The following is a 57671-nucleotide window of genomic DNA, read 5'->3' as shown; positions in this document are numbered from 1 at the left end:
ATCGCGTACCCGCCCGCGCCCTTGGGGACCTGGACGGTGACCATCTGGCTCGTCCCGTCCCCGGCATAGTCCGGGGCCGCGCCGAAACGATTTTGGTAGAACTGGTACCCGAAGTAGCCGACACCCGCGGTGCCGCCGCCGAACACCAGCAGGACCACCAGACAGGCGCATCCGCTCTTGCGCTTCTTGCCACCCTTGCCGCCCTTGTCGCCGCGCCCGCGCCGGTCGCCGCGGCCGCCTTTCGGGTCGTCGGTGTCGTCCTCGCTGTCGTCGTCGCCCGCGAAGAAGGCGTGCTCTCCCTGGTCCGGGCCCGGATCCCAGTCGATCTGCGGCTCAGGCTCGGCCCGTCGACGGCTCGGCGGCTCCGGAGGCGGGTACGCGTCCGGGCTGCCGTAGTAGTCCTGCTGCCCGGCGCCGTACGCGGCCGCCTGCTGTCCGTACGGGTCCGAAGGATCGGCCTGGTACGGCACCTGCGCCTGCGTGCCGGTCGCCCAGCCGTTGCCGTTCTGGTCGTACGACTGCTGCTGGCCGTGGTACCCCTGCTGGTCGTACTGCTGATGCTGCTGCTGGTCGTACTGCTGTTGGTTGTACTGCTGCTGGTCGTACTGGCCGTCGTGCTGCGGGTACTGCTGCTGCGCCTGACCATAGGCGGCCTGCTGGCCGTCGCCCCAGCCACCGTTGTCGTACTGCGGCTGCTGCTGCGGATAGTGCTGCGGCTGGCCGCCGTAGGGGGACTGCTGACCCGCGTGGGTCTGCTGCCCCTCCCATCCATCGTTCCCGTACAACGGGTCCTCGGGATGCCACGGTTCGGAGCCTTCGCCCCGGCCATACTCAGTCATCGATCCCCTAGAGCCGCGAGGCGGCGGTCTCCTTCTCTCACCATCCGGCTACCGTTTCGCCTCTTTCTGTGCGGTGACTGTTCGAATGTCGCCGCATCGCGCGGAACGTTACCGTACCGCGATCAGACGACCACTTCGACGCCCTCGCCGGGTGCTTTACCTGACACCCGTTCGGATTCCAGCGCCTGCTGAAGAATGATCACGGCGGCTGCCTGGTCGATGACCGATCTGCCCTTTTTGGATTTCACTCCGGATGCGCGCAGTCCCTGACTGGCCGTCACGGTGGTCATCCGCTCGTCGACGAGCCTGACCGGGACGGGCGCGATCCCCCGGGCGAGCTCCTGGACGAAGCCGCGGACCTTGACCGCGGCCGGGCCCTCGCCCCCCTTGAGGGAGCGAGGGAGGCCGACGACGACCTCGATCGGTTCGTACTCCTCGACCAGCTGCTTCAGCCGACGATGAGCTGCCGGGACGTCCCGGCCCGGGACCGTCTCCACCGGAGTGGCGAGGATCCCGTCGGGGTCGCACGAGGCGACCCCGATGCGGGCGTCTCCGACGTCGATCGCGAGTCTGCGGCCCGTGCGCATTACTTGGCCGTCTCCCCGACCATGCGCTCGACGGCGTCCACGGCCTCACCGATCGCGGCCGGGTTCTGGCCACCGCCCTGGGCGACGTCCGGCTTGCCGCCACCGCCGCCGCCGAGGGTCTTGGCGGCGGTCCGGACCAGGTCACCGGCCTTGAGCCCGCGCTCACGGGCGGCCTCGTTGGTGGCGATGACCGTGAGCGGCTTGCCGTTGTTGACCGTGAAGAGCGCGACCAGGGCGGCCCGGCCGCCCTGGATGCGCCCGCGCACGTCGAGGACCAGCTTGCGCAGGTCGTCGGGGGTCGTGCCGTCCGGGACCTGACCGGTGACGACCGCGATCCCGCGGACGTCCTTGGCGGACTCGGCGAGACCGGCGGCGGCCTGGAGCACCTTCTCCGCGCGGAACTTCTCGATCTCCTTCTCGGCGTCCTTCAGCTTGCCGAGCATGGCGGAGACCTTCTCCGGGAGCTCCTCCGGACGGCCCTTGATCAGCTCCTGGAGCTGGGCGACGACGGTGTGTTCACGGGCGAGGAAGTTGTACGCGTCGACACCGACGAGCGCCTCGATACGGCGGACCCCGGAGCCGATGGACGACTCCCCGAGCAGCTTCACCAGGCCCAGCTGGGCGGTGTTGTGCACATGGGTGCCGCCGCACAGCTCCTTGGAGAAGTCGCCGATGGTCACGACCCGGACCCGCTCGCCGTACTTCTCGCCGAACTCGGCGATGGCGCCCTGCTTCTTGGCCTCGTCGATGCCCATGACGTCGGCGCGGACGTCGAGCTCGCGGGCGAGCACCTCGTTGATCTTCTGCTCGACGTCGGTCATCACGGCCGTCGGAACGGCGGACGGGGAGCCGAAGTCGAAGCGGAAGCGGCCGGGCTGGTTCTCGGAACCGGCCTGGGCGGCCGTCGGGCCGAGCGCGTCACGCAGGGCCTGGTGGGTGAGGTGGGTGGCCGAGTGGGCGCGGGCGATGGCCGTACGGCGGCGGTTGTCGATCGAGGCGTGGGCCTTGGCCCCGACGGTCACCTCACCGAACTGCACGACGCCCTTGTGGACGTAGACGCCCGGAACCGGCTTCTGGCAGTCGCGGATCTCGATGACGGCGCCGGAGTCGACCTTGATCCTGCCGGTGTCGCCGATCTGGCCGCCGCCCTCGGCGTAGAACGGGGTGCGGTCCAGGACGATCTCGACCTCGTCGCCCTCGGTGGCGGCCGGGGAGGAGGCACCGTCGACGAGGATGCCGACGATCGTGGACTCGCTCTCGGTGTCCGAGTAGCCGAGGAACTCGGTCTCGCCGGCCTGGTCGGCGATCGCACGGTAGGCGCCCGCGCCGGCGTGACCGGTCTTCTTGCCCTGGGCGTCGGCCTTGGCGCGCTCCCGCTGCTCCTTCATCAGGCGGCGGAAGCCGTCCTCGTCCACGGACAGGCCCTGCTCGGCGGCCATCTCCAGGGTGAGGTCGATCGGGAAGCCCCAGGTGTCGTGGAGCAGGAACGCCTTGTCGCCGGCGAGGACCGTGCCGCCGGACTGCTTGGTCTCCGTGACGGCGGTGTCGAGGATGTTGGTGCCGGCCTTCAGCGTCTTGAGGAAGGCGTTCTCCTCGGCGACGGCGACCTTCTCGATGCGCTCGCGGTCGGTGACGAGCTCGGGGTACTGCTGGCCCATCATGGCGATCACGGTGTCGATCAGGTCGAGCACGACCGGGCCGGTGGCACCGAGCAGGCGCATGTTGCGGATGGCGCGGCGCATGATGCGGCGCAGGACGTAACCGCGGCCCTCGTTGCCGGGGGTGACACCGTCGCCGATGAGCATCACGGACGTGCGCATGTGGTCGGTGACCACGCGCAGGGAGACGTCCGAGTCGTGGGCGTCGCCGTAGGCCACGCCGGTCAGCTCGGTGGCCTTCTTGATGACGGCCATGGAGGTGTCGATCTCGTACATGTTCTGCACGCCCTGCAGAATCATCGCGAGGCGCTCGAGTCCGAGGCCGGTGTCGATGTTCTTGCTGGGGAGCTCGCCGAGGATCTCGAAGTTGTCCTTGCCGATGCCCTCGCCGCGCTCGTACTGCATGAAGACGAGGTTCCAGATCTCCACGTACCGCTCGTCGTTGACGGCGGGGCCGCCCTCGACGCCGAACTCGGGGCCGCGGTCGTAGTTGATCTCGGAACAGGGGCCGCAGGGCCCGGGGACGCCCATGGACCAGTAGTTGTCCTTCATGCCGAGGCGCTGGATGCGCTCCTTGGGCACGCCGATGATCTCGTGCCAGATGCGCTCGGCCTCGTCGTCGTCCTTGTAGACGGTGATCCAGAGCTTCTCCGGCTCCAGGCCGTAACCACCCTTGTCCTGGGGGCTGGTGAGCAGCTCCCAGGCGTACTTGATGGCGCCTTCCTTGAAGTAGTCGCCGAAGGAGAAGTTGCCGCACATCTGGAAGAACGTGCCGTGCCGGGTGGTCTTGCCGACCTCTTCGATGTCGGGCGTGCGCACGCACTTCTGCACGCTGGTGGCGCGCGCCCACGGCGGCTTGACCTCACCGAGGAAGTACGGCTTGAACGGCACCATGCCGGCCGGGACCAGGAGCAGAGTCGGGTCGTCCGCGATGAGCGACGCCGAAGGGACGACGGTGTGCCCGCGCTCCTCGTAGAAGCTCAGCCAGCGGCGGCGAATCTCGGCCGACTCCATCAGTGGTCCTCATTCCGGTTGTACGAATGCGTGGTGTACGTCGTGTTCTCGATGGCGGCGACGCGCCTGGGTGCGGGGAGTTCGGGACTGTCGTGGATACCGAGGGCATCCGTCAGCTCGGCCTCCCGCTGGGCCATGTTGTCCCGGACGTCGAGCGCGAAGCCGACCGCGCGGTCCTTGAGACGAGCACCCGTCTCGACCGCCTTGTTGGCCGCTGTCACGGCGAGGTTCTCGGGGGTCAGCTGCTTCAGCTTGCGATTCACCTTGGTGGTCGCCCAGACACCGGCGGCCACGCCCGTGGAGAACCAGAAAGTACGGCGGAACATCTCTTGAGCCTCAGTCCTTCTTCCCGCGGCCCCGGGAAACCGCCCGGCCCACGATGACGGTACGCCGGGGCGTCTTGGCGGGCACGTCGTCCTTGCGGCCGCTGATCGCGCGGCGCACGCCGTAGCCGAAGGCCGCGACCTTGACCAGGGGGCCGCCGAAGGTGGAGGCGACGGTGGTGGACAGCGCGGAGGCGTTCGACGTGACCTCCTGGACGTCCGAGGCGATCGCGTCGACCCGCTCGATCTGGGTCTGCGCGGAACGCACCGCGGTGGAGGCCTCGGCCAGCAGCGGGACTGCCTGGTCGGTCACGTCCGCCACGAGCTTGGTGGTCGCCTTGAGCGTCTGGGCCAGCCTCGCCAGCGCGACGGCGAGGAAGGAGACCAGAATCGCCCAGAAGACGGCCACCAGGATCCCGGCAACCTCTCCACCGGACACTGTGTGCACCCGCTCCCTGAAACGTGCTGTCTATGAAAAAAGTCTCCGCCGAGCCTATCGCGCCGGGGACGGCGCTCCGCACCGGATAAGCCCTCACCCGCACGCGGGCCGCCCGCAGCGATTGTACGGAGTGAACACGCTTCAGTACGCTCCGTGTTCCATGCGCAGTCATCAGCCGGACGGCACCGAGGTGAACGGCAATCTCTCCCTGGAGCTCGACCGCTTCGTCGGCCGGCGCGCGGAACTGTCGGGGCTGGCACGGGCGCTCGACACCTCGCGGCTGGTGACGGTGACGGGCCCCGGCGGTATCGGCAAGTCCCGGCTCGCGGCGCGGGTTGCGGGCGGGCGGTGCGCGCCGCCCGACGGGGTGTGGCGCGTGGAGCTGGCCGCCGTACGCGATCCGGAGTTCGTCGACCACGCCGTCGTGGAGACGCTGGGTCTGACGGACCACACCACGCGGCTGCCGCGCGAGACGCTCCTCGCGCACCTCGCCGGGCGTCGGCTCCTGCTGGTCCTGGACGGTTTCGAGCATCTGGTGGACGCGTGCGCGGCTCTGGTGGTCGACCTGCTGGGGCAGGTTCCGGGCCTGGCCGTCCTCGCCGTGGGACGCCGACCGCTGGCCGTGGCCGGCGAGCAGGTGTTCGCGCTGGGCCCGCTGAGCGAGGACGAGGCCGTGGAACTGTTCGGGGAACGGGCCGGGCGGCAGGGGGCGACGACCGGCGACGATCCGCACGTACGGGAGCTGTGCCGGCGTCTGGACGGCATCCCGCTGGCGATCGAGCTGGCCGCGGGCCGACTGGGAGCGCTGTCCCCCGGGCAGTTGCTGAAGCGGCTCGACGACCGGTTCCGGCTGCTGACGGGCGGCGGCCGGGACGCCCTCCCCCGCCATCGGACACTGCGCACCGCCATCGGCTGGAGCCATGAACTGTGCACGCCCGAGGAACGGTTGCTGTGGTCGCGGCTGTCGGTGTTCGCCGGGCCGTTCGATCTGGAGGCCGCCGAGTACGTGTGCAGCGGCGACGGTCTGCACTCCGACGACGTCCTCGACGTCCTGTCCGCACTGCTCGCCCAGTCGGTGGTGGCCCGTGAGGAGACCGCGACGGGCGTGCGCTACCGCATGCTCGACACGGTTCGTGCGTACGGCGCCGAGTGGCTGGAGGCGACGGGCGACGCGGTCCGGCTGCGCAGACGGCACCGCGACTGGTTCGTGGGCCTGGCTACCTGGTGCGAGCTGGAGTGGTTCTCCCCGCGGCAGAACGAGGTGGCCGCACGGATCGAGGCCGAACTGCCGAACCTGCGCTGCGCGCTGGAGTACTGCCTGACCGAGCCGGACGGGGCGGAGCTGGGCCGGCATCTCGCCGGCTCCCTCTGGTTCTGCTGGATCGGCTGCGGCCGGCTGTCCGAGGGGCGGCACTGGCTGGAGCGCAGCGTCGAACTGGAGCCCGGCCATGAGCCCGCCCGCCTGAAGGCCCTGTGGGTCCTCGGCCATGTGGCGATCCTCCAGGGCGACACCATGCCGGCGCTGGCGGCGCTCCAGCAGTGCCGGGAGGAGGCGGAGCGCTCCTCGAATGGGACGGCGGTGGCGTACGCCGAGCACCGCACCGGCTGTCTGGCGCTCGTTTCGGACGACATGCCCCGCGCGGAGAGGCTGCTGCGCTCCTCGCTGGAGCGCTACCAGGAGATCGGCGAGCTCAACAGCAACGTGCTGATGGCGCAGGTCGAGCTGGCGATGGCCCGCGCCTTCCTGGGCGATCTGCCGGACGCGGTGCTGCTGTGCGAGGACGTGCGCCAAGTGTGTGAGGACCACGGCGAGCGATGGGCCAAGTCGTACGCGCTGTACGTCCTGGCGTACGCGGCCTGGCGCGAGGGGGACGCGGCACGCGCGCGTGAGCTGCTCACCGACTGCCTGGCCTGCGCGCACGCCTTTCACGACCTGCTCGGCTCGGTCCTGTCCATCGAGCTGCTCGCTCTGGTCACCGTGACCGAGGGCGATCCGGCCGAGGCCGCCGTGCTGCAGGGCGCGGCGGCCGCGCTGTGGCCGTCGGTGGGCCTGCCTCTGTTCGGTTCGGCCTACTACAACGCCCCGAACGAGCTGTGCGCGGCGACGGCCCGGGAGCGGCTCGGCGGCGAACGGTACGAGGAGTGCGTACGACAGGGCCGGGCGCTCGGGCGGGACGCCGCGGTGTCCCGGGCGCTGGGCCGCGCCCGCCCGCCCGAGGGGCTGCCGGCGCCGCGGGGTTCCGTGCGGCACGCGCGCGTGACCCTCGACATGCAGCAACCCGCCGCCTCGCCCACCCGGAAGGGCGGAGAGACGGCGGGCTGAAGTGGTGCGTGTCCTACGGCCTGCCGGTGATCAGCGGGCGTAGTACTCGACGACGAGCTGCTCGTCGCAGATCACCGGGATCTCCTTGCGGTTCGGCTCGCGGTCCAGGCGGAAGGCCAGGGCGCGGAGGTTCACCTGGAGGTAGCGCGGGGTCTCACCGTCGGGGGCGAAGCCGCCCTCGCGGGCGATCGAGAAGAGGGTCTTCTCGCGGCTGCGCTCGCGGACCATCACGACGTCGTCGGGACGGACGCGGAAGGACGGCTTGTCGACCTTCTGGCCGTTGACCTCGATGTGGCCGTGGACGACCATCTGGCGGGCCTGGTAGATCGTGCGGGCGATGCCCGAACGAAGGACCAGCGCGTCGAGACGGCGCTCGAGCTCGATGACCAGGGCCTCACCGGTCTTGCCCTGGGTCTTGGCGGCACGCTCGTAGGCGCGGACGAGCTGACGCTCGGACACGTCGTACTGCGCGCGCAGACGCTGCTTCTCGAGCAGACGGACCTTGTAGTCCGAGTTCTGCTTGCGGCCACGGCCGTGCTCACCCGGCGGGTAGGGACGGGCCTCGAAGTACTTGACGGCCTTCGGGGTCAGCGCGATGCCGAGGGCACGCGACTTCTTGACCTTGGGGCGGGGCTGGTTCGCCACAATCTCTCATCTCTTGGTGTTCGGCTCGTCAGAGTTATGGGAGGTCGCATCCGCAGCCGGGGAAACCCGCCGGGTCCTCGAGGAACCCTGGTGGGCAGCCGCTCCCCTGGTCTGGGCACATATGTGCAGCACGCGAGTGGCCCACCTACCGCGAACGGTGGTGGGCTGCCCGCGACACCATTCGAACGGTGCGCGACGCTCCTGGAACCCCACTGGGGGGTTCCGGCTGACCGTCCCGTTCTGACTGCACGGGACACAGCGCTTCGAGGATTCTACAGGGTGCTCAGGACCGCTTGCGACCGAGGTGCTTGCGGGTCCACTCCACGGCGTCCGCGTACCGGGCCTCGGCGCCGTGCCGGGTGGGTTCGTAGTACTCGCGGTCCTTGATGGCGTCCGGGGCGTACTGCTGCTCGGCGATCCCCTCGGGCAGGTCGTGCGGGTAGACGTACCCCTGCGCGTGCCCGAGTTTGGCGGCGCCCTTGTAGTGCCCGTCGCGCAGATGCGGCGGCACCGGTCCGGCCAGCCCCTTGCGTACGTCCTCCATGGCCGCGCCGATCGCCGTCGTCGCGGCGTTGGACTTCGGGGCCAGGGCGAGGGCGATGGTGGCGTGGCTCAATGTCAGTGCGGCCTCGGGGAAGCCGATCATCGCGACGGCCTGGGCGGCGGCGACCGCTATGGGCAGGGCGTTCGGGTCGGCGAGGCCGATGTCCTCGCTGGCGGAGATCATCAGCCGGCGGGCGATGAAGCGGGGGTCCTCACCGGCCTCGATCATGCGGGCGAGGTAGTGCAGGGCCGCGTCGACGTCGGAGCCCCTGATGGACTTGATGAGGGCGCTGGCCACGTCGTAGTGCTGGTCGCCGTCGCGGTCGTACTTCACGGCCGCGCGGTCGACCGTCTCCTCCAGCGTGGTGAGGGTGATCTCCGGCTCGCCCTTGTCGAGGGCGGCCCCGGCGGCGGCCTCCAGGGCGGTCAGGGCGCGGCGGGCGTCGCCGCCGGCGATCCGCAGGAGGTGGTCCTCGGTGTCCTCGGGGAGGGCGACGGCGTCCTTCAGGCCCCGCTCGTCGCTCAGCGCCCGCTTCAGCAGTCCTCTGACGTCGTCGTCGGTGAGGGGTTCGAGAGTCAGCAGCAGGGACCGGGACAGCAGCGGGGAGATGATCGAGAAGTACGGGTTCTCGGTGGTCGCCGCGATCAGAGTCACCCAGCGGTTCTCGACCGCGGGGAGCAGGGAGTCCTGCTGGGCCTTGCTGAAGCGGTGGATCTCGTCGAGGAAGAGGACGGTCTCCTTGCCGAAGCCGCCGGTGGCGCGGCGGGCGCCGTCGATGACCGCGCGGACCTCCTTGACGCCCGCGGTGATCGCGGAGAGCTCCACGAAGCGCTTGTTGGTGGCCTTGGAGACGACGTACGCCAGGGTCGTCTTGCCGGTGCCGGGCGGGCCCCAGAGGATCACCGAGGACGGTCCGGCGGGACCGCCGCTGCCCTCGCCGACCAGTCGGCGCAGCGGCGAACCCGGTTTGAGCAGATGCTGCTGGCCCACCACCTCGTCGAGGGTGCGCGGGCGCATCCGGACCGCCAGGGGGCTGCCGGCCGGGTCCTTCTCCTGGCGTTCTTCTGCCGCGGCGGTGAACAGATCGGGCTCCACGTTCAAAACCCTATGTCACGCCACTGACAACGCCGTCGGCCGTCGGTCAGGCCCAGAGGCTGTCGCCCCAGCGGGTCAGGATAAGCATGCCGATGATGCCGCAGTGGGTGACCGGCAGGATCCAGGTGAACTCGGAGAGGAAACGCTTGAGCCAGCCCGGGGACGGCAGCAGGTCGTTGCGGATGTTGAACGAGGTCACGTACCAGAACATCGTGATCGTGGCGACCCAGGCCAGCGAGCACCACAGGCACAGCGCGTTGATCCGGTACAGCGACTGGAACTGCAGCCAGGTGCAGAAGGCCACGCCGAAGAGCGTGCCGAAGTTGAAGGTGAGCCAGTACCAGCGCGGGAAGGTGGCGCGGGTGAGCAGGGTCACGCCGACGCAGATGACGATGCCGTAGCAGACGAGGCCGAGCATCGGGTTGGGGAACCCGAAGGCGGCGGCCTGCTTGCTCTCCATCACGCTGCCGCAGGAGACGATCGGGTTGAGGGAGCAGCTCGGCGTGAAGGTCTTGCCGCTGACCTTGCCCTCGAGGATCTTGAACTTGTCGATCGTGATGACCCACGCGGCGAGCAGACCGGCGGCGCCGGTGATCACCAGCAGCAGCGCGAAGGCACGGCTGCCGCCCACCGTCCGGGGCGCGGCGTCGGCGCTCGCCGACGAGGGCTCGGGCTCCGTGGAGACGTCTTTCACTGTGGTCTTGCTCATCACGCCGATCCGTCTGCTTGAGAGTTGGACCTTCTTCGGGCAGAGGCCATTGTGCCGCACCTGGAGGCTTGTCCACCGTTCGATGGACATAAGGAAGTACGCACGGTCGTCCCTGAACGTTCGGTTCCGGCCGATGCTCACATGCATGACCACACACGCGAACGAACTCGCCGTGGACGTTCGGGGGCTGCGCAAGCAGTACGGCGACGTGACCGCGGTCGACGGGATCGATCTCGGCATCCGCAGGGGCGAGGTGTTCGGCCTGCTCGGGCCCAATGGCGCCGGCAAGAGCACCACGGTGGAGATCCTCCAGGGCAACCGGGACCGCGACGCGGGTGAGGTGTCCGTACTCGGCGCGGACCCGGCGCACAGCACGCGCGCGTGGCGTTCAAAAGTCGGAATCGTCTGGCAGGACGAATCCGCGCCCGCCGAGTTGACGGTCGCGGAAACCGTCCGGCATTTCGCCCGCTACTACCCTCGGCCGCGGGACCCGGAGGAGGTCATCGGTCTGGTGGGTCTGGAGGCCAAGGCGGGCAGCCGGATCAAGGCCCTGTCGGGCGGGCAGCGGCGGCGGCTCGACGTGGCGCTCGGTGTGATCGGCGGCCCCGAACTGCTGCTCCTGGACGAGCCGACGACCGGTTTCGACCCGGCGGCCCGGCGTCAGTTCTGGGACCTGATCCGCAAACTGTCCGACGAGGGCACGACGATCCTGCTCACAACGCACTACCTGGAGGAGGCCGAGGCGCTCGCCGACCGGCTCGCCGTGATCTCCCGGGGCAAGGTCGTCGCCGAGGACGAGCCCGCCGCTCTGCGCGAGCGGTACGGCACCGGCGCCACCGTCGAGTGGACCGAGCCGGACGGCGCCCCGCGCGCGGAGCACACCGACACCCCGACCAGGACGGTCGCCGCGCTGATGTGCCGCTTCGACGGCGAGATCCCGGGACTCCAGGTCAACCGCCCCACGCTGGAGGACGTCTACCTCCGGCTCACCGGACAGGAGGACGCGCGATGACCACGACCGCCGTACGGTCCCGGACCGATGCTCGTGCCGGAGGGCTCCCCGGAGTCTGGGGGCTCGGACTGCGGCGGGGGGCCCTGGAGATCAGGCAGTTCTTCCGCCAGCGCGACCAGGTGGTGTTCACCTTCGCCTTCCCGGTGGTCTTCCTGTTCCTGTTCGCGTCGATCTTCAGTGACGACGTGGAGGGGGCGGGCATCAAGGCCTCGCAGCTGTACGTGCCGGCGATGATGGCCGCCGGCATCATGTCGACGAGCTTCCAGTCGCTCGGCATCTCGATCGCCGTCGAGCGGGACGAGAAGGTGCTGCGCAGGCTGCGCGGGACCCCGATGCCGCCGGCGGCGTACTTCCTGGGCAAGATCTGGCTGGTTCTGGTCACCGGCGTTCTGGAGACGGCGATCCTGCTGCTCGTCGGCACGACGCTGTACGACGTCGATCTGCCGTCGGACGCCGGCAAATGGTTCACGTTCGCCTGGATCTTCGTGCTCGGACTCACGGGGTGCGCGCTGCTCGGCATCGCGATCAGTTCGGTGCCCGACTCCAGCAAGAGCGCGAGCTCCGTGGTCGTCCTGCCCTTCCTGGTCCTCCAGTTCATCTCCGGCGTGTACATCACGATCGACACGATCCCCGACTGGATGCTGAACATCGGCGCGCTGTTCCCCCTGAAGTGGATGTGCCAGGGGCTGCGCGGGGTGTTCCTGCCGGACTCGGCGCAGGTCCTGGAGCAGGCCGGCGGCTGGGAGTTCGGGCGCACCGCCCTGGTGCTGGGGGCGTGGTGCGTCGGAGGATTGCTGCTGTGTCTGCTGACCTTCCGGTGGAAGAACCGGCGCGACGGATGAACGGTCCGGCGGACGCCGGGGGCGCGTACTCGTGGGACCGTTCCTTCCGGCTCTGGGACACCTACTTCGCGCTGATCTGGCTGGCCACCCTGGTGTTCGTGCTGGGTGCGGGACACCCCGGGTGGCCGGTCCGCGTCACGGCGGCGGCGCTGCTGGTCCCACTGGTCCCGCTCTTCCTACGGGTCGGGCGCCCCCTGCTCCGGCAGGATCCGCCCGACGCGCGCAAGGCCCTCACCTACCTCGGCACGATGATGGCGCTGTTCCTTCCCTCCGCGATCCTGGTCGGCGAGACCCGGCTGATGACCTTCGCTCTCGTCCCCCAGTGCTTCATGACGCTGCGGATGCGGTGGGCTCCGACCGCCGTGGCGGTGATCAATCTCGCCCCCGTGGCGGGCTGGGCGCTGCTGTGGCGGCCGAGCGAGCAGGACGTCTTCTTCAACGGCCTGTTCGCCGTCGTCACCCTGGTCTTCTCGGTGGCCGTCGGCAGCTATGTCATCCGGATCATCGAGCAGAGCCAGGAACGGGCGGCTCTGATCGCCCAGTTGGACACGAGCCGGCACGAGGTCTCGCGGCTCTCGGCGGCGCACGGGGCACTGGCCGAGCGACAGCGGATGGCCCGGGAGATCCACGACACCCTCGCACAGGGCTTCACCAGCCTGCTGATGCTGATCCAGGCCGTCGAGGCCGAGCTCGACCACGACATGCCGCAGGCCCGCCGTCATCTGGCCCTGATGGACGAGACGGCCCGGCTGAACCTCGCCGAGGCCCGGGCCCTGGTCGCCGACGGCACCCCCGCCGACCTGGCCGGCGCGACGCTGCCGGACGCCCTGTTCCGGCTGACGGCCCGGCACTTTGCGAAGCTCGCCGTGACCGGCCAGGTCCGTCCGCTGCCCGCGGGGGCCGAGGTCGTCGCGCTGCGCTCCTGCCAGGAGGCGCTCACGAACTGCCGTAAACACGCGGGGAGTTCGGCGACCGTGACCATCGATCTCGGCTATGCCGACGAGAGCCTCACGCTGTCCGTGCGGGACGACGGTCATGGCTTCGACCCGGGGGCCGCCCGTGACGGCTACGGTCTGGCGGGGCTCCGTGCCCGCGCCACCGAGGTCGGCGGGACGGTGCGGGTGCACAGCGCGCCCGGCGGCGGCACCACGGTCACCGTTCGCCTGCCCGTACCGCCCCCGAGGAGCTGTTCATGATCCGGATCATCCTGGCCGACGACCACCCGGTCGTTCGGGAGGGCCTGCGGGCGATGCTGAGCGCGGAACCGGACCTGGAGGTGATCGCGGACGCGTCCAGCGGACCGCAGGCGGAGGCGCTGGCGGCTGAACTCCGCCCCGACATCGTGCTGATGGACCTGCGGATGCCGGGCGGCTCGGGCGTGGAGTCGATCGTACGGATGACGGAGGCGGGGCTGCCCTGCCGGGTGATCGTCCTGACGACGTACGAGACGGACCGGGACATCCTGCGGGCCGTGGAGGCGGGGGCGGCCGGTTATCTGCTCAAGGACCTGCCCCGGGGCGAACTGGCGGAGTCCGTACGGGCCGCAGCCCGCGGCGAGACGGTCCTGGCGCCGACGGTCGCCGCCCGCCTGGTCGACCAGCTGCGCACCAGGCCGGAACGGCCCCGGCTCTCGGAGCGCGAGACAGCGGTGCTGCGTCTGGTGGCGGAGGGCTGCACGAACGCGGAGATCGGGCGCAGGCTGTTCATCGGCGAGTCCACCGTGAAGACCCATCTCCTGCGCGTCTTCGGCAAGTTGGGAGTCGACGACCGCACCGCCGCGGTCACCAGCGCCCTGCGGTACGGGCTGCTCGACCAGTGAGGCGCAGGCACCGAAGGGCGCCGGTCTCCTGACCGGCGCCCTTCTCCCGTGGGCCTGTCAACCGAGCCTGGACTCCAGCTCCGCCACGATCTCGTTGACCCCGATCGCCGACTGCTCCCCGGACTCCATGTCCTTGAGCTGTACGACGCCCTCGGCGAGGTCGCGCTCGCCTGCGACGATCGTGTAGCGGGCGCCGCTGCGGTTGGCGTTCTTCATGGCGCCCTTGAGGCCCTTGGAGCCATAGGAGAAGTCCGCCACGATGCCCACCTTGCGGAGCTCGGTGACCTTGGCGAACAGGATCCGGCGGGCCTCCTCCCCCAGCGGGACCGCGAACACACTGGTCGTCGAGGGGAGTTCGAGCTCGACGCCCTCCGCCTCCAGGGCGAGGACCGTGCGGTCGACGCCCAGCGCCCAGCCCACGGACGGAAGGGCCGGGCCGCCGATCATCTCCGACAGGCCGTCGTAGCGGCCACCGCCGCCCACCGCGGACTGGGAGCCCAGACCGTCGTGGACGAACTCGAAGGTCGTGCGGGTGTAGTAGTCGAGGCCGCGCACCAGCTTCGGGTCGTCCTCGAAGGCCACGCCCGCCGCGGTGATCAGCTCGCGGACCTCCTCGTGGTACGCCTTGCAGGCGTCGCACAGGTAGTCGCGCAGCAGCGGAGCGTCCCCGAGCTGCTTCTGGACCGACTCCCGCTTGTCGTCGAGGACCCGCAGTGGGTTGATCTCGGCGCGGCGGAGCGTGTCCTCGTCGAGGTCCAGGCCGCGCAGGAAGTCCTGGAGCGCGGCCCGGTACACCGGACGGCACTCCTTGTCGCCCAGGCTGTTGAGCAGGATGCGGAAGTTGCGCAGCCCCAGCGAGCGGTACGCCTGGTCGGCCAGGATGATCAGCTCGGCGTCGAGCGCCGGGTCCTCCGCACCGATCGCCTCGGCGCCGACCTGCGAGAAGTGCCGGTAACGGCCCTTCTGCGGACGCTCGTAGCGGTAGTACGAGCCGGAGTACCAGAGCTTGACCGGCAGGTTGCCCGTCTTGTGCAGGTTGGCCTCCAGCGCCGCGCGCAGGACGGAGGCCGTGCCCTCGGGGCGCAGGGCCAGCTTGTCGCCGCCCTTGGTCTCGAAGGCGTACATCTCCTTGGTCACGATGTCGGTGGACTCACCGACCCCGCGCGCGAACAGCTCGACGCTCTCAAAGCCGGGCGTCTCGATGTAGCCGTAGCCGGAGGCGCGCAGGGGCGCGGCGATCGCCTCACGGACCGCCAGGAACTTGGCGCTGTCCGGCGGGATCAGGTCGTACGTGCCCTTGGGGGCCTGAAAGGTGCTCACGGAAGTCTCTCGTCACATTCCTCGTCGGGGAGCCTCGGAGGCTCCCTGGCCGGAGGCCACTTGCCGCAGATACGGGTTGGTGGCGCGCTCCTGGCCGATGGTCGTCTGGGGGCCGTGGCCGGACAGCACCACGGTCGAGTCGTCGAGCGGCAGGCACACGCGGGCCAGCGAGTCGAGCATCTCGGCCGTGTCACCGCCGGGCAGGTCGGTGCGTCCGATGGAGCCGGCGAAAAGCAGATCCCCCGAGAAGAAAACCGAGGGAATCTCGGCCGTCTCGGGCATCCGGAAGGTCACCGACCCCTTGGTATGGCCCGGCGCGTGCGCGACGGACAGCTCGAGGCCGGCGAGCTCCAGCCGCGCACCGTCGGTCAGCTCCTTGACGTCGTCCGGCTCCCCCACGGTGATCTCGCCCATCAGCGGCATCCCGATGGAACGCCCCAGACCCATCGACGGGTCCTTCATCATGTAGCGGTCCTCGGGGTGGATCCACGCGGGTACTCCGTGCGCGCCGCACACGGGGACGACCGAGGCCACGTGGTCGATGTGGCCGTGGGTGAGGACGACGGCGACGGGCTTGAGCCGATGCTTCTTCAGCGTTTCCTCGACTCCCTCGGCGGCCTGGTGGCCCGGGTCGATGATCACGCACTCCTCACCGGCGGCGGGGGCGACGAGATAACAGTTCGTCCCCCAGGCCCCGGCGGGGAACCCGGCAATGAGCACGATCGTCCTCGGTTTGTCTAGATACGGGCGGTCTTCCGGGCGGCTGCCCCAGTGGTCAGAGCCTACCGGCGCTGCCGATTCCTCAGCGAACCCATATACGGTACGGGGCACACGCAGGCGGTCGGTTCATAGGACGCATGCGTACCGGTCGGCGTACGAGACGCATGAGGAGAGAACCCCGTGGTCACCCAGGAACAGCGGAAGCGGCAGCTCGCGCGGGAGAAGTTCTTGCGGCAGCAGCAGCGGCGCACGGCCGCGCGCCGCAAGGCCCGTGTACGCAACTCTGTGATCGCGTCGGTGCTCGGCGTGGTCCTGGTGGGCAGCCTGGCGCTCTACACGTCCGGTGTCATGAAGGACGACGACAAGGCCAGCGCGAGCGCGGAGACCACTCCCAGCGCGGCGCCGACCAGCAAGGCGCCGGACCCGTGCGACAAGGCCGCCGCCGGCAAGGTCAAGACGGAGACCTGGAAGAAGGAGCCGGCGATGTCCATCGACAAGTCGGCGAAGTACACGATGAAGCTGGCCACGACCTGCGGTGAGATCGACATCGCGCTGAAGACGTCGGCGGCCCCGCACACCGTGAACTCGTTCGACTTCCTGGCGAACAAGGGCTTCTTCGACCACACGAAGTGCCACCGGCTCACCACCAACGGCATCTACGTCCTGCAGTGCGGCGACCCGACGGGCTCCGGCAGCGGCGGACCGGGCTACACCATTCCGGACGAGAACCTGAAGGACAAGAGCCTCAAGAGCAACGTCTACCCGGCGGGCACCGTCGCGATGGCGAACACCGGGCAGGCGCACACCGGCGGGAGCCAGTTCTTCCTCGTCTACCAGGACAGCCAGCTCCCTCCGAGCTACACCCCGTTCGGCACCATCTCGGAATCCGGTATGAAGGTGCTGAAGAAGATCGCCGCGGCCGGTGAGAGCACCGGCGCGGGCGACGGCGCGCCGAACGCGACCGTCGTGATCAACAAGGCGACGGTCAGCAAATCCTGACCGCCAAGTGCGAAATTTCGGTCGCGCGGGATGCGGACAGGCAACCCGCCGGTCGCCTATGTTGGCCGTGACGAAACTGTGGACGATGCCCGGGGGCGCTGGAGCCTCTCGGCATCATGTGGAGGAGGCGCTGTGAGCAGCGACCCGTGGGGCCGCGTCGACGAGACGGGGACCGTGTACGTGCGTACGGCCGACGGCGAGCAGGTCGTCGGTTCCTGGCAGGCCGGCTCCCCCGAGGAAGCCCTGGCCTACTTCGAGCGCAAGTACGAGGGCCTGGTTGTCGAGATCGGCCTCCTCGAGAAGCGAGTGAAGACCACCGACCTGTCGGCGAAGGACGCTCAGGCGGCCATCGACCACATCCGCGAGCAGGTCGACGCGCATCACGCGGTCGGCGACCTGGACGCGCTCAAGGTGCGGTTGGACAAGCTCGTGGAGACCGTCGACAAGCGCCGCGAGGAGCGCAAGCAGCAGCGCGCGAAGCAGTCCGACGAGGCCCGGCACGCCAAGGAGGCGCTGGTCGTCGAGGCGGAGGAGCTGGCCCAGTCCGACCAGTGGCGGGCCGCCGGTGAGCGGCTGCGCGCGCTGGTGGACACCTGGAAGGGTCTGCCCCGCCTGGACCGCAAGTCGGACGACGAGCTGTGGCACCGCTTCTCGCACGCGCGCTCGGCGTTCTCCAAGCGCCGCAAGGCCCACTTCGCGTCGCTGGACGCGCAGCGCGAGGACGCCCGCAGGACCAAGGAGCGCCTGGTCGGCGAGGCCGAGGCACTGTCCGGGTCGACGGACTGGGGTCCGACGGCGGCGCGCTACCGCGAGCTGATGGCCGAGTGGAAGGCGGCCGGCCGCGCCCAGCGCGAGCACGAGGACGACCTGTGGAACCGCTTCCGCGGTGCCCAGGACGTGTTCTTCGCCGCCCGCAGCTCGGTCTTCGCCGAGCGGGACGCCGAGCAGACCGAGAACCTCAAGCTGAAGGAGGAGCTGGCCGAGGAGGCCGAGAAGCTCCTGCCGATCGGCGACTTGAAGAGCGCCCGCGCCGCCTTCCGCGCGATCAACGAGCGCTGGGAGGCCATCGGCCACGTCCCGCGGGACGCCCGGCCGAAGGTCGAGGGCCGGATGCACACCGTCGAGCGCGCCCTCCAGGAGGCCGAGGAGACCGAGTGGCGCCGGACCAACCCGGAGGCACGCGCGCGTGCCGCGGGTCTGACCGGCCAGCTCCAGGCCGCCGTGGACAAGCTCAGGGGCCAGATCGACCAGGCACGCGCCCAGGGCAACAACGCCAGGGCCGACAAGCTGGAGCGTGAGCTGGAGGGCCGCCAGGCACTCCTGGACCAGGCGCTGAAGGGTCTCCAGGAGTTCGGCGGCTGAGGCCGTAGGTGAAAGGGCCCCGCACCTTGGGTGCGGGGCCCTTTCACATGTCTTCTACGACCGGTTCCGCGCCGAGGTCACGCGATACACGTCGTACACGCCCTCGACTCCCCTGACCGCCTTCAGGACGTGACCGAGGTGCTTCGGGTCGCCCATCTCGAAGGTGAAGCGGGAGGTGGCGACGCGGTCGCGGGAGGTCTGGACGGCCGCGGAGAGGATGTTGACGTGCTGGTCCGACAGGACGCGGGTGACGTCGGAGAGGAGTCGGGAGCGGTCCAGGGCCTCGACCTGGATGGCGACCAGGAAGACCGAGGACTGCGTGGGCGCCCACTCGACCTCGAGGATGCGCTCGGGCTCGCGGGACAGTGAGTCCACGTTGACGCAGTCGCTGCGGTGAACCGATACGCCACTACCACGGGTGACGAAACCGATGATCGGGTCGCCCGGGACGGGTGTGCAACAGCGGGCCAGCTTGACCCACACGTCATCGACGCCCTTGACGACGACGCCCGGGTCGGTGTTGGAGCGCCGCTTGCGACGGCCGCGGCTCGGCGGGACCGCCTCGTCGATCTCCTCGGTGGCCGCCTCCTCGCCGCCGAGCGCGGAGACGAGTTTCTGCACGATGTTCTGCGCGGAGACATGCCCCTCGCCGATCGCCGCGTACAGGGCGGAGATGTCGGAGTACCGCATCTCGTGCGCGAGCGTGACGAGCGAGTCGCCGGTGAGGATGCGCTGGATCGGCAGGTTCTGTTTGCGCATCGCCCGGACGATGGCGTCCTTGCCCTGCTCGATCGCCTCGTCGCGGCGCTCCTTGGAGAACCAGGCGCGGATCTTGTTGCGCGCCCGCGGCGACTTCACGAAGTTCAGCCAGTCCCGGGACGGACCGGCCCCGGGTGCCTTGGACGTGAAGACCTCGACGAGGTCGCCGTTGTCCAGGGTCGATTCCAGCGGTACGAGGCGGCCGTTGACCCGGGCCCCTATGGTGCGGTGGCCCACCTCGGTGTGCACCGCGTAGGAGAAGTCCACCGGTGTGGCACCGGCCGGCAGCGCTATGACGTCGCCCTTGGGGGTGAAGACGAAGACCTCGTTGCGGGAGAGGTCGAAGCGCAGGGACTCCAGGAACTCGCCGGGGTCCTCGGTCTCCTTCTGCCAGTCGAGGAGCTGGCGCAGCCACGCCATGTCGTTGAGGTGGTCGTCCTTGCCGGTGGTCCGCGGCTGGTCCGAGCGCACCTTGGAGGTACCGGCGACGGCCTCCTGCTTGTACTTCCAGTGCGCGGCGATGCCGTACTCGGCGCGGCGGTGCATGTCGAACGTACGGATCTGGAGTTCGACCGGCTTGCCGTTCGGCCCGATGACCGTCGTGTGCAGCGACTGGTACATGTTGAACTTGGGCATCGCGATGTAGTCCTTGAACCGGCCGGGGACCGGATTCCATCGCGCGTGCACGGTGCCGAGGGCGGCGTAGCAGTCGCGGACGGTGTCGACGAGGACTCGGATGCCGACCAGGTCGTAGATCTCCGCGAAGTCGCGGCCGCGGACGATCATCTTCTGGTAGACGCTGTAGTAGTGCTTCGGTCGCCCGGTGACGGTGGCCTTGATCCGGGCCGCGCGCAGGTCGGACTGCACCTCGTCGGTCACTATGGCCAGGTACTCGTCGCGCTTGGGCGCCCGCTCGGCCACCAGCCGTACGATCTCGTCGTACATCTTGGGGTAGAGGATCGCGAAGGCGAGGTCCTCCAGCTCCCACTTGATGGTGTTCATGCCGAGGCGGTGGGCGAGCGGAGCGTAGATCTCCAGCGTCTCGCGCGCCTTCTTCTCCTGCTTCTCCCGCTTCAGGTACCGCATGGTGCGCATGTTGTGCAGGCGGTCGGCGAGCTTGATGACCAGGACGCGGGGGTCCTTGGCCATCGCTACGACCATCTTGCGCACGGTCTCGGCCTGCGCGGCCTCGCCGAACTTGACCTTGTCCAGCTTGGTGACGCCGTCGACGAGCAGGGCCACGGAGTCGCCGAAGTCGCGGCGGAGCTGGTCGAGGCCGTACTCGGTGTCCTCGACGGTGTCGTGCAGCAGACCCGCCATGAGGGTGGCCGGGTCCATGCCGAGCTCGGCGAGGATCGTGGTCACCGCGAGGGGGTGGGTGATGTAAGGGTCGCCACTCTTGCGCTTCTGGCCGCGGTGCCAGCGCTCGGCGACCTGGTAGGCCTTCTCGATCTGGCGCAGCGTCGCCGTCTCGATCTTCGGGTCGTTGCTGCGCACTATCCGCAGCAGGGGCTCCAGGACCGGGTTGTACGGGTTGGAGCGCTGGACACCGAGGCGGGCGAGACGGGCGCGGACGCGGTTGGAGGAGCCGGTACGGGCGGGCTGGCCCGCGTTCGGACGGGCGGCGGGGGTCGGCGACGTGGAGCGCTCGGGAGTGGCGGGCTTGGGCCGGGGTGGTTCGGCCGGCTTGTCGACGGGCGCCGACTGGGCGTGCTCGACCGGCCCGCGGGCGTCGTTCGTCGCGCTCTTCGCGTCCAGCGCGGGCTTGGCCGCGGGCGCCGAGGCGGGCTCGGGCTTGGCGGCGGTGAGTGGCTGGGCCTCGTCTGGCAAGAGGACTCCTCGTGCGCGATCCGGGTCCCCGGTCAGGCTCCGGAGACCCCATGGTAGCGATCCTGCGCCCGGGGATCGCCTTCAGCCCGATGTGAGAGACGTCTACACGTGCAACAAGAGGGGCTCTCGCATGATTCCTGAGGTGGCCCGGGTACCGCGGCGGACAGTGCCCGGCTCACCTGCGAACGGCCGTCCCCGAAGAGGGACGGCCGTTCGTGCGGGGCTTGCTGGGGGTCAGACCTTGAGGAGTGACTCCAGCGGGGCTCCGGCCAGGGCCGGCTCCAGGCGGGCCCGGCCGCCCAGGAAGCCCAGTTCCATCAGGACCGCGAGGCCGGCGACCTCGGCGCCCGCGCGGCGGATCAGCTCGATCGAGGCCTCGGCGGTGCCGCCGGTGGCCAGGACGTCGTCGACGATCAGGATGCGGTCGTCGGCGGACAGGTCCTCCGCGTGCACCTCGATCTCCGCCGAGCCGTACTCCAGGTCGTACGCCTGGCTGAGGGTCGCCCCGGGGAGCTTGCCCGCCTTCCGCACGGGGATGAAGCCGAGACCCGCGCGGATCGCGACGGGGGCGCCGAGGATGAACCCCCGGGCCTCCAGGCCGACCACCTTGGTGGCGCCGGTGCTCGCCGCGACCGCCGCAAGAGCGTCGGTGAGCGCCGAGAACGCCGCCGGGTCCGCCAGGAGCGGGGTGATGTCCTTGAACATCACCCCCGGCTCCGGATAGTCGGCCACATCACGGATACGGCTGAGCAGCAACGAGGTGATGTCGGTGAGCTCGGTCATCGGCGCTTCCCCGAGGGACGGCCACGGCCCCGGCCCCGGGAGGCGGGCTGGGTGCGCGGGCCGACGACCGCGGGGGCGGCGTCGTCGTCCGGCTCGTCGGAGACGGGACGCGCGTCGGCCATCTCCTCCTCTACGGACGCCTGGGCACGCTTGGCCAGGACCCGCTTCCTGAGGGCCTTCATCGCCGGCTCGCGCTCCTTGAGGTCGGCGACGAGCGGCGTGGCGATGAAGATCGAGGAGTACGCACCGGCGGCGAGACCGACGAACAGCGACAGCGAGATGTCGTTGAGCGTGCCCGCGCCGAGGAAGCCGCCACCGATGAACAGCAGGCCCGCCACCGGCAGCAGCGCGACCACCGTGGTGTTGATCGAGCGGACCAGGGTGCTGTTGATCGATCGGTTGGCGATGTCGCTGTAGGTCCAGCGGTTCTGCTTGGTGATGTCCTTCGTCTGCTCCTTGAGGGAGTCGAAGACGACCACCGTGTCGTAGAGCGAGTAACCGAGGATGGTCAGCAGACCGATCACCGTGCCTGGCGTGACCTCGAAGCCGACGAGGGCGTAGATGCCGACGGTGATCGTGATGTCGTGGATCAGGGCGACGAGCGCCGCGATGGCCATGCGCCATTCGAAGGCGATCGCCAGATAGATCACGACGAGGACCATGAAGATCGCCAGACCCTGCCAGGCCTTGTTGGCGATCTGGTCGCCCCAGCTGGGTCCGACCAGGTCGGCGGCGATGGTCTCCGGGTCGACCTTGAAGTCCTTCGCGAGGTCGTTCTTGATCTCGTCGGACTGCTTGGTGTCCATGCCGGCGATCTGGATGCGCAGCGTGTCGTTGCCGAGCTTCTGCACGACGGCGTCGTGACCGGAGGCTTCCTTCGCGTAGTCCTCGGCCTGGGAGACCGAGACGCTTGTCTTCTCGGTGGTGAAGACCGCGCCGCCCTGGAAGTCGATGCCCATGTTGAGGCCACGTACCGCGAGGCCCAGGATCGCCGTGATGGTGATCAGGATCGAGATGCCGTACCAGAGCTTGCGGTGACCGATGAAGTCGTAGCTGATCTCGCCACGGTGCAGTCGGGCGCCGAGGTTGCCGAGTTTCGACATGCTCACGCCTCCTTCGTCTCAACGGGGCCGGAACGGCGGGTGCGGCGCAGCGGCGGCTTGGCACCCAGACTCTTCGGGTCGAGGCCGGACCACTTGCTGCCGCTCGCGAAGAACTTCCGACGGGCCAGCAGCGTCATCAGCGGCTTGGTGAAGAAGAAGACCACGACGACGTCGAGCACGGTGGTCAGACCGAGTGTGAACGCGAAGCCCTGGACCTTGCCGACCGTCACGGTGAACAGCACCGCGGCGGCGAGGAAGGACACGAAGTCGGAGACCAGGATGGTGCGCCGGGCACGCGGCCAGGCCCGCTCGACGGCGGGGCGCAGCGAGCGTCCCTCGCGGATCTCGTCCCTTATGCGTTCGAAGTACACGATGAACGAGTCCGCGGTGATACCGATGGCGACGATGGCACCGCACACGGCCGGCAGGTTCAGCGCGAAGCCGATGGCCGGGCCGAGCAGCGCCATGAGCACGTAGGTGAGGATGCCGGAGACGAGCAGCGAGGCCATCGCGACGAGGGACAGGCCCCGGTAGTAGGCCACCAGGTAGACGACGACCAGGAGGAGTCCGATGGCGCCGGCGAGGAGACCGGCGTGCAGCTGGTCACCGCCGAGCGCCGCGGTCACCGTGGTCACGCTCTGCTCCTGGAAGGAGAGCGGGAGAGCGCCGTACGACAGCATGTTGGCGAGGTTCTGGGCCTCGTCCTGCGTGAAGCTGCCGGAGATCTGGGCGCTGCCGCCGGTGATGGAGTTCTGCACGTACGGGCTGGAGACGACCTCGCCGTCGAGGACGATGCCGAACTCGTTCTGCGGCTGGGTGTTCTTCGCGAGCTGGCCCGTGATGGCCGCGAACTTCTTGGAGCCCTTGCCGTTGAAGGTCATGGTGACCTGCCAGCCGGCGGCGGTCTGGGTGTCGAAGACCGCCTGGGCCTTCTTGACCTCGGTGCCGTCGACGGCGGCCGGGCCGAGCAGGTACTTGTACCAGACGCCGGAGATCTCGCCGCAGCCCAGGGTGGTGTCGGCCGGCTTGGCACCCTCGCCCGCGGTGGTGCGCTGTGCCTTCTTGGAGCAGTCCAGAGCGGTGTACTGGGCCTGGAGCTTGGCCTGGGCGGAGGAGGTGTCGGTGCCGCCGGTGGCGGGGGCCGACGGGGACGCGGAGCTCGACGCGCTCGCGGACGCCGACGGCGTGGAGTCCGCCTTCAGCGCGTCGGTGACGGCGCGGCCCTGCGAGGTGGCGGAGGCCGACGGGGAGGACGACGAGGTCGCCTTCTCGCCCGTGGAGCCGGACTTGCTCGCGGAGGGGCTCGGGGACGCGGTCGAGGAGCCGCTCGCGGACGGGCTCGGCGAGGTGGCCGCGGCGCCGCCGGTGGCCTCCTGGGCCAGGACCGGACGGAAGTACAGCTTGGCGGTGGTGCCGACCTGGTCGCGGGCCTCCTTGGAGTTGGTGCCCTTGGGGATGTTCACAATGATGTTGCGATCACCCTGGGTCTGCACCTCCGCCTCGGAGACGCCCAGACCGTTGACACGACGGTTCATGATCTCGACCGCGGTGTCCATGTTGGCCTTGTTGATCGCGGACCCCTGGTCGGCCTTGGCCTCCAGCGTGATGCTGGTGCCTCCGGCAAGGTCGATGCCGAGGCGCGGGGTGGTGTGTCCGGAGAGGAACATTCCACCGGTGAGCGCCACGATGGCGATCAGGATCAGGGCCAGCGCGCGCCCTGGCTTGCTCTGGGCACTCGCGCTCCGGCCCCTTTTAGGTGCTGCCACCTTCTCGTACTCCCTCTCGGGCCGCTCTCGCGCCGGATCGGCGGGCGGGCGGCCATGACTGGTGTCGGGATCCCGTGCGAGCCGCGCAGGTCCGGGCCGCGCGGAGCTGGTCCGCGCGCCCCGGAGTGCGACTACTTCGCCTCGGAGTCGCCGTCGGTCTTCTTCGGCTCGTCGTCCGACTTCGCCTCGGCTGTCTCGCTCTCGGCGTCGGCCTTGGCGGGCGCGTCGTCGGCGGGCTCCTCGGCCGTGTCCTTCTTACCGAGGTCGACGGACTTCTCGTCGGAGGCGGCGGCAGCTTCGTCGGCGGACTCGTCGGTCTCGGAGAGGGAGGAGGCGTCGTCCGGGACGACGTCGGAGTCGGACTTCAGGTCGTGCTCGATGCCGTGGACGATGCGGTTGTACTCGTCGTCGGTCAGGACGGCACCGATGGAGTTCTTCGCGAAGAGAAGATCGACGCCGGGAGCGGCGTCGAGGAGGACCGTGTCCTCGTTGACCTCCTTGACAGTGGCGTACATGCCCCCGATGGTGCGGACGCCGCTGCCGGGCTGCATGTCGTTCCGCATGCTCGCGGCCTGCTGCTGCTTCTTCTTGGCCGAGCGGGTCATCAGGAACATGGCCCCGATGAGCACGATGAACGGGAGGAGGGTCACGAGACTCACGGGTCGGTACTTCCTTCACGCGACCGCGAGATGAGCGGCCTGATGGTTGGGGGTATGTCTGCCGCCGACAAAGGCGGCATCGGCGGAGTCTAGGCGAGTCCGCGCGCAGTGAACAACGCTCAGCATGGCACCAGGGTTCCTGACCCGGCCAATGCCCGCGCCGTCACGATCTCGTCACGTCCCGAACAGGTCTTGTTGTCCGTTTCCTGTGGACGCCGAGCGGGGCGGGGTGAGGCCGAGATGCGCCCATGCGGCGGGAGTGGCGACCCGTCCGCGGGGCGTGCGGGCGAGGAGACCCTCGCGCACGAGGAAGGGTTCGGCCACCTCTTCGACGGTCTCGCGCTCCTCCCCCACCGCGACCGCGAGTGTGGACAGGCCGACCGGGCCGCCGCCGAAGAGCTTGAGCAGTGCCTCCAGGACTCCGCGGTCGAGGCGGTCGAGGCCGCGGGCGTCGACCTCGTAGACCTTGAGAGCTGCCGCGGCGATGTCGCGCGTGATGACTCCGTCGGCCCTGACCTGGGCGTAGTCCCGGACCCGGCGCAGCAGACGGTTGGCGATACGGGGCGTGCCGCGGGAGCGGCCCGCGATCTCGGCGGCGCCGTCGGAACCGATCTCGACGTCGAGCAGGTTGGCCGAGCGGTGGATGACGCGCTCCAGCTCGGCGGGTTCGTAGAACTCCATGTGCGCGGTGAAGCCGAAGCGGTCGCGCAGCGGAGGCGGCAGCAGGCCCGCGCGCGTGGTGGCGCCGACCAGCGTGAACGGGGGCAGCTCCAGCGGGATGGCGGTGGCGCCGGGGCCCTTGCCGACGATGACGTCGACGCGGAAGTCCTCCATCGCCATGTAGAGCATCTCCTCGGCGGGCCGCGACATGCGGTGGATCTCGTCGAGGAAGAGGACCTCGCCCTCCTGGAGGGAGGAGAGGATCGCCGCGAGGTCGCCGGCGTGCTGGATGGCGGGGCCGCTGGTGATCCGGATCGGGGCGTTCATCTCGGCCGCGATGATCATCGACAGGGTGGTCTTGCCGAGGCCGGGGGCGCCGGAGAGCAGCACGTGGTCGGCGGTGGCCCCCCGCGCGCGTGCCGCCCTGAGCACCAGGTCGAGCTGTTCGCGCACCTTCTCCTGGCCGATGAACTCGTCCAGGTCCTTGGGTCGCAGGGCGGCCTCCACCGCCTGGTCCTCACGGTCGGCGGACGCACCGACGAGCCGCTCGGAGGCGGTCGCGTCGGTGGTGTCGTCCCAGTTCATGTGGTGTGCCTCTGTGTCGGGTGGGTCAGCGGGCGCGGTTCAGGGTCTGGAGGGCCGCCTTCAGCAGCCGGCCGACCTGGGGCGTGCCCTCGGCGGCCTCTGCCTGCGGGGCGACGGCGGTGACGGCCTCGTCGGCCTCGCGCGTGGCGTATCCGAGGCCGATCAGGGCGGCGTGCAGCTGGTCGCGCCAGCCCTGGGTGACCGGGGCGCCGATCGCGGGCACGCCGATCGGCTCGCCCAGCCGGTCCTTCAGCTCCAGGAGCAGCTTCTGGGCGCCCTTCTTGCCGATGCCGGGCACGGCGATGAGCGCCTTCTCGTCCCCCGTGGCCACCGCTCGGCGCAGCGCGTCGGGCGAGTGCACCGCCAGCATGGACTGGGCCAGCCGCGGGCCGACTCCGCTCGCGGTCTGCAGCAGTTCGAAGACCTGGCGCTCGTCGTCGTCGACGAAGCCGTAGAGGGTGAGGGAGTCCTCCCGTACGACGAGGGAGGTGGCGAGCTTGGCCGGCTTGCCGAGGCGGAGCGTCGACAGCGTGTTCGGCGTGCATTGCACCGCCATGCCGACACCGCCGACCTCGAGCACGGCGGCGTCGGGAGCGAGTGCGGCGACCGTGCCGCTCACAAAGGCGATCATGCCGTACGGCCTTTCCGTGCTGTGGCTGCGTGCAGGGCGACGGCCTGCTGGAGTCGGTTCTGGGCGGGCGCGCGCCAGATGTGGCAGATGGCGAGCGCGAGGGCGTCGGCGGCGTCGGCAGGCTTGGGCGGGGCGTCGAGCCGCAGCAGGCGGGTGACCATGGCGCCGACCTGGGCCTTGTCGGCGCGTCCGCTGCCGGTGACGGCGGCCTTGACCTCGCTCGGGGTGTGCAGGGCGACGGGGATGCCGCGGCGGGCGGCACACAGCATCGCGACGGCACTGGCCTGGGCGGTGCCCATCACCGTACGGACGTTGTGCTGGCTGAACACCCGCTCCACGGCGACGTATTCGGGCCGGTGCTCGTCCAGCCACTGCTCGATGCCCTGCTCGACGGCGACGAGCCGCTGCCCCAACTCGGCGTCCGCGGGCGTGCGTACGACCCCGACGCCGATCATCGTGAGCGGCCGGCCGGCAACGCCTTCGACCACGCCGACACCGCACCGCGTCAGTCCGGGGTCCACCCCGAGTACGCGCACGCTCACCCCGCCCTTCGATCGCCTGTTTGTGCAGGCTATCGGGTGCCACCGACAACGACTCGCATCAACGCCCGGCAACGCGACGGGCCGACGGGGGTGTCCCGTCGGCCCGTTCGTAGCTGAGCGTCGGCTCAGGCGTCGACCTTCTCCATGACCTCGTCGCTCACGTCGAAGTTGGCGAAGACGTTCTGGACGTCGTCGCTGTCCTCGAGGGCGTCGATCAGCTTGAAGATCTTCTTGGCGCCTTCCTCGTCCAGCTCGACCTGCATGGTCGGGACGAAGTTGGCGTCGGCGGAGTCGTAGTCGATCCCGGCGTCCTGGAGGGCGGTGCGGACGGCGACCAGGTCGGTGGCCTCGCTGATGACCTCGAAGGACTCACCGAGGTCGTTGACTTCCTCGGCGCCCGCGTCCAGGACGGCACCGAGGACGTCGTCCTCGCCGAGCTCGCCCTTGGGGACGATGACAACGCCCTTGCGGTTGAAGAGGTACGACACCGAGCCCGGGTCGGCCATGGAGCCACCGTTGCGGGTCATGGCGACGCGGACGTCGGAGGCGGCGCGGTTGCGGTTGTCGGTGAGGCACTCGATGAGCACCGCGACGCCGTTCGGGCCGTAACCCTCGTACATGATCGTCTCGTAGTCGGCGCCACCGGCCTCGAGACCGCCTCCGCGCTTGACCGCGGAGTCGATGTTCTTGTTCGGGACCGACGACTTCTTGGCCTTCTGGATGGCGTCGTAGAGAGTCGGGTTGCCCTCGATGTCGACGCCGCCCATGCGGGCCGCGACCTCGATGTTCTTGATCAGCTTTGCGAAGAGCTTGCCGCGCTTGGCGTCAATCACGGCCTTCTTGTGCTTCGTCGTAGCCCATTTAGAGTGGCCGGACATCTGCCTGTCTCCTTCGCGTAACCCATCCAAACAACGAACGCCAGAGATCCTACAAGGACTCCGCCGCCCGGTTCGCGCGCACCATGTCGACGAACAGGGAGTGCACGCGGTGGTCGCCGGTCAGTTCCGGGTGGAACGACGTGGCGAGCGCGTTGCCCTGACGCACGGCGACGATGTGGCCTTCGTGCTCGGCGAGCACCTCGGCCTCGACGCCGACGGATTCGACCCAGGGGGCGCGGATGAAAACGCCCTCTACAGGATCGCCCTCGACGCCCTTAACGTCGACCGCCGCTTCGAAGGACTCGTTCTGACGTCCGAAGGCGTTGCGGCGCACGATCATGTCGATGCCGCCGATCGTCTCCTGGCCCGAGCGCGGGTCGAGGATCTTGTCGGCCAGCATGATCAAGCCCGCGCAGGTGCCGTAGACAGGCATTCCGGCACGCACACGCGCGCGGAGCGGCTCCATCACGCCGAACAGGACCGCCAGCTTGGAGATGGTGGTGGATTCGCCGCCGGGGATGACGAGGCCGTCCACCTCGGCGAGTTCGTCGGGGCGCCGCACCGGCCTGGCCACGGCGTCGGCCGCGGCCAGGGCAACGAGGTGCTCCCGGACGTCGCCCTGGAGGGCCAGGACGCCTATGACAGGAGTGCTCATGAGTGGTTACCAGCCGCGGTTGGCGTAGCGCTCGGTCTCGGGGAGGGTGTCGCAGTTGATGCCGACCATGGCCTCGCCGAGGTTGCGGGACGCGTCCGCGATGATCTTCGGGTCGTCGTAGAAGGTGGTGGCCTTCACGATGGCGGCGGCGCGCTTGGCCGGGTCGCCGGACTTGAAGATGCCGGAACCGACGAAGACACCCTCGGCGCCGAGCTGGCGCATCAGGGCGGCGTCGGCCGGGGTGGCCACGCCACCGGCGGAGAACAGCACGACCGGGAGCTTGCCGAGTTCGGCGACCTCGCGCACGATCTCGTACGGGGCGCGCAGCTCCTTGGCGGCGGCGTACAGCTCGTTGTTGTCGTAGCCGCGCAGGCGGGCGATCTCGTTCTTGATCTGGCGCAGGTGGCGGACGGCCTCGACGACGTTGCCGGTGCCGGCCTCGCCCTTGGAGCGGATCATGGCCGCGCCCTCGGCGATCCGGCGCAGGGCCTCGCCCAGGTTGGTGGCACCGCAGACGAAGGGGGTCGTGAAGGCCCACTTGTCGGAGTGGTTGACCTCGTCGGCCGGGGTGAGGACCTCGGACTCGTCGATGTAGTCCACGCCGAGGGACTGCAGGACCTGGGCCTCGACGAAGTGGCCGATGCGGGACTTGGCCATGACCGGGATCGAGACGGCCTCGATGATCTCTTCGATCATGTTCGGGTCCGACATGCGGGCCACGCCGCCGTCCTTGCGGATGTCGGCCGGAACCCGCTCCAGGGCCATGACGGCCACGGCGCCCGCGTCCTCGGCGATCTTCGCCTGCTCGGCGTTGACGACGTCCATGATCACGCCGCCCTTGAGCTGCTCCGCCATGCCGCGCTTCACGCGTGCGGTGCCGGTCTCGGGAGCCTGGTTCTCGGTGCTGGACACGGGTTGACCTCGCTGAAGTGAAAGGGACTGCTGCAGCACCGAGGAAACGGCACCGGACCAGGCCACTGCAAGGGCCAATGGAGAGGCGGTGGATCGTTTTGGTGCGGCCCTGGTCCTAGGCTGCCCGGTCGACCAAGGCCGCGGGCGGCTCGTCGTCCATCTCGTAGGCCATCGGGAAGGGGGCGTGACCGGCCAGGCGGAACCAGCGGACCTTGCGGTGCTGGCGGAGGCGGCGGGCGGCGCCGACCGCGTCGTTGTGGAAGCGGCGAGCCATCGGGACCCGTCGTACGGCCTCGGTGAGTTCGTGGGCCGCCGCCTCTCCCCCGGGCGCCTCGCGGACCGCCTCGACCTGGGCCGGCTCCGCGAACACGGCCCGCAAGGCCTGGCTCAGGTCGCTCTCGGCGACCTCCCGCTGCTCCTCCTCGGCCTGCCGGGCGGCGTGCGCGGCCTCGTACAGGACGATCGACGCGGCCGGGTCGAGCACGCCCGAGGTGGCCAGCTCCTGGGCCACGGAGGCACGGCGGAGCAACTGCGCGTCCAGGCCCGCGCGCGTGGCGTCGATCCTGGCGTGCAGCCGGTCGAGACGGCCCGCGGTCCAGCTCAGATAAAGGCCGATCGCGACGAGCGCGACGAGAATCCAGATGAGGGTGGGAGTCACGGGCAGCAAGGCTATCGGGGCGGGTTCGGGCGGTGCGGGCCAGGCACGGAACGGACACACGCGGCCGGCATGAGGGCCCGCCCGGGGGTATGCCTCACCGGCGCGAGATCGGTCGGCGTGAGGTGGGGGCGGCGGGGCACCGGCTGGGGCGGGCGAGGCGGCCCGGGGGGCGGGCCCATCGCCGGCGAGCCCGGACCGGGGCGCGGGGAGTCGCCGGTCCCGGGCAGCCGCGGCAGCGTTGGCCGCACCGTCTCAGTCGCGGGCGAGTCGCCGGTCCCGGGCAGCCGCAGCAGCGTCGGTCGCACGTCGCCCGTAAGCCCCCGCCAGCCCCGGCCCCAGCCGCGCCCATCGCCCGCGCGGCGACCGGTCGCGGGCGAGTCGCCGAGCCCGGGCAGCTTCGGCTGCGTCGGTCGCACCGTCGCCCTTAAGCCCCCCAGCCCCAGCCCCAGCCGCGCCCGACGCCCGCGCGGCGATCAGTCGCGGGCGAGTCCGAGCCGGGCCCGCAGTCCCGGGCCGCGGTCGACGTCCGCCGCGGCCACCGCCGCGGCGCCCGACGTGACCGTCTCGTAGACCGACAGGATGTCCGCCCCGACGGTCGACCAGTCGAACCGCCGGACGTGCGCTCTGCCGCGCTCTCGCAGTTCGGTCAGCCTCGCCGGGTCCCCGAGGAGCCGTAGCGCCGCCGCCGCCAGCGCGTCCGCGTCCTCGTTGGCGAAGAGTTCGCCCGCCGCGCCGTGGTCGAGGACCTGGGCGAAGGCGTCGAGGTCGGAGGCGAGCACCGGGGCGCCCGCCGACATGGCCTCGACGAGGATGATCCCGAAGCTCTCGCCGCCGGTGTTGGGGGCGACGTACAGGTCGACGCTGCGCAGGAAGCGGGCCTTGTCGACGTCGCTGACCATGCCGAGGAACTCCACGCGGGCGCGCAGCTCCTCGGGGAGCGACTCCACCGCCTCCTCCTCGTCGCCGCGCCCGGCCACCAGCAGCCGGGTCCGCGGACGCTCGGCGAGGATCTTCGGCAGGGCCTTCATCAGCACCGGCAGGCCCTTGCGCGGCTCGTCGATGCGCCCCATGAAGCCGATCGTGTCGCCCTGCCACTCGGGCTTCGGCTCGGCCTTGGCGAAGAAGTCGACGTCCACGCCGTTCGGGATCACCACCGCGTCCCCGCCGAGGTGCTCGACGAGCGTGCGGCGGGCGTACTCGCTCACGGCGATCCGGGCGCTGATCTTCTCCAGGGCGGCCTGAAGGATCGAGTACGCGGCGACCATGACCCGGGAGCGCGGGTTCGAGGTGTGGAAGGTGGCGACGATCGGGCCCTGCGCGGCCCAGCAGGTCAGCAGGCCGAGCGACGGCGAGGACGGCTCATGGATGTGGACCACGTCGAACTCGCCGTCGTGCAACCAGCGGCGCACCCGTGCCGCCGACAGGAAGCCGAAGCTCAGGCGGGCCACCGAGCCGTTGTACGGCACCGGAACCGCGCGGCCGGCCGAGACGACGTACGGCGGCAGCGGGGTGTCGTCGTCGGCCGGGGCGAGGACGGACACCTCGTGGCCGAGGCGGATGAAGTACTCGGCGAGATCGCGGATGTGGAACTGGACGCCACCCGGCACATCCCAGGAGTACGGGCAGACGATGCCGATTCTCACGGGCGGGCCCCGTCCGACGGGCGGGGCTCGAGGTCCTTCAGCCACAAGCGCTGCAGCATGTGCCAGTCCTCCGGGTGGTCGGCGATCCCTGTGGCGAAGGCATCGGCCAGCGCCTGTGCCATGACAGACGTCTTTTCGGCCCGCGTACCTGTCTCGGGCACCTCGACCGGGGGATGCACCCTTCCCCGCATGACGGGCGAGTCGTCGTACCAGAGTGTCACCGGCAGCAGCAGCGCGCCCGTCTGCTGGGCCAGCAGGGCCGGGCCCGCGGGGATGCGGGTCGCCTCGCCGAAGAACCGCACCTCGACCCCGGACGACGAGAGGTCGCGCTCGGCGACCAGACAGACCAGGCCGCCGTCACGCAGCCGCCGGGCCAGCGTGCCGAAGGCGGTGCCGCCGCTGTGCGGGAGGACCTCCATCCCGAGGCCCTCGCGGTAGGCGACGAAACGGTCGTACAGCGTCTCCGGCCTGAGCCGCTCGGCGACCGTCGTGAACGGTGTCTCCAGCTTGGTGGTGACCCAGGCGCCGGCGAGGTCCCAGTTGGCCATGTGCGGCAGCGCGAGAATGACGCCCTTGCCGGCCGCAAGCCCCTCGGTCAGATAGTGGAGGTCCTTCGGGTCGAAGCCGCCCCTTATGCGGTCCTTGCTCCAGGCGGGCAGCCGGAAGGATTCCATCCAGTAGCGCAGATACGAGCGCATGCCCGCGCGCGAGAGCTCGGCGAGGCGCTCGGGGCTCGCGTCGGGCACCACGCGCGCGTAGTTGCTCTCCAGTCGGAGCACGCCCTTGCCACGCTGTTTCCAGGCCAGGTCGGCGATGCTCCGGCCGAGGCGCACGGCGACGGGCTCGGGGAGTTTCTTGACCACGCCCCAGCCGAGACCGTACAGCGAGTCCGTCAGCCGCTCCTGGGCGCTCACTTCGCGGCCTCGCTCCCCTGCTCCTGCGAATTCTGCTTCTCCTCGACGGCGGCCGACTCGGCGTCCCCCGAACCGGCTCCGTCCGAACCCACGCCATCCCGCCCGGCGGCGTCCGACTCCGCCGCTCCCGGCTCGACAGCGCCCGGCTCGGCGGCCTCGGCCTCCGCCGACTCCCGGCGGACCGTGACGACCCGCTGGATCAGCGTGACCAGGCTGCCGACGGCGACGATCCACAGCGCGATCGGCAGCAGGTACTGGATACCCGGCACACCGAACTTGTGCAGGCCCGCGAATCCGGCCGCGACCAGTGAGATGACCAGCCGCTCGGCGCGCTCGACGAGGCCGTTGACGGCGACCGGCAGCCCGATCGACTCGCCACGGGCCTTCGTGTACGACACCACCTGGCCGCTGGCCAGGCAGAAGATGGAGACCGCGCACAGCGCGATGTCGTCGCCGCCCCCGGCGTACCAGAGGGCGAAGCCTCCGAAGATCGCGCCGTCGGCGACGCGGTCGAGGGTGGAGTCGAGGAAGGCGCCCCAGCGGCTGGAGCGGCCGAGCTGGCGGGCCATGTTGCCGTCGACGAGGTCGGAGAACACGAAGAGCGTGATCACGACCGTGCCCCAGAAGAACTCGCCCATGGGGTAGAAGACCAGCGCGCCCGCGACCACTCCGGCGGTACCGAGGAGCGTGACCGTGTCGGGGCTGACGCCCCTTCTGATCAGAAATGTGGCGAACGGCGTGAGAACACGCGTGAAGAATGCACGCGCGTACTTGTTCAGCATGGCCTTCCCGACGGTCGGTGTGGCCGGCTCGGCCCCTGCTGGCCACCGGCTGGCCCATCGTAGCCACGCGCGCGTGTGGGCGACGGCCGGGCACCCGGAGCCCGTGTCACGGGCCCGCGGCATCCCGGTCACGGCGCGATCGCGTCCGTCGTATGGACGCACCGTGACGGGAGTGGAAAGCTCGAAGGACCGCGGGCGTCACCGGAGCCGCACCGCACGCGGGTCCGCATGTCCGCGCCCAAAGAGACCTCACCGTGCACGGGAGGCAAGGCCATGGGCGACAAGGCGAACGCACACCCCGGAGCCGCCGGCAGGGCAACAGCGGCCGACCACCCCGCGTCCGTACGGAATGTGGTGCTGGTCGGCCACTCCGGTTCGGGCAAGACGACATTGGTGGAAGCTCTCGCGTTGACCGCGGGGGCAGTGAACCGGGCGGGCCGCGTGGAGGACGGCGGCACCGTCTCCGACTACGACGAGATCGAGCACCGGCAGCAGCGCTCGGTGCAGCTCTCCCTGGTACCCGTCGAATGGGACGGGTACAAGATCAACCTTCTGGACACTCCCGGATACGCCGACTTCGTCGGGGAACTCAGGGCCGGTCTGCGAGCGGCGGACGCGGCCCTTTTCGTCGTCTCGGCCTCGGACGGGGTGGACGGCTCCACACGCATGGTGTGGGAGGAGTGCGCGGCCGTAGGCATGCCCCGGGCGATCGTCGTCACGCACTTGGAGGCCGCCCGGGCGGACTTCGAGGAGATGACGCGGATCTGCGCGGAGGCCTTCGGCGGCGACGACCCCGACGCCGTACTCCCGCTCTATCTGCCGCTGCACGGCCCGCAGGGGCCCGACGGGCACGCGCCCGTGACCGGGCTGACCGGTCTGCTGTCGCAGAAGCTGTTCGACTACTCGTCCGGGGAGCGCAAGGAGGCAGAGCCGGGCGAGGACCTGCTGCCGGGCATCGAGGAGGCCCGCAACCGGCTGATCGAGGGGATCATCTCGGAGAGCGAGGACGAGACCCTCATGGACCGCTACCTCGGCGGCGAGGAGATCGACTTCAAGACGCTCGTGGAGGACCTGGAGCGGGCCGTCGCGCGCGGGGTGTTCCACCCTGTCCTGGCCGCCGCCCCCGCATCCGACGGGGCCCGGCAGGGGCTCGGCACGGTCGAGCTCCTCGAGCTGGTCACCGGCGGTTTCCCGACGCCGTTCGAGCACCCCACGCCGGGCGTCACGACGATCGACGGCAAGCCGCGCGAGATCAAGGCGTGCGACACCGAGGGGCCGCTGGTCGCGGAGGTCGTGAAGACCGCCTCCGATCCGTACGTCGGCCGGATCTCGCTGGTGCGGGTCTTCTCCGGCACCCTGCGACCGGACGCGACGGTCCATGTGTCCGGTCACGGTCTCGCCGACCGCGGGCACGAGGACCACGACGTCGACGAACGCATCGGCGCGCTGTCCGCCCCCTTCGGCAAACAGCAGCGCTCCCTCACGCACTGCATCGCGGGCGACCTGGCGTGCGTGGCGAAGCTGAGCCGGGCGGAGACCGGCGACACCCTCTCGGCCAAGGACGACCCGCTGCTCATGGAGCCGTGGGAGATGCCCGACCCGCTGTTGCCGCTCGCCATCCAGGCGCACAGCAAGGCGGACGAGGACAAGCTCTCGCAGGGCCTCTCCCGGCTGGTCGCCGAGGACCCGACCATGCGCCTCGAACAGAACCAGGACACCCACCAAGTCGTCCTGTGGTGCCTGGGCGAGGCGCACGCCGACGTGGCACTGGAGCGACTGCGCAGCCGCTACGGCGTGCAGGTGGACGTCGTACCGCACCGGGTCTCCCTGCGCGAGACGTTCGCGGACAAGTCGACCGGGCGCGGGCGCCATGTGAAGCAGTCCGGCGGGCACGGGCAGTTCGCCATCTGCGAGATCGAGGTGGAGCCGCTGCCCGGTGGCTCGGGCATCGAGTTCGTGGACAAGGTCGTCGGTGGCGCGGTGCCACGGCAGTTCATCCCGTCCGTGGAGAAGGGCGTACGGGCACAGGCGACGAGGGGAGTCGCCTCCGGCCATCAGCTCATCGACGTCCGGGTGACGCTGCTGGACGGCAAGGCGCACTCCGTGGACTCCTCGGACGCCGCGTTCCAGACGGCCGGGGCACTGGCCCTCAGGGAGGCCGCGGTCGACGCGAGGATCCACCTGCTGGAGCCGGTCGCCGAGGTGTCGGTGCTGGTCGGCGACGACTACGTGGGTGCCGTGATGAGCGACCTTTCCGGGCGGCGCGGCCGGGTGCTCGGCACCGAGCAGACCAACGGCGGGCGCACGCTGATCAAGGCCGAGGTGCCCGAGATCGAGATCGGGCGGTACGCGGTGGACCTCAGGTCCCTGTCGCACGGCACCGCGCGCTTCAGTCGGTCCTACGCACGGCACGAGCCCATGCCGCCGCAGATCGCAGAGAGGATCCGTGAAGAGGCGCGCGTCGCCTCCTAGTTGGCGCCGGGCCACGGGCAAGTGGCCGTCGGTGCCGCACACGCGGTCGCCGGCGCCGTACAAGTGGCCTCCGGGGCCGCGCACATGGCGTTCCGCGCCCCACAAGTGAGGTTTGTGGAACGCTTCCCTCCGAATCGGCGGGCGGCTTCGGCCGTCCGCCGACGAATGTCAGCACCTACGGATACGCTGATGACCTGATCAACAGGTGTGCGAAGCAAGGAAGTCGGGAAAGCCGCAGTGGGTGACACCAGCGGCGATCGGGGGCGGGAATGACCGTTGACGGCGGTTACGCGGACTTCTTCGGTCCGCAGGTGCCGCGCACGGGCGACGAGGCGCAGACGGCGACGTTCGCCCTGGCCTCGGCGGCCTATCGGGACAATCCGGTGGAGGAGATCCTCAAGACCAACAACGAGTTGCACCAGTCGGTTGTCAAGGGCGGCCGCAGCTGGGCGAAGATCTTCCGCCCCAACCTGGGCGAGGCCTTCTCCACGGCGGTGATCACCCGCATGCTCGGCAAGGGCCGCAAGCCCCTCATCCAGTCCTTCGGCGCCGAGCCGCAGGTCGTGGTCGAGCACTGCCTCGCGGCGAACAACATCCGCCGGGACCGGGACAACTGGCTGACCGCCGTGATGGTGCTGTGCGGTGTGCTCTTCCTGCCTGGGCTCCTCGTCTGGCTGCTGGTCTTCACGCTGCGCACCACCATCGCCAGGCGCGAGGACAAGCAGGCCGGAGCGCTCGGCACCGCGCTGCTCGTCGCGATGGGCGCGCTCGCCGTGCTCTTCCTGATCAAGATGCCGTTCGGAGGGTTCTGGGGCTGGTACGCACGCGCGTGCGTGGTCCTCCCCGTCGTCGGCTGGTTCTGGGCCAAGCAGATCTGCGAGCGTACGGCGCAGGATCTGCGGGGCCGCTGGGAGAGCCTGCTGGCAGGCAGCAGTGTCGGCGCCAAGGTGCCCGAGGCGGTGCCGAGCAACCCCGGCGAGACCGCGGCCGAGCAGCTGCGCCAGTCCCTGGCGATGCTCAGCGCCGAGCAGCAGTCCAACTCCGTCTTCTACGCCGGTCCCAAGGGGATACTCGGCATGGGCACCCGGTGGGGCAGTTGGCAGCTCGCCGAGGACCTGGTGTCGGCCGACCCGACAAGGGAGATCCATCCCTTCCGCAGCTGGGACGTCGTCCGCGCCATCCACGACAAGCTGCGCATGCTGGAACGCAACACCATCAACACCGGTGGCTTCCCGAAGCCGTCCGTACGCCACTGGATCGTCACCCCTATCGCGGAGGGCGCGAAGGAGGTGTCCCGGCCCGGGGGCACGGACGTGGACGCCTACCAGGTCAAGACCCACGCGATACAGGACATCTGCAACAAGCAGCAGTTCGGCGGCGGCGACCGGCACTACCTGGGCGTCCAGTGGACGCTATGGGAGGGGCAGCTGGTCCTCACCATGCTGATCACGGTGACCGTGCTGCACGAGACGCTGCGCATCGAGGTCACCGGACACGCTCTGGGGCCCGTGCACGGGCTGTTCACCTCGAAACCGGCGGCCAAGGAGAAGGAAGTCGCCAAGCAGCTCAGGTTCTGGGAGACCAAGAAGATCAAGCTCCCGCTGGTCGACGCGGACGAGGTGGTCCGCCTCACCGCCCGGGCGCCCCTGACCCGCTACCCCCCGCTGCTCAACTGGCTCGGCGGCTCGCTCGCCCTTCCCGAGCCCTTCGGTCTGCGGCACGCCTGGGCGGACCGGCCGTGGCGGCACCGCTTCATGGCCGACGACGCGCTGCGCGCCGCGACCCCGGTACTGAGGGTCGTGCACTCCGCGGCGATCCGGGTCCTGTCGGACAACGGCGTGGACACGGAGAAGTTCGGCACGCGGGCGGGCTTCCTGAGCACGCAGGTCCAGGACGTGTCACCGCGAAAGGCGGACGTGTACGACGCGTAGGTGCGAGGAGGGGGCCGCGCATTCGCCGGCCCCCTTGCGTCACGCGCTGGGCCAGGCCTCCGCCAGCATCTTGCGGGTGTCGCCCAGCAGCTGCGGCAGCACCTTCGTGTGGCCGACGACCGGCATGAAGTTCGTGTCGCCGCCCCAGCGCGGGACGATGTGCTGGTGGAGGTGGGCGGCGATGCCGGCCCCGGCGACCGTCCCCTGGTTCATGCCGATGTTGAAGCCGTGCGCCCCGGAGGCCGCCCGCAGGGCCGTCATCGCCTGCTTGGTCAGCGCGGCCAGCTCAGCGGTCTCCGGCTCGGTGAGGTCGGTGTAGTCGGCCACATGACGGTAGGGCACGACCATCAGGTGGCCGCCGGTGTAGGGGTAGAGGTTGAGCACCGCGTACACCAGCCGGCCGCGCCGGACGATCAGGCCGTCCTCGTCGGATTTGGCCGGAATCGAGCAGAAGGGGCAGCCGTCGTCGGCACCCGGGCCGGTCGGCTTGTTCTCGCCCTGGATGTAGGCCATCCGGTGGGGGGTCCACAGACGCTGGAACGCGTCCTGCGTCCCCACTCCCAACTGCTGCTCCGGCTCACTCGTCATGCAGTGCAGCATATGACTTCGCCCGTTCGCGCCGTGTCGGCGGGGTTGTGGGAAAAGCAGCCCGGGTCAAGGGGGACGACGGGTGGACGACGAAACCCGCGGAGCCGACAGCGGGGACACCGACGGGACCGACGACACCGACGCCCACGCCCCCGGCAGCCGCCTGGGCGCTGTTCGCCGTCGACTACGCGGTGCGCCGGCGCCTGAGCGGGCAGCGCCTGCGCTTCGTACGGACGCACGTGCTGGACACCGTGGTGCTGTTCTTGCCGCTGCTGCGCCCGCTCAGGGTCGTGAAGCTGTACGAGACGGTGCAGCGCCGGCACGGACGGCCCCGGCTCGCCCTGCACGCGCGCGTGATCGTGTACGCCGGTCTGGCGGCCCTTCTGCTGGCTTCACCGGTGCCCTCGCCGTCTACCAGCAGGAACACGACGCGCCCGGTGCGACCATCCGCACCGGGCCGGCCCTGCTCGGCGCGATGACTGGGACCTTCGCCTCCTGGCTGCTCCAGGTGTTCGCGCGGGAGGACGACGAAAGGCCCCCGGGAAGCTGAGCCTCCCGGGGGCCTCGCGCACAACAGGTGTCAGACCTGCGCCCGCTCCTCCACGACCTTGACGATCTTCGCGATGGCCTCGTCGAACGGGATGCCGTTCTCCTGCGAGCCGTCGCGGTAGCGGAAGGACACCGAACCGCCCGACATGTCCTCGTCGCCCGCGATGACCATGAAGGGCACCTTCTGCTTCTGGGCGTTGCGGATCTTCTTCTGCATCCGGTCCGAGGAGGAGTCGACGTCGACCCGCAGCCCCTGCTTCTTGGCGGCCGCGGCGAACTTCTCCAGGTACTCGACGTGCGCGTCACCGATCGGGATGCCGACCGCCTGGACCGGGGCCAGCCACGCCGGGAAGGCGCCCGCGTAGTGCTCCAGGAGCACGGCGAAGAACCGCTCGATGGAGCCGAACAGCGCACGGTGGATCATGACCGGACGCTGCTTGGAGCCGTCCGGCGAGGTGTACTCCAGCTCGAAGCGCTCCGGCAGGTTGAAGTCCAGCTGGATCGTCGACATCTGCCAGGTGCGGCCGATGGCGTCCTTGGTCTGGACGGAGATCTTCGGGCCGTAGAAGGCGGCGCCGCCCGGGTCCGGGACCAGGGGCAGCCCCTGCTTCTCGGCGACCTGGCGCAGCGTCTCCGTGGCCTCTTCCCAGACCTCGTCCGAGCCGACGAACTTCTCCGGATCCTTGGTGGACAGCTCCAGGTAGAAGTCGGTCAGGCCGTAGTCGCGCAGCAGGCCGAGGACGAAGGTGAGCGTCTTGTCGAGCTCCTCCGACATCTGCTCACGGGTGCAGTAGATGTGCGCGTCGTCCTGCGTGAAGCCACGCGCGCGCGTGAGGCCGTGTACGACGCCCGACTTCTCGTACCGGTACACGGTCCCGAACTCGAAGAGGCGCAGCGGCAGTTCACGGTACGAGCGGCCGCGCGCGTCGAAGATCAGGTTGTGCATCGGGCAGTTCATGGGCTTGAGGTAGTAGTCCACGCCCTCGTCGAGCTGCATGGGCGGGTACATGCCGTCGGCGTACCAGTCCAGGTGCCCGGACTGCTCGAAGAGCTTCCCTTTCGTCGCGTGCGGGGTGTAGACGAACTCGTAGCCCTCCTCCTCGTGGCGGCGGCGCGAGTAGTCCTCCATCACGCGGCGGATGATGCCGCCCTTGGGGTGGAACACGGCGAGGCCGGATCCGATCTGCTCCGGGATGGAGAACAGGTCGAGCTCGGAGCCCAGCTTGCGGTGGTCGCGCTTCTCGGCCTCGGCGAGGAAGTCGAGGTGCGCCTTCAGCTCGTCCTTGGTCGGCCACGCGGTGCCGTAGATGCGCTGGAGCATCGGGTTCTTCTCGCTGCCGCGCCAGTAGGCGGCCGCGTTGCGCATCAGCTTGAACGCCGGGATGTTCCGGGTGGAGGGCAGGTGGGGACCGCGGCAGAGGTCCTTCCAGCACAGGTCGCCGGTCTTGGCGTCCAGGTTGTCGTAGATCGTCAGCTCACCGGCGCCGACCTCGACGTCCGCTCCGTCGTCCGTGGAGGCGGAGCCCTTGATGCCGATCAGCTCCAGCTTGTACGGCTCGGACGCCAGCTCCTCGCGAGCCGCTTCGTCGGTCACCACCCGGCGGGAGAACTTCTGCCCCCGCTTCTGGATCTCCTGCATCTTCTTCTCGATGGCCTTGAGATCCTCGGGCGTGAACGGCTTCTCTACGTCGAAGTCGTAGTAGAAGCCGTCCTTGACCGGCGGGCCGATGCCCAGCTTGGCCTCGGGGAAGAGCTCCTGCACGGCCTGCGCCATCACGTGCGCGGTGGAGTGGCGCAGGATGTTGAGACCGTCCTCGGACGAGATCTCCACGGGCTCCACGACCTCGCCCTCGGCGGGCACGTACGCGAGGTCCTTGAGCTCGCCGCCCACCCGCGCGGCGATGATCGAGCGCTCGCCGGCGAAGAGCTCGGCGGCCGTAGTGCCCGTCGTCACCACGCGTTCGTCCCGCTCGGAATCGCGTTGGATGATCACACGGACGTCTGACACCGGTCTCTCCTGACTGAAGGTGGGTGCGGCGCCATACCGGGAGCGCGCGCAATAGGGGATCGTACCGACCCCGCCCCCACCTCCGCGAAATCAGTCCCGGTCTCAGTCCCCTCCGCAGGCCTCCTCGAAGAAGTCGAGATTCTCCTGGAGGGACTTCATCAGCCGGTCCCGCTCGGCCTCGTCCACCTGTACGGGCACGACCCCGGTGGCCCCGGTGAGCCGACGGAAGCCACCGCGGCTCTCCAGCCTGCCGTGCACCCGCACCGGCAGTCCGACGAGATGGGCGTGCCCGGCGATCCGGTACGCCTCCTCGTCCAGGGTCAGCCGGAGGTGCGGGATCTCGGCGCCGGCGATCACCCGCAGCCGTACCGATCCGTCCCCGCGCGGCCCCGACCTGCGCATCCGCACCACGGTGCCGGTGATCCGCACCGGGACGGAGGGCTCCTCGCGCAGGAAGCGGGCCCCGGCCTCGCGCAGCGCGGGCAGGTCGCCGGGCGAGAACTCCACGGCCTCGGACGACGCCGCGCACCCTTCGGGGACCCCGGCCGCGGGCGCCCACTCGACGGCGATCCGCGCGCCCTCCGTGCCGCGTACCAGTGCGATCAGCGCCTCGGTCAGCTCACGGCTGACGCCCGCCTCGACGGCCCCGTCGAAGGCGTCCATGCCACCGGTGGCCCGCTGGTAGTCGATGGCCTCGCGGGTGGCGTAGAGGGCCTGGTGGAGGCGGACGGCGAGGGGGCGGGTGGTGCCGACGGGCACGAAGGCGGTGAGCCGGCGGCCACCGGCGGCCGAGCCGACCAGGACGTTCTCCAAGGACGCGGCCGCCGTACGGCGATGACGGGCGCCGTAGTAGCCGGCACGCGCGCGTGTGGCGAGCGCGCCGGCCAGCAGGGTCTGGCGGGCGGCGCCGCGCAGGTGCTCCTCGACGGTCCAGGACGTGGCGTCGGCGGGTCCGGTCGGCACGTCCCGCCACCAGCGGATCTCGTCGCTGGGCACGGCGAGGCCGACGAGCACCTCGCGCGCGGAGGGCGTGCCGCTGCGGGAGAGGGCGACCAGGGCCTCGCCGAGGAGGTCCTCGCTGTCGGGGAAGGCGCGGCTCTCGGGCACGAGCAGGCTGGTGCCGCTCGCGCCCGGCCCCGGTGGCGTCCAGCGGCCGTAGCGGCCTGGGGCGCCGCCGCGCCGCTGCCAGCCGTGTCGGTGCAGCAGGGCGCTCAGGACGGCCGGGTCGACCTCTTCGGGGGTCGGCGAACGGTCCCAGTGGGCCTCCGGGTGGGGCCGTACCGCACGCAGTGGTTCCTCCAGCGGGCGGTGGGTCATGGTCTGCCTCCCGTCCCGACCCGCGTCATGATCTCGCACAGCGCCCGGTCGTCGAAGATGCGGTTGGTGGGGATCCGCACGGTGGTCCGGGTCCGGCCGGTGATCGCGTGGCCGGCCAGGTTGACCCAGTAGCAGCAGTGTCTGAGGTCCAGGCGGTCGTGGCCGGCGCGCAGCCAGTCGTCCTGGGTTCGCGGCACGAGCATGACCACCAGGATCTTGTGCACCGACACCGGCGTGCGGGCGAGTTTGCGCAGATGGTCGTTGTCGAGCGTGAAGGAGAAGAAGCGGCCCGGTGGGTTGGGCGCGACTTGGTAGGTGCACTTGAGCTGCACCTTGATGGTGACCTCGTCGTCGACGGTGTGTCCGGGCGAGCCGTGACTGACGTGCCAGTCGATGCCGTTGTCCGGAAAGGGTTGCGACAACGAGCAGCCGGCCGCCGCCGCGACGGCGTGCAGATAGCCCACCTGCAGTGTCTCCATGCAGGCGGTGGTGGCGAGCGTGCCGCGAAGAGGGCCCGTGCGTTCGGGCAGCAGCCCGCCCCGCTCGGGCTGCGCTATCGCCATGACCAACAGCCTTCCAAGCCAAGTGACATGCCCACACATGGGCCACATGAATCCCGCGCCGAGCCGCTGAACTGCAAAGACCCGTACTCCTGTTGTGTCCTTCCGGCGTACGGCGCAAACAGCCCGGGTATCACCAAACGGGCAGAAGACGGGACGTCAGCTGCCGTGGGTGAACGAGGGGTTGTGAAGCTATGACGTGCTGGTACGAAGGGCCCCTGGCCGCTTTCGACACCGAGACCACGGGCGTGGACGTCGAGACCGACCGGATCGTGTCGGCCGCCGTCGTCGTCCAGGACGCGGCGGGCACCCGGCCACGGGTGAGCCGGTGGCTGGTCAATCCGGGTGTGCCGGTGCCCGCCGGGGCGACGGCGGTGCACGGGCTGACGGACGAACATCTCCAGCTCAACGGCCGCTGGCCGGCGCCGGTGATGTTCGAGATAGCCCAGGCGCTGGCCGAGCAGGCGGCGGCGGGCCGTCCGCTGGTGGTGATGAACGCACCGTTCGATCTGACGCTGCTGGACCGGGAGTTGCGCCGCCACCGCGCCTCGTCCCTGGACCGCTGGCTCGATTCCGCACCGCTGCTGGTGCTGGATCCGCGGGTTCTCGACAAGCATCTGGACCGCTATCGCAAGGGCCGCCGCACCCTCACCGACCTGTGTGAGCACTACGGCGTCGAACTGGCGGGCGCGCACGACGCGGCGGCCGACGCTCAGGCCTCGCTGGATGTCGTACGGGCGCTGGGACGGCGTTTCGCCGCCCGGCTGGAGCGGCTGGCACCGCCGGAGCTGCACAACCTGCAGGCGGTGTGGCACGCGGCCCAGGCGCGGGGCCTGCAGGCGTGGTTCGCGCGCAGCGGGTCGGAGGAGTCGGTGGACCCGGCATGGCCGCTGCGCCCGGATCTGCCGGCGGCGGCGTGACGGAACCGGCCGCGGGACTGGACGGGGCGCGGAGCGGGGCCCTGCGTGACGTGGCGGGGTCCCGCTCCGGGCGCCCCGCGCCTCACCAGGAGCCGCCGCCTCCGCCGCCGGCCCCACCGCCGACGTCTCCGGAGGAGGAACCCCCGCCTCCCGAGCCGCTGGATCCGCCGGAGCTGGAGGGCGGACTGGCCGCGGACAGAACGACGGCGACGAGCAGGACGTAGGTGAGGTCGAGCGAGAAGCGCCGCCCCGCGGTCGGTCTCGACGTGGCGGCGCCGATGGCCTGTTCCCAGGCGGACTCGACGCCCAGCGCCACCGCCCAGGCCGCGTAGCGATCCGCCCGCTCCCCGACGGGCAGTTCGTCGGGGCAGCTGCTCGGGTCGGCCAAGTAGCGCCGGAACGCCTCGACCTGGAGCCACAGGGCGCTGCCGCGCGGGGTGCGCCGGTCCAGCTCCCAGAGGCGGGCCAAGGCTGCGACGCCCGCACCGGCGGCGGCTGCGCCCACGAGCAGGACGGGCATCGCGGCCACGGTCCTGTGACCGCTCAGGATCCCGCCGGTGATCGCCAGGGCGAAGCCGAGCACTGTTACGGCCATGACGGCGACACCTCGCCAGAAGACGTGCCGTTCCGTGACGGTGTCCCACAGACCACTCGCCTTGCGCCACTGCACCAGATACGACGAGAGCTCGCCCCACCCCTGTCTGAACGAGTCGTCACGCGTTCCGAGGGTCAGGCTGCCGCGACCGGAGAACATCTTGCGCAGGACGGCCGGTCCTCGGGGTCCATCCGCTCCCCGGAGTTGCGCCGCCGCAGGACCGGGTGCTTCTCGTCCCCCTGGATGGTGAGGTGGCCGTCAGCCGCGGCGGTGAGCAGCCAGGCCACCTTGTGCCGCTTGTCGACGCTCTCGGTGAGCAGGAGTCCGCCCTGCGCCGGAGTCAGCTCCTCAGGGGGTGTGGCGGACGGGGTGACGGTGCGGGCGAGCCGTTCGACCTCGACCCGGCGTACCCGCCCGCCGTCCTCCGCCAGACGGTCGCGCCCCACTATCCGCAGCGCACAGATGGTCAGCGCGGCGCAGGCCAGCGCGCCGGCGAGGAAGAGTCCTCCGTTGCGCATCGGATGCGGAGGGGTCGTGCCCACGGCCTTGCCGGAAGGCGCCGCGGGCAGGGCGGCCGCACCGGCGAGCCCGGTCTTCGCGGCGGTGGCATAGAGGGTGAGACCCTCGCTGCCCTTGAGCTTGTCGAGCCGGACGACGAGGTGCCCCGGTTCACTCTGCCGTGCCGTGCAGGGCGTCCCCTTGTCCCAACTGCCGTGCCGGCAGCGCAGACCGCTGAACCCGTGGGCGTCCACGACGTGGATCTCCACCCGGGAGCGGTCGACCTTCCAGCCCGTGCCGACCGCGTCCCACGCGAGCCTGCCGCCCTTCACCACGTCGGGGAGCGTGTACTGGATGCGGTAGCGGTGCACGCCGCTGACCAGGCGGTCGGGGTCGCCCACCTTGAGCCGGTCGGCGAGTTGTTCCTCGCCCGTCACGTCCCGGTAGTAGTCGCCGTATGTGTCCTCCCAGGGGACCTTGTGGCCGTCCAGGCCGACGCTCACGTCGTCCCCCTCGAAGGGCGAACCCGGCACGTCCCGGTAGATGCCGTGCGAGTCCCCCGAGTGCCCGAAGTCGTAGTCGATGACCTCGGTGATCCGGGCACTGCCGTCGGCACGTATCTCGGCGCCGACCCACATCGAGGTGACCCGCTCCCGGTTCGCGAGGGTCTGCGCCAGAGCGGCGACACCGCCGAACGCGCCCAGGACGACGAGCACGACGATCAGAGACCGCACCCTGCGCCGTCGTATCGAGACCGCCTTCCGCGGTCTCCGTCTGCCTGTCCCACCACTCATGCCGCCCCCCAAGACGCACAACTGGACACAAAAAAACCGGCCTGCGAGTGCAGACCGGTCTTTTTCCGGGTGGGCGATACTGGGTTCGAACCAGTGACCTCTTCGGTGTGAACGAAGCGCTCTCCCACTGAGCTAATCGCCCGGGAACGCACTGAACAATACAGGTCCCCGCGGGTTTCCTTCAAACGGCTTCCAAGTACGCGACGAGCCCCCGCCGCCCGGCACGCATCATCCAACGGTGGTTGGCCAGGAAGACCGGCCGTCCGGGCACGGCGAAGCGCCGGAGCAGTGGTTTGTGCACCTCGGTGACCTGGTCGTAGCGGGCGAGGCTGCCGTCCCCGTCCGGGGTGATCGTCCAGCGCGCCCAGCCGTCGAGATCGCCGTCCATCTCGATCTCCAGCACCCCGGCCTCCGGATCGCGCCGCACCTCGCGCGCGGTGAAGACCAGGTCGTACGGCAGCACGGCGCGGATCGTGACCACGCCGCTGGTGTCGTCGAGCCGTCGCACCTCGCGCACCTGGGGCCACCAGCGCGGATACTCCTCGGCGCGCTCCAGCACGTCGTAGACGACCGCGGGCTTCGCGGGCAGGGACCACAGGCTGCGGAAGCGGTATCGGGTCCAGTCCATGGAGAGAGTCTGGCATCGGATCCGAGTAGGTTTTGAGTACGCGTACTCATGTCGCGCCGCGTGACCCAGCCCACACTTCAGGGCATGACGCACATCCCGCCCCCGGCCGAGGAGCTACGCCTCCTCGACGCCGAGCTGTGGCAACTGGACGCTCGCCGGGCCCAGTTGCTGGCCCGCCGGGCCTGGCTGGTCGCGGCGCTCCAGCCGAAGTGGCAGGCACCGCAGCCGACCGGGCCGAGGCCCGCCGCATCCCCTCGCCCCGAGGCGAGCGCACCGAGCGTGCAGAACGTGCTCCTGGTGCTCGGCGGTGTCCTGCTCACGATCGCCGCGATGGTGTTCACCCTGGTCAGCTGGGGTCACCTGGGCATCACGGGCCGGACCCTGGTGCTCGGCGCGGTCACTGTGGCCGCCCTCGCCGCACCGCTCCCGCTGCTGAAGCGCGGGCTGCGCTCGACGGCCGAGTCCGTGGCGGGTCTGGGGCTGGCACTGACGGTCCTGGACGCGGTCGCGCTGCACGGGGCCGTCTTCCCGGAGACATCCGGGGCGCCGTACACGGCGGTTGCCTCGGCCCTCCTCGCTGCGCTCTGGACGGCGTACGGCCTCCTGCCGGGCGCCACCGACCTGCGCCTGCCCCGCCCGGCCGCCCTGGTCGCGGCCCAACTCCCGCTGTTCTTCTGGGCGGTCGCGGCCGACGCGGGCTCCTACGGTCTCACGGCCGCGCTCCTGGTGACGGCCGGTTTCGACACGGTTGTGGCGCTCCGGACGACGCCCGGATCCGTACGCGTGGTCGCCGCGATCGGCGCGTACGCAGTGGGCGGCTGGGGCGCACTGGCGGCCGGCTTGCTGACCTGGACAGCCTCCGGCCCGAGCGCCGCCGCCCGTGCGGCGGCGCTCCTCCTCCTCGCGAGCGCGATCGCGCTGGCGGCCGCGTGGCAGGGCGGTCGTACGGCAGCGCGGGCGAACGGGCAGGCCCTGGGGCTCGCTGTCGCCTCCGGGCTCCTCGCGGTGGTCGCGCTCGGCGGCACGGCACGGTCCCTGCTGCCCGAGCTGTGGACCGTTCCGGCCCATCTGGCCTTCGGGATCGTCCTGTTGGCGGCCCTCAGGCTCGACCGGCTGCCGGACACGGTACGGCGGGGTCTGGCCTGGGCCTCCGGAGCCGTACAGGCGCTGTCCCTGCTGTGGGCGCTGCCCGTCGTCGGCGTCGTCGTGCTGGGCCCGCTCGGCTGGGCCTCGCGGGCCTGGACCGGCGCCCCGTCGGACGCCCGCACCGCGGTGACCGTGGACGTGACCTGGCCGCCGCACGCGGAGGCGGCACCGCTCGTCCTGGCAGCCGTCGCGGCCGTACTCGCCCTGACGGTACGGGACACGGCCTGGCGGCCCAAGGCGACGGCCGGCGCGCTGAGCCTGGCCTGGGCCACCGCGATCACCCTCCCTGCCGTACTCGAACTCCCCTACGTCGCGGGCCTGTTGATCCAAGGCGCCACAACAGCCGGAATCCTCACGGCAGCCGTGTTCCAACGGCAGCGGCTCACCGCCCTGGTCCTGGCACTGGGCACTTCCGCGAGCCTCGCCTGCCTCGCCCTCGCCTCCCAGCCGGCGACACTCACCGTGCTCTGTGGCCTGGTCGCGCTGTTCACGGCGGCCTCATGGCGCCTGGCCCCCTTCACCGCCCCCACCGCTCTCGCCTACGGTGCCGCGCTGGCCGTCGCGATCGGATCCGCCGCGGACTGGTCGCCGCCGCACACCGCCCTGCTGGTCCTGGCGGTCCCCGCGACCGCGGCCCTCCTCGCCCGGCGCCTCGGCGACTCGAAGGCCACCGTGCCGGTCGAGGCGGCCGGAGCAACGGCCGGAGTCCTCGCCATCACACTGGCGGCGACAGACCTGCCCCTGCTCGCCACGGTCCTGGCCCTGTGCGGAGTGATCACCGCGGGCACGGCGATCCGTACGGACCGCCGCCCCGTCGGCTACGCGGCCGCGGCCCTGTTCCTCGCGGCCGCCTGGGTCCGTCTGGCGGCCTGGGAGGTGGACACCCCGGAGGCCTACACGCTCCCGGTCACGATCCCCGCGCTGCTGGTCGGTGCCCTGCGCCACCGCCGCGACCCGCAGACCTCGTCCTGGACGGCGTACGCCCCCGGCCTGGCCGCCACTCTCGTACCGAGCCTTGTCGCGGCCTGGGGCGACCCTCACTGGACGCGCCCCCTGCTCCTCGGTGTGGCGGCCCTGCTGGTCACTCTGGCGGGCGCCCGCCACCACCTCCAGGCCCCGCTCCTGCTGGGCGGTTCGGTACTGCTCCTGGACGCCCTGCACGAACTGGCCCCGTACCTCGTCCAGGTGACCGACGCCCTCCCCCGCTGGGTGCCCCCGGCCCTGGCCGGCCTCCTCCTGCTCGCACTGGGCGCCACCTACGAACACCGCCTGAGGGACGCCCGAAAGATGCGGCACTTCCTGGGAAACATGCGCTGAACCCACTCAAGGGGCTCGGAGAACTGCGCGACCAGCCACAACGGACGCGCAGTTCCCCACGACACAAGCGCTACGGCATCTTGTCCCCAAGAAGCGCCAGGTTCTCGATGGCGGCCAGCCCGTACAACGCGGTGTCATTCGTCGACACCCAGGCCGCCTCACTACCCGCCACCAGCGAAACCGGCCCGCTCAACGCCTCCGTCTTCCAGGGCGCGGACTCCTTGTACCCGTCGGAGTTGTAGAACTTCTCCCACGCGCGCGTGGCCAGCTTCGCGTCCCCGGTCTGCACGGCCGCGTACGCGTCCAGCCGCGAGTGCCCCTGGAACAGCAGCAGTGACCCGAAGTTGGACCCGTAGCGCGCCGCCTGCTCGGCCTTGGTCGCGTTGAAGTAACGGCAGTAGTCGAAGTACGCCTCGTTGAACTTCGGCATGTCGACGAGGTCGATGAGCTCGGCGCACAACTCGTTGAGCCCGAAGACGGCGGAGAGGTGCGAGACTCCGACGACGGGCGCCGAGGCGACCGCGAACTTGCCCGTGTCGAGGTCGTACAGTCCGCTTCCCTGCACAAACCCGTTGGGCTGGGCGGCGATGCCCTCCATCGTCGACAGCACGCGGGCCTTGGCCTTCTCCCACTTGGGGCCCTTGCGCTCCCACTCGGTCAGCCAGGCCGAGACCAGCCCGCTCCAGTCCGTGCCGAAACCGACCGACAGGGCGTGCCGGTCGGGCGTGTAGGGGTCGGTGCGGACCTTGCGCAGCGGGTCGAGCACGAGGAACGTCTCGTCGGAGTCCACGTTGGCGTGCATGAGGTCGCCGACGCGCTCGTCAGCGGTGAGGAAGTAGTAGTAGCGCCGGTACGTCGTGTTGGCGATGCGCTGCTGCTTGGCGCTGTCGGCGTAGTGCTGCACACCGTGCCGGGTACCGAGTCCGGCCCACTGCCCCAGGTGGTACACGTCCACTTCACCGGTGTGCCGCGTCATGGCCTCGGCGAACCGGAAGATGTCCGCGCGACCCGACCTGATGTACGCGAACCAGAGCCAGAGGTCCGGCGACAGCTCGGAGTTGTCCCAGGCGTAGCCACCGATGTCGTACCGCCACTGGTGCCTGACGGTGTCATAGGTGTGCATGATGTCGCCGTAGTCCCAGAAGCCGTACCAACGGCGCTGCTCCACCTGGTCCTTGTAGTAGGTGAAGAGGAAGTCGAGGTGGTCCTCGATCTTCGCCTTGGCCGGGGTCGAGCGGTCGGGCTCGGAGTACAGGCCCGGCCCGAAGACCTTCGCCTTGATGAGCTGCCTGGGCGGTGCGGCGAGCTGGGGCAACACCCTGACGGCCTCGACCTGTTGGGCCAGGGCCTGCGGCGACGGCGTCGACTCGTTGGCCCAGAACAGCAGTTCCGACGTACGGGCGATGCCGTAGGGCGTGCCGAACTCCGGCTCGTAGTCCTCGTAGGTGATGTTGAGGCCTTCGAGCTGCTCCGCGAAGGTGTCCTGGCCCATGCCGTCGTGGTAGAAGCGCAGGTCCATGGGCTGCGCCTCGGGCGACCAGAGCCAGAGGGTGACCTCGGCCTCGTCGGTCTGGGCATCGCGGATGTCGAGCTGGGAGGGGTGCTTCTCCCAGAAGTCCCTGAGGCCGAAGGAGAATCCGCCGCTCGCGCCACCGACGTAACCGAACCCGGAGGCCCGCCTGCCGCCGCCGGCACCGACCCAGCCGTGTCCCTTCTTGGTGCGCTTGCGCAGGGTGAAACCGTCGGCCGAGAGCTGGGAGAGGGTGTAGTCGCCCCACTCGGGGATGTACTGGAGCCGGGTGGTGACCCGCTGGTCCCAGGTGGCCGGATCCGGCAGCTTCTCGCCCGCGTACTGGGCGGCCTGGACGGCGGCACCGGGGTCGCGGCGCAGACCGGTGATGCCCTTGACGGCCTCGCGCAGCAGACCGGTGCCCTCGCCGCCGATGCGGATGTGCCGGTCGTAGGACTGGTCGCGCATCGGCACGGTGAAGCGGACGCCGAGTCCGCGGATGAAGTCGCCGCTCGCCTTGCCGGGTTCCTGGGTTCCGTCGTAGGTGATGGTGTGCACCATGCGGAAGGAGTCGGCGCCCGCGTAGAAGTAGAGCCGGATCGAGAACGGCAGCCAACTCCGGCTGCCCTTGCGGTGCTTGCCGTCGATCTTGACGACCGCGCGGACCGGGCCCGACTGCTCGACGGTGACCTCGGAGATGGCCCCTTCGAAGCGCTCGGTCTTGACCGTGCCCTGGTCCTCGTCCTCGATCTCGGGCTGGCGGATCAGCACGAGCCGCCCGTTCTTGGCGATCTCCGTCGACCCGCGGGTGACCGACTTGATGAGCGTGGCGCCCGACTTGCCGATCTTGGCGGTGATGACCCCCGTGGAGACGGTGATCGTGCCGCCGCTCTGGTCGACGGTGACCTTCTTGTCCGGTACGGCGGCGTCACCGGCGCTCAGCGACAGCTTGCCGTTGCCCGAACTGACCGCGTGGGCGGTCCACTTGAGCGAGCCGTCGGGCCAGTAGGCGATCGGCCAGGACTGAGCCGGCACGGCCTTGCCGTCGGCGTCCGTGACCGCGAACTTCTGGTCCTGCTGATAGACGCCCTTCGGCCAGGGGACACCGACGGTGGAGCCGGGCGCGGCACCGAGGCCGCCGTCCTCCAGCCAGTCCAGGGTCACGGGAGAGTCGTCGGCCTCGGCGGCTCTCGGCGCGGCCTGCGCGTCCTTGGCTCCCAGCGCCCAGCTGAACTGCGCGGCGGCACCGGCGACGGCGGCGGCTTTGAGGATGGACCTGCGGGGGATGGGGGACATGGCCATTCCTTCCATGTGCGGCTGGTCAGGGGCATGACAGAGAGAGGTACGGCGCCCGGGGCGCCGACCTGGGTCGGGGGCACCGCGCGTCAGCGGCGCCGGTAGCGTTCCTCCACGGCTACGGCCGCCGCCGCGACGGCCCCGAGGACCGGGACCGCCAGCGGCGCGATGAACCCTGCGGACAGGGCCACGACGGCCAGGCCGGCGACGATCAGGAAGGACCCGGCGGGGTCGCGCAGGGTCCGGCGTACGGCGTCCGCGAGCAGCGCCCGCCAGGAGGCGCCCGGCGCCCAGACCGCCGCCGCGCGCAGCCCGGCCACCGCGAGGCCGATCAGCGCGAACAGGCCGACGGCCCCGACGAGGGGGCCGCCGCGGATCCCGGCCCGCGCGGCCTGGACGTCCACCCAGACCGCGGCCGCCGCGACCCACCCGGCGACCCCGACGAGCCACCCGCGGCGCACGGCCGTACGGAAGTCCGCGACGAACTCCCGCCAGCCGCCGCCCTCATGGCCGGTACGCCGCCGCAGATGCCGGGCCCCGGCGGCGAAGGCCGCCGGGTAGGTGACGAGTCCGAGACAGGCCACGGCGATCCACACGCCGGTGAGCAGGGTCTCGGCGAAGAGAGCGAAGCGCTCGCCGCCGAACACGGAGGCCCTGCGACGCGCCTTCACACGCGCTTGCGCCATGCTGACCGCCTCACTTCAGTCCGGACGTCGCCATGCCGTCGATGAGGTAGCGCTGGAAGGCCATGAAGAAGGCGATGACCGGCACCAGCGCCACCAGCGACATCGCGATCATGCTGCCGTAGTTGGAGATGCCCTCCTGGTCGCGGAACATCATCAGGCCCAGCGAGACGGTGTACTTCTCGGGGGTGTTGAGGTAGATCAACGGCCCCATGAAGTCGTTCCACGCGTTGATGAAGGTGAAGATGGCGCTGGTGATGAGGGCGGGGCGGCACAGCGGCAGCACGATCGACCAGTAGGTCCTCAGGTGCCCGCAGCCGTCGAGCTTGGCGGCCTCGTCCAGCTCGCGCGGCAGTCCGCGCATGAACTGCACCATCAGGAAGACGAAGAACGCCTCCGTCGCCAGGAACTTGCCGGCCACGAGCGGCACCAGCGTGTCGACGAGTTCCAGCTTGCGGAACATCACGTACTGCGGGATCAGCAGGACGTGATACGGCAGCAGCAGTGTGCCGATCATCAGGGTGAACAACAGGTTCCGCCCGGCGAACCTGATCTTGGCGAAGGCGTACGCGGTCAGCGAGCTGGAGATCACGACACCGGCCACGGCGAGGCCCGCGTACATCAGCGAGTTCGTGAAGAACGTGCCGATGGAGATGCCGGAGATGCCGTCGGCGAGACCGGAGAAGTTCGCCCAGACCGGCTTGGACGGCAGCAGGTCGATGCTGGCGATGATGTCCTTGCTCGGCTTGAAAGAGGCGCCGAGCACCCAGATCACGGGGTACAGGACGACCGCGAGGACGGCGAGCGCGCCCACGTGCCAGGCGATCGATCCGGTGCGCCGCCGCTGGTTCGCGGTGCGCACGACAGGAGGGCTGACAGTGGTCACTTGGCGGCCTCCTCGTAGTGCACCCACTTCTTCTGCGACCAGAACAGGACCGCCGTCACCAGCGCCACCGCGACCACCAGCGACCAGGCCATCGCGGCGGCGAAGCCCATCTGGGCCTCCTTGAAGCCCTTCTGGTAGAGGTAACAGGTGTAGACGAGGGTGGCGTCGGCGGGCCCGCACCGGGTGTCGGAGACGACATAGGCGGAGCCGAACACCTGGAACGCGTGGATGGACTCCAGCAGCACGTTGAAGAAGAGCACCGGGGAGATCATCGGCAGCGTGATGTTCCAGAACCGGCGCACGGGGCCGGCCCCGTCCACCTCGGCGGCCTCGTACAGCTCCCGCGGGACCTGCTTGAGACCGGCCAGGAAGATGACCATCGGCGCACCGAACTGCCAGATGCTCAGGGCCACCAGGGAGTAGAGGACGTAGTCCGGGTTGCCGATCCAGCCGCCCACGTCGACGCCGAAGATCTTCTGGGTACGGTCCACGATCGCGTCGTCGGAGAACAGCGCCCGCCATACGAAGCCGACGGAGACGCTGGCGCCGATGAGGGAGGGCATGTAGAACGCGGCCCGGTACAGGCCCTGCCCGCGCCGGCTCTGCGCGAGCAGCAGCGCGACGCCGAGCGCGAGCAGCAGCTTGAGCGGAGTGGCCACGACGACGTACTTGAGTGTGACCTCCACCGACTTCTGCCAGCGCGGGTCCTGGAACATCGTCGTGAAGTTGTCGAAGCCCACCCACTCGGGCGGGGTGAACAGGTTGTACCGGGTGAACGCGTAGTACAGCGACGCGATCATCGGCCCCGCCGTGAGCAGCAGGAATCCCGCGATCCACGGCGACATGAAGAGGTAGCCGGCGAGGTTCTCGCGGCGCCGCCCGCGCCGCCCGGCGGCGGGAGCGGCGGGCCGCTTCCCGGCCGGGCGCACGGGCGCTTCCTTGACGAGCGTCATGGTCGTACGTCCCCTCAGCCCGCGAACGCGGCCTTGGCCTCGCTGAACAGCGACTTGGCGGCGTCGGCCGGCTTGGACTTGCCCTGCGCCACCTCACCGCCCAGACGCAGGAACGCCGCCTCGATGACGTCCGCGCCGGACGGGTGCGGCGTGATCTTCCCGAGCACACCGGCCTTGGCGACCTCGTCCTCATAAGCCGCGACACCCTTGTTGTTGGCATCGGTGGGCTTGAACGCGTCGTACTGCTCGGTGGTGGCGAGGATGCCGCGGTCGTAGCCCATGATCTTGCCGACCTCGGGGTCGTGGACCATGAAGGAGATGAACTGCGCCGCCTCCTTGGGGTGCTTGGTCCCGGCGAAGGCGCTGAGCATCAGCGAGCCGAGGTACTGGCCGGTGTCCTTGCCGTCGGTGGTGGGGATCGGCGCGAGCCCGTAGTCCGACTCGCCCTCGCCCTCGTAGCGGATGGAGAAGTTGTCCCAGGTGAACTCGGACGCGGCGAGGCCCGCCGAGAGACCGGACTTGGGCTTGACCTGCTCGATCTTCTTCGGGTCGGCGACCAGCCCGGACTTGACGCGCTTGTAGCCGTCCGTCCACCACTGGGTCAGGTCGTCCTCGGTGAAGCCGAGATCGGAGTCGGTGAAGAAGGCCTTGCCGTTCTGGCGCAGGTACAGGTCGTAGAGGTACATGATGGCGAAATAGCCGGTGTCGCCGGCGACCTTCAGCTTGTCCTGGATCGTCTGGAGCGCGGCGAAGTACTCGTCCCAGGTCCAGCCCATCTTCGCCTCGACGCCCGCCTTCTCGAAGGCCTTGAGGTCGATGACGAGTGCCATGGTGTTGGCACCGACGGGGATGCCGAGCTGCTTGCCGTCGACCTGACCGTTCGCCAGAACGCCGTTGCGGAAGTTCTCCAGGCTCAGATTCCCGGAGTCGGCCTGCGACTTGAGATCCAGCAGAACACCGCGCTTGTCGTACTTGCGCAGGAAACCGACCGCGTTCTGGAAAACGTCCGGCGGATTTCCACCGGAGGCCTGGGTCTGGAACTTCTCCCAGAACGCTTCATAGTCGGTGAATTCAGGCTTGATCTTGATCTTCGGATACTTCTTCTCGAAGAGCGCGATGGTCTTCTTGATGGCGATGGTGCGCGGCTCGCCGCCCCACCACGCATAACGCAGTGTCACCGTTCCGTCTCCGGAACTGCCGCTGTCACCTCCGCACCCGGTCGTCGCGGCCAGCCCCAGCGTCGCCGCTGTAGCCCCGGCCGCCTTCAGGATCGTTCGCCTCTCAACATTCCTGCTGGTTCCCACAGTCGAGCCCCTCCCCGCAGCGTCGCCGCCTGCATGAATCGTTTCAAGTAAGCGCTTGCTGGCACAAGCTACGGAGGGCCCGGGGGTGCGTCAATGATTCGGACAGGAATTTATTGTGAGTGTGGTGAGACGTCGGCGCGCCTCCAACAGCCGGGCGGCGTCGGGGAACTGACGACTGCCCAGGTGAGGGACATGGGATCGACCCGTCGAACGGGGCGCAGGCCGCCGTGCGGGATCGGCGGGCGGCCGAAAAAGTACGGGCGGCGGGGAGGCGTCACTGCGGACGGTGACGCGGGCGAGCCGGCGGTCCCCGGCGTTCGCATCGGTCCCCGCGCACGCCGACGGCCCGTCTGCGCTTTCGCAGACGGGCCGTCGGTCCGGGTGGGCGATACTGGGTTCGAACCAGTGACCTCTTCGGTGTGAACGAAGCGCTCTCCCACTGAGCTAATCGCCCGGACGCAGGAAGAAGATTACCCCATGTCAGGGGGTGCCCGTGACCAGCGGTGACAGCCCGGGCACCGCCGCGCGGCTCACTGGTTCTTGATGTTCCAGGGCATCTCGAAGCCGAACTTCCAGAGATAGACCCCGAGGATCGCGGCCACGATCACGAGGCCGATCACCGTCAGGATGATGTTGCGCCGCCGCACCTTGGGATCGAGGGCGCGCTGGGCCGCCTCGGTCACCTTGCGCTTGGTCCAGCGGAGCACGAGCTGGGCCCAGACGAACTCGGTCGCCCAGATCGCCATACCGCCGAAGATCACGACCCACCCGGGCCCGGGCAGCGGCAGCATGATGATGCCCGCCACCACGACCGCCAGGCCGATCACGAAGATGAGGACCTGCCAGCTCAGATGCAACAGGCGACGCGCCTTGACGAACTCCGGCGCCCGCGAGCCGAGCCCCTGCCCGTCCTTCGTCTCGTCCGTCTTCTTGCCGGTCTCCCCGTCCGCTGACACGGCGACCTCGCCCGGCTCGTCACTCCCCGTATTCATACATCCAAACCCTACCCGAGAGAAACCAGTCACCGGAATGGTCGTACCTCTCGAAGAGGTGCTCGGCCGGAAGAGTTACGTAAACGCACGCAAAACACTCAGAGGGGTTTACAACGGCACCGTAGGTGGCATGTCGATTTCGCCGACGTGCGAATCCCCGAGCGCACACTGAGCGAAAGGCCCTGGCGCTTATGAACACCACGGTCAGCTGCGAGCTGCACCTGCGCCTCGTTGTGTCGAGCGAGTCCTCCCTGCCTGTCCCCGCAGGCCTGCGGTACGACACGGCCGACCCCTACGCCGTGCACGCCACCTTCCACACCGGAGCCGAGGAAACCGTCGAGTGGGTGTTCGCCCGCGACCTCCTCGCGGAGGGCCTCCACCGGCCCACCGGAACCGGCGACGTCCGAGTCTGGCCGTCGCGCAGTCACGGTCAGGGCGTCGTCTGCATCGCCCTGAGCTCCCCTGAGGGCGAGGCACTGCTCGAGGCCCCGGCGCGGGCCCTGGAATCGTTCCTGAAGCGGACGGACGCCGCCGTGCCCCCGGGCACGGAACACCGGCACTTCGATCTGGATCAGGAGCTCTCGCACATCCTGGCGGAAAGCTAGGGGCGAGGTCCCACAGAGCCGCCCGGCGCCGTCCACTCGGGGAGACGGCTCGGGCAGGTACAACCGCATAGGGAACGACAGGCGCCGTGGCTGCGGAGCGCTCCGCAGC

Annotated in this window: 50 protein-coding genes, 2 tRNA genes and 1 pseudogene (1 of these 53 running past the window's edge); 13 read left to right on the top strand and 40 right to left on the bottom strand. The window is 70.0% G+C overall.

Features of this window, described 5'->3' with window-relative positions:
• From mltG to RNB18_RS49250, 5 genes are all read right to left on the bottom strand, one after another.
• Positions 1-839, bottom strand: the 5' end (the start) of a protein-coding gene (gene mltG / locus RNB18_RS49270; RefSeq protein WP_311720668.1) for an endolytic transglycosylase MltG. It extends 895 nt beyond the left edge of the window; 839 of the gene's 1734 nt are visible here — the first part of the coding sequence; its start codon is at positions 837-839; its stop codon lies beyond the left edge, outside the window.
• Positions 840-961: 122 nt separating this feature from the next.
• Positions 962-1426, bottom strand: a complete 465-nt coding sequence (ruvX, locus tag RNB18_RS49265) for a Holliday junction resolvase RuvX (RefSeq protein ID WP_311720667.1) — start codon at positions 1424-1426, stop codon at positions 962-964.
• Complete coding sequence (alaS, locus tag RNB18_RS49260) at positions 1426-4098, bottom strand: alanine--tRNA ligase (protein ID WP_311720666.1); 2673 nt, start codon at positions 4096-4098, stop codon at positions 1426-1428. The genes ruvX and alaS overlap by 1 nt, the downstream gene beginning before the upstream one ends.
• On the bottom strand, positions 4098-4424 hold the full coding sequence (locus RNB18_RS49255) for a hypothetical protein (protein ID WP_057614167.1): 327 nt from the start codon (positions 4422-4424) through the stop codon (positions 4098-4100). Before RNB18_RS49255 ends, alaS begins: the two co-directional genes overlap by 1 nt.
• Before the next feature lie 10 nt (positions 4425-4434).
• The gene (locus RNB18_RS49250; RefSeq protein ID WP_266568994.1) at positions 4435-4860 is read right to left on the bottom strand and encodes a DUF948 domain-containing protein; all 426 of its coding nucleotides are present in this window, start codon (positions 4858-4860) and stop codon (positions 4435-4437) included.
• 160 nt (positions 4861-5020) lie between these two features.
• Here RNB18_RS49250 and RNB18_RS49245 point away from each other — a divergent pair, with 160 nt between their 5' ends.
• On the top strand, positions 5021-7183 hold the full coding sequence (locus RNB18_RS49245) for an ATP-binding protein (RefSeq protein WP_311720665.1): 2163 nt from the start codon (positions 5021-5023) through the stop codon (positions 7181-7183).
• Positions 7184-7213: 30 nt separating this feature from the next.
• On the opposite strand, the gene rpsD is transcribed toward RNB18_RS49245, so the two are convergent.
• The 3 genes from rpsD to RNB18_RS49230 form a co-directional block, all read right to left on the bottom strand.
• Complete coding sequence (gene rpsD / locus RNB18_RS49240; RefSeq protein ID WP_037714931.1) at positions 7214-7828, bottom strand: 30S ribosomal protein S4; 615 nt, start codon at positions 7826-7828, stop codon at positions 7214-7216.
• 283 nt (positions 7829-8111) lie between these two features.
• Positions 8112-9467, bottom strand: coding sequence for a replication-associated recombination protein A (locus RNB18_RS49235; RefSeq protein ID WP_062045057.1), 1356 nt, complete (start codon positions 9465-9467; stop codon positions 8112-8114).
• Positions 9468-9513: 46 nt separating this feature from the next.
• Positions 9514-10176: a vitamin K epoxide reductase family protein gene (locus tag RNB18_RS49230; protein ID WP_311720664.1), complete on the bottom strand. Its 663-nt coding sequence runs from the start codon at positions 10174-10176 to the stop codon at positions 9514-9516.
• A 145-nt stretch (positions 10177-10321) separates the two neighbouring features.
• Between RNB18_RS49230 and RNB18_RS49225 the strand changes: the two genes are divergently transcribed.
• The 4 genes from RNB18_RS49225 to RNB18_RS49210 are packed head-to-tail and all read left to right on the top strand — an operon-like array spanning position 10322 to position 13849.
• Positions 10322-11188, top strand: coding sequence for an ABC transporter ATP-binding protein (locus tag RNB18_RS49225; protein WP_311720663.1), 867 nt, complete (start codon positions 10322-10324; stop codon positions 11186-11188).
• A complete protein-coding gene (locus tag RNB18_RS49220; protein WP_311720662.1) occupies positions 11185-12030 on the top strand; it encodes an ABC transporter permease in 846 nt (281 codons plus the stop codon). Before RNB18_RS49225 ends, RNB18_RS49220 begins: the two co-directional genes overlap by 4 nt.
• Positions 12027-13226 (top strand): sensor histidine kinase, encoded by a 1200-nt coding sequence (locus RNB18_RS49215; RefSeq protein ID WP_311720661.1) that lies wholly within the window; start codon positions 12027-12029, stop codon positions 13224-13226. The genes RNB18_RS49220 and RNB18_RS49215 overlap by 4 nt, the downstream gene beginning before the upstream one ends.
• Positions 13223-13849 carry a response regulator transcription factor gene (locus RNB18_RS49210; protein ID WP_311720660.1) on the top strand — a complete coding sequence of 209 codons (627 nt, stop codon included), beginning with the start codon at positions 13223-13225 and terminating at the stop codon, positions 13847-13849. The genes RNB18_RS49215 and RNB18_RS49210 overlap by 4 nt, the downstream gene beginning before the upstream one ends.
• 57 nt (positions 13850-13906) lie before the next feature.
• Here the strand turns inward: RNB18_RS49210 and hisS are convergent, their stop codons facing one another.
• Both hisS and RNB18_RS49200 read right to left on the bottom strand, forming a co-directional pair.
• A complete protein-coding gene (gene hisS, locus RNB18_RS49205; protein WP_311720659.1) occupies positions 13907-15169 on the bottom strand; it encodes a histidine--tRNA ligase in 1263 nt (420 codons plus the stop codon).
• Positions 15170-15181: 12 nt separating this feature from the next.
• A complete protein-coding gene (locus tag RNB18_RS49200; RefSeq protein WP_311720658.1) occupies positions 15182-15889 on the bottom strand; it encodes an MBL fold metallo-hydrolase in 708 nt (235 codons plus the stop codon).
• 180 nt (positions 15890-16069) lie between these two features.
• Here RNB18_RS49200 and RNB18_RS49195 point away from each other — a divergent pair, with 180 nt between their 5' ends.
• Together RNB18_RS49195 and RNB18_RS49190 are read left to right on the top strand one after the other, a co-directional pair.
• Entirely contained in the window at positions 16070-16888 is an 819-nt protein-coding gene (locus tag RNB18_RS49195; RefSeq protein ID WP_311720657.1) for a peptidylprolyl isomerase, read from the top strand.
• 132 nt (positions 16889-17020) lie between these two features.
• Entirely contained in the window at positions 17021-18250 is a 1230-nt protein-coding gene (locus RNB18_RS49190; protein ID WP_057614175.1) for a DUF349 domain-containing protein, read from the top strand.
• A 54-nt stretch (positions 18251-18304) separates the two neighbouring features.
• Here the strand turns inward: RNB18_RS49190 and RNB18_RS49185 are convergent, their stop codons facing one another.
• The 15 genes from RNB18_RS49185 to pgsA all read right to left on the bottom strand — a co-directional run bounded on the left by RNB18_RS49185 (position 18305) and on the right by pgsA (position 34010).
• Positions 18305-20839 carry a RelA/SpoT family protein gene (locus tag RNB18_RS49185; protein WP_311720656.1) on the bottom strand — a complete coding sequence of 845 codons (2535 nt, stop codon included), beginning with the start codon at positions 20837-20839 and terminating at the stop codon, positions 18305-18307.
• Between the two features lie 234 nt (positions 20840-21073).
• On the bottom strand, positions 21074-21622 hold the full coding sequence (locus tag RNB18_RS49180; protein WP_311720655.1) for an adenine phosphoribosyltransferase: 549 nt from the start codon (positions 21620-21622) through the stop codon (positions 21074-21076).
• Positions 21619-22725: a protein translocase subunit SecF gene (gene secF / locus RNB18_RS49175; RefSeq protein ID WP_311720678.1), complete on the bottom strand. Its 1107-nt coding sequence runs from the start codon at positions 22723-22725 to the stop codon at positions 21619-21621. Before secF ends, RNB18_RS49180 begins: the two co-directional genes overlap by 4 nt.
• 2 nt (positions 22726-22727) lie before the next feature.
• Positions 22728-24491, bottom strand: a complete 1764-nt coding sequence (gene secD, locus RNB18_RS49170) for a protein translocase subunit SecD (RefSeq protein WP_311720654.1) — start codon at positions 24489-24491, stop codon at positions 22728-22730.
• Between the two features lie 131 nt (positions 24492-24622).
• Entirely contained in the window at positions 24623-25150 is a 528-nt protein-coding gene (gene yajC / locus RNB18_RS49165; protein WP_311720653.1) for a preprotein translocase subunit YajC, read from the bottom strand.
• A 174-nt stretch (positions 25151-25324) separates the two neighbouring features.
• On the bottom strand, positions 25325-26395 hold the full coding sequence (gene ruvB, locus RNB18_RS49160; protein WP_059207947.1) for a Holliday junction branch migration DNA helicase RuvB: 1071 nt from the start codon (positions 26393-26395) through the stop codon (positions 25325-25327).
• Positions 26396-26420: 25 nt separating this feature from the next.
• Positions 26421-27026: a Holliday junction branch migration protein RuvA gene (gene ruvA, locus RNB18_RS49155; RefSeq protein WP_311720652.1), complete on the bottom strand. Its 606-nt coding sequence runs from the start codon at positions 27024-27026 to the stop codon at positions 26421-26423.
• Positions 27023-27562 (bottom strand): crossover junction endodeoxyribonuclease RuvC, encoded by a 540-nt coding sequence (ruvC, locus tag RNB18_RS49150; RefSeq protein WP_311720677.1) that lies wholly within the window; start codon positions 27560-27562, stop codon positions 27023-27025. The genes ruvA and ruvC overlap by 4 nt, the downstream gene beginning before the upstream one ends.
• A 131-nt stretch (positions 27563-27693) precedes the next feature.
• The gene (locus RNB18_RS49145) at positions 27694-28446 is read right to left on the bottom strand and encodes a YebC/PmpR family DNA-binding transcriptional regulator (RefSeq protein WP_057614183.1); all 753 of its coding nucleotides are present in this window, start codon (positions 28444-28446) and stop codon (positions 27694-27696) included.
• 49 nt (positions 28447-28495) lie between these two features.
• Positions 28496-29101, bottom strand: coding sequence for a pyridoxal 5'-phosphate synthase glutaminase subunit PdxT (gene pdxT / locus RNB18_RS49140; protein ID WP_311720651.1), 606 nt, complete (start codon positions 29099-29101; stop codon positions 28496-28498).
• A 6-nt stretch (positions 29102-29107) separates the two neighbouring features.
• Positions 29108-30013, bottom strand: a complete 906-nt coding sequence (gene pdxS / locus RNB18_RS49135) for a pyridoxal 5'-phosphate synthase lyase subunit PdxS (RefSeq protein WP_311720650.1) — start codon at positions 30011-30013, stop codon at positions 29108-29110.
• A 115-nt stretch (positions 30014-30128) separates the two neighbouring features.
• Positions 30129-30671: a LemA family protein gene (locus RNB18_RS49130; protein WP_311720649.1), complete on the bottom strand. Its 543-nt coding sequence runs from the start codon at positions 30669-30671 to the stop codon at positions 30129-30131.
• A gap of 473 nt (positions 30672-31144) precedes the next feature.
• Positions 31145-32314 carry a glycosyltransferase family 4 protein gene (locus RNB18_RS49125; protein ID WP_311720648.1) on the bottom strand — a complete coding sequence of 390 codons (1170 nt, stop codon included), beginning with the start codon at positions 32312-32314 and terminating at the stop codon, positions 31145-31147.
• Positions 32311-33228, bottom strand: coding sequence for a phosphatidylinositol mannoside acyltransferase (locus tag RNB18_RS49120; protein ID WP_311720647.1), 918 nt, complete (start codon positions 33226-33228; stop codon positions 32311-32313). The genes RNB18_RS49125 and RNB18_RS49120 overlap by 4 nt, the downstream gene beginning before the upstream one ends.
• Positions 33225-34010, bottom strand: a complete 786-nt coding sequence (pgsA, locus tag RNB18_RS49115; protein WP_311720646.1) for a phosphatidylinositol phosphate synthase — start codon at positions 34008-34010, stop codon at positions 33225-33227. The genes RNB18_RS49120 and pgsA overlap by 4 nt, the downstream gene beginning before the upstream one ends.
• 273 nt (positions 34011-34283) lie before the next feature.
• Here pgsA and RNB18_RS49110 point away from each other — a divergent pair, with 273 nt between their 5' ends.
• Positions 34284-36482 carry an elongation factor G-like protein EF-G2 gene (locus RNB18_RS49110; RefSeq protein ID WP_311720676.1) on the top strand — a complete coding sequence of 733 codons (2199 nt, stop codon included), beginning with the start codon at positions 34284-34286 and terminating at the stop codon, positions 36480-36482.
• A 269-nt stretch (positions 36483-36751) separates the two neighbouring features.
• Positions 36752-38413, top strand: a complete 1662-nt coding sequence (locus RNB18_RS49105; protein WP_311720645.1) for a hypothetical protein — start codon at positions 36752-36754, stop codon at positions 38411-38413.
• 39 nt (positions 38414-38452) lie between these two features.
• Here the strand turns inward: RNB18_RS49105 and RNB18_RS49100 are convergent, their stop codons facing one another.
• On the bottom strand, positions 38453-39013 hold the full coding sequence (locus RNB18_RS49100) for an HIT family protein (protein WP_311720644.1): 561 nt from the start codon (positions 39011-39013) through the stop codon (positions 38453-38455).
• 146 nt (positions 39014-39159) lie between these two features.
• Between RNB18_RS49100 and RNB18_RS49095 the strand changes: the two are divergent.
• Positions 39160-39551, top strand: a pseudogene (locus RNB18_RS49095) (ion channel); the annotation flags it as partial.
• Positions 39552-39581: 30 nt separating this feature from the next.
• Here RNB18_RS49095 and thrS read toward each other — a convergent pair.
• The 3 genes from thrS to RNB18_RS49080 form a co-directional block, all read right to left on the bottom strand.
• Positions 39582-41558 (bottom strand): threonine--tRNA ligase, encoded by a 1977-nt coding sequence (gene thrS / locus RNB18_RS49090; RefSeq protein WP_311720643.1) that lies wholly within the window; start codon positions 41556-41558, stop codon positions 39582-39584.
• 102 nt (positions 41559-41660) lie between these two features.
• Positions 41661-42875 carry a hypothetical protein gene (locus RNB18_RS49085; RefSeq protein ID WP_311720642.1) on the bottom strand — a complete coding sequence of 405 codons (1215 nt, stop codon included), beginning with the start codon at positions 42873-42875 and terminating at the stop codon, positions 41661-41663.
• Positions 42872-43438: a DUF4365 domain-containing protein gene (locus tag RNB18_RS49080; protein ID WP_057614194.1), complete on the bottom strand. Its 567-nt coding sequence runs from the start codon at positions 43436-43438 to the stop codon at positions 42872-42874. Before RNB18_RS49080 ends, RNB18_RS49085 begins: the two co-directional genes overlap by 4 nt.
• 191 nt (positions 43439-43629) lie before the next feature.
• On the opposite strand from RNB18_RS49080, the gene RNB18_RS49075 reads away from it, so the two are divergent.
• Entirely contained in the window at positions 43630-44355 is a 726-nt protein-coding gene (locus RNB18_RS49075) for a 3'-5' exonuclease (protein ID WP_311720641.1), read from the top strand.
• A gap of 82 nt (positions 44356-44437) precedes the next feature.
• Here the strand turns inward: RNB18_RS49075 and RNB18_RS49070 are convergent, their stop codons facing one another.
• The 4 genes from RNB18_RS49070 to RNB18_RS49055 all read right to left on the bottom strand — a co-directional run bounded on the left by RNB18_RS49070 (position 44438) and on the right by RNB18_RS49055 (position 46870).
• Positions 44438-45109, bottom strand: a complete 672-nt coding sequence (locus tag RNB18_RS49070; protein WP_311720640.1) for a DUF2207 family protein — start codon at positions 45107-45109, stop codon at positions 44438-44440.
• Complete coding sequence (locus tag RNB18_RS49065; RefSeq protein WP_311720639.1) at positions 45085-46182, bottom strand: DUF2207 domain-containing protein; 1098 nt, start codon at positions 46180-46182, stop codon at positions 45085-45087. The genes RNB18_RS49070 and RNB18_RS49065 overlap by 25 nt, the downstream gene beginning before the upstream one ends.
• 130 nt (positions 46183-46312) lie before the next feature.
• Positions 46313-46384: transfer RNA gene (locus RNB18_RS49060), tRNA-Val, on the bottom strand.
• A gap of 39 nt (positions 46385-46423) precedes the next feature.
• On the bottom strand, positions 46424-46870 hold the full coding sequence (locus RNB18_RS49055; protein ID WP_059207934.1) for an SRPBCC family protein: 447 nt from the start codon (positions 46868-46870) through the stop codon (positions 46424-46426).
• An 84-nt stretch (positions 46871-46954) separates the two neighbouring features.
• On the opposite strand from RNB18_RS49055, the gene RNB18_RS49050 reads away from it, so the two are divergent.
• Positions 46955-49333, top strand: a complete 2379-nt coding sequence (locus RNB18_RS49050; RefSeq protein WP_311720638.1) for an SCO7613 C-terminal domain-containing membrane protein — start codon at positions 46955-46957, stop codon at positions 49331-49333.
• A gap of 70 nt (positions 49334-49403) precedes the next feature.
• Here the strand turns inward: RNB18_RS49050 and RNB18_RS49045 are convergent, their stop codons facing one another.
• From RNB18_RS49045 to RNB18_RS49015, 7 genes are all read right to left on the bottom strand, one after another.
• Positions 49404-52139 (bottom strand): exo-rhamnogalacturonan lyase family protein, encoded by a 2736-nt coding sequence (locus RNB18_RS49045; RefSeq protein ID WP_311720637.1) that lies wholly within the window; start codon positions 52137-52139, stop codon positions 49404-49406.
• An 89-nt stretch (positions 52140-52228) separates the two neighbouring features.
• Complete coding sequence (locus tag RNB18_RS49040; protein WP_311720636.1) at positions 52229-52825, bottom strand: hypothetical protein; 597 nt, start codon at positions 52823-52825, stop codon at positions 52229-52231.
• A 10-nt stretch (positions 52826-52835) separates the two neighbouring features.
• Complete coding sequence (locus RNB18_RS49035) at positions 52836-53708, bottom strand: carbohydrate ABC transporter permease (protein ID WP_311720635.1); 873 nt, start codon at positions 53706-53708, stop codon at positions 52836-52838.
• Positions 53705-54661 (bottom strand): carbohydrate ABC transporter permease, encoded by a 957-nt coding sequence (locus tag RNB18_RS49030; protein WP_311720634.1) that lies wholly within the window; start codon positions 54659-54661, stop codon positions 53705-53707. The genes RNB18_RS49035 and RNB18_RS49030 overlap by 4 nt, the downstream gene beginning before the upstream one ends.
• A gap of 14 nt (positions 54662-54675) precedes the next feature.
• Positions 54676-55965 (bottom strand): extracellular solute-binding protein, encoded by a 1290-nt coding sequence (locus RNB18_RS49025; RefSeq protein WP_311720633.1) that lies wholly within the window; start codon positions 55963-55965, stop codon positions 54676-54678.
• A gap of 382 nt (positions 55966-56347) precedes the next feature.
• Positions 56348-56419: transfer RNA gene (locus RNB18_RS49020), tRNA-Val, on the bottom strand.
• A 76-nt stretch (positions 56420-56495) separates the two neighbouring features.
• Complete coding sequence (locus RNB18_RS49015) at positions 56496-56957, bottom strand: TIGR02611 family protein (protein ID WP_311720632.1); 462 nt, start codon at positions 56955-56957, stop codon at positions 56496-56498.
• A gap of 191 nt (positions 56958-57148) precedes the next feature.
• On the opposite strand from RNB18_RS49015, the gene RNB18_RS49010 reads away from it, so the two are divergent.
• On the top strand, positions 57149-57562 hold the full coding sequence (locus RNB18_RS49010; RefSeq protein WP_004002642.1) for an SsgA family sporulation/cell division regulator: 414 nt from the start codon (positions 57149-57151) through the stop codon (positions 57560-57562).
• The last annotated feature ends 109 nt before the right edge of the window (positions 57563-57671 follow it).

Origin of the sequence: Streptomyces doebereineriae (assembly GCF_031845645.1) — a bacterium.
Taxonomy (GTDB): Bacteria; Actinomycetota; Actinomycetes; order Streptomycetales; family Streptomycetaceae; genus Streptomyces; species Streptomyces canus.
Note: the sequence above shows the minus strand (reverse complement) of the source record. Positions and strands in the feature narration are given on the sequence as shown.

Excerpts from the sequence above, each read along its gene's own strand:
- ruvX (WP_311720667.1), bottom strand. The coding sequence starts at position 1,426 with ATGCGCACGGGCCGCAGACTCGCGATCGACGTCGGAGACGCCCGCATC.
- alaS (WP_311720666.1), bottom strand. The coding sequence starts at position 4,098 with ATGGAGTCGGCCGAGATTCGCCGCCGCTGGCTGAGCTTCTACGAGGAG.
- RNB18_RS49255 (WP_057614167.1), bottom strand. The coding sequence starts at position 4,424 with ATGTTCCGCCGTACTTTCTGGTTCTCCACGGGCGTGGCCGCCGGTGTC.
- RNB18_RS49245 (WP_311720665.1), top strand. The coding sequence starts at position 5,021 with ATGCGCAGTCATCAGCCGGACGGCACCGAGGTGAACGGCAATCTCTCC.
- RNB18_RS49230 (WP_311720664.1), bottom strand. The coding sequence starts at position 10,176 with ATGAGCAAGACCACAGTGAAAGACGTCTCCACGGAGCCCGAGCCCTCG.
- RNB18_RS49225 (WP_311720663.1), top strand. The coding sequence starts at position 10,322 with ATGACCACACACGCGAACGAACTCGCCGTGGACGTTCGGGGGCTGCGC.
- RNB18_RS49220 (WP_311720662.1), top strand. The coding sequence starts at position 11,185 with ATGACCACGACCGCCGTACGGTCCCGGACCGATGCTCGTGCCGGAGGG.
- RNB18_RS49215 (WP_311720661.1), top strand. The coding sequence starts at position 12,027 with ATGAACGGTCCGGCGGACGCCGGGGGCGCGTACTCGTGGGACCGTTCC.
- RNB18_RS49210 (WP_311720660.1), top strand. The coding sequence starts at position 13,223 with ATGATCCGGATCATCCTGGCCGACGACCACCCGGTCGTTCGGGAGGGC.
- RNB18_RS49180 (WP_311720655.1), bottom strand. The coding sequence starts at position 21,622 with ATGACCGAGCTCACCGACATCACCTCGTTGCTGCTCAGCCGTATCCGT.
- secF (WP_311720678.1), bottom strand. The coding sequence starts at position 22,725 with ATGTCGAAACTCGGCAACCTCGGCGCCCGACTGCACCGTGGCGAGATC.
- ruvB (WP_059207947.1), bottom strand. The coding sequence starts at position 26,395 with ATGAACTGGGACGACACCACCGACGCGACCGCCTCCGAGCGGCTCGTC.
- ruvA (WP_311720652.1), bottom strand. The coding sequence starts at position 27,026 with ATGATCGCCTTTGTGAGCGGCACGGTCGCCGCACTCGCTCCCGACGCC.
- RNB18_RS49145 (WP_057614183.1), bottom strand. The coding sequence starts at position 28,446 with ATGTCCGGCCACTCTAAATGGGCTACGACGAAGCACAAGAAGGCCGTG.
- pdxT (WP_311720651.1), bottom strand. The coding sequence starts at position 29,101 with ATGAGCACTCCTGTCATAGGCGTCCTGGCCCTCCAGGGCGACGTCCGG.
- pgsA (WP_311720646.1), bottom strand. The coding sequence starts at position 34,010 with ATGCTGAACAAGTACGCGCGTGCATTCTTCACGCGTGTTCTCACGCCG.
- RNB18_RS49110 (WP_311720676.1), top strand. The coding sequence starts at position 34,284 with ATGGGCGACAAGGCGAACGCACACCCCGGAGCCGCCGGCAGGGCAACA.
- RNB18_RS49105 (WP_311720645.1), top strand. The coding sequence starts at position 36,752 with ATGACCGTTGACGGCGGTTACGCGGACTTCTTCGGTCCGCAGGTGCCG.
- RNB18_RS49100 (WP_311720644.1), bottom strand. The coding sequence starts at position 39,013 with ATGCTGCACTGCATGACGAGTGAGCCGGAGCAGCAGTTGGGAGTGGGG.
- RNB18_RS49085 (WP_311720642.1), bottom strand. The coding sequence starts at position 42,875 with ATGACCCACCGCCCGCTGGAGGAACCACTGCGTGCGGTACGGCCCCAC.
- RNB18_RS49080 (WP_057614194.1), bottom strand. The coding sequence starts at position 43,438 with ATGGCGATAGCGCAGCCCGAGCGGGGCGGGCTGCTGCCCGAACGCACG.
- RNB18_RS49075 (WP_311720641.1), top strand. The coding sequence starts at position 43,630 with ATGACGTGCTGGTACGAAGGGCCCCTGGCCGCTTTCGACACCGAGACC.
- RNB18_RS49070 (WP_311720640.1), bottom strand. The coding sequence starts at position 45,109 with ATGTTCTCCGGTCGCGGCAGCCTGACCCTCGGAACGCGTGACGACTCG.
- RNB18_RS49055 (WP_059207934.1), bottom strand. The coding sequence starts at position 46,870 with ATGGACTGGACCCGATACCGCTTCCGCAGCCTGTGGTCCCTGCCCGCG.
- RNB18_RS49050 (WP_311720638.1), top strand. The coding sequence starts at position 46,955 with ATGACGCACATCCCGCCCCCGGCCGAGGAGCTACGCCTCCTCGACGCC.
- RNB18_RS49045 (WP_311720637.1), bottom strand. The coding sequence starts at position 52,139 with ATGTCCCCCATCCCCCGCAGGTCCATCCTCAAAGCCGCCGCCGTCGCC.
- RNB18_RS49040 (WP_311720636.1), bottom strand. The coding sequence starts at position 52,825 with ATGGCGCAAGCGCGTGTGAAGGCGCGTCGCAGGGCCTCCGTGTTCGGC.
- RNB18_RS49030 (WP_311720634.1), bottom strand. The coding sequence starts at position 54,661 with ATGACGCTCGTCAAGGAAGCGCCCGTGCGCCCGGCCGGGAAGCGGCCC.
- RNB18_RS49015 (WP_311720632.1), bottom strand. The coding sequence starts at position 56,957 with ATGAATACGGGGAGTGACGAGCCGGGCGAGGTCGCCGTGTCAGCGGAC.
- RNB18_RS49010 (WP_004002642.1), top strand. The coding sequence starts at position 57,149 with ATGAACACCACGGTCAGCTGCGAGCTGCACCTGCGCCTCGTTGTGTCG.